Below are 56,986 nucleotides of genomic sequence, written 5' to 3' on the forward strand. Positions count from 1 at the left end.
CCCGCCAGTGGCAAAAGATACTGAACTGGAAACGACATCGATGCCAGCAACATTGCCCTCGATTACCTTGTCGCCGACATTATCGACATAGTATCTGTCGCTGCCCGCACCGCCGGACATGATATCGGCACCAGCCACACCGTTTAGAAGATTGTTTCCGGCGTTACCTGTCAGATTATTGGCCAGTGAGTTTCCGGTTGCATTGGTGTTGCCCGATCCGGTCAAGATAATGTTCTCAACGAACTGCGTTACAACAGAGTATGAAACAGAGCTGAAAACTCGGTCTGTACCGGCACCGTTCAGTTCGAAAACCTTGTCCCCGGCATTATCTACATAAAAAGTATCATTGCCGCCGCCGCCATCCATTGTGTCAGCACCGGCGCCACCATTCAGGACATCATTCCCTGCCTGTCCAATCAGCGTGTTGGCAGCACTGTTGCCTATTAAATTGTTGTTCAAGCCATTGCCGGTTGCATTGATCGCAGCAGTACCGGTCAAAGTGAGATGTTCGACGTCCCCGAAAACTTCCGTCAGATCAAATGATACAGAGGAATAAACTTGATCGATGCCCGTCGTGGGAGTGGGGTCTGCGCCAAGGGTAGACTCCCCAATGTAATCATCGACATCATCGACGTAATAGGTGTCGTCCCCATCACCGCCGTACATGTGATCCTCACCCGTCTCGCCGAACAAAAAATCATTTCCAGCGTCACCAAACAGATAATCCTCGCCGGCTCCGCCCCTAATTATATCTGCTCCGCCCCCGCCGTAGGCATAATCATTATCGTCCTCGCCATAAATGATATCGACTCCATTTCCCCCGTAGAGATAGTCATTTCCATTTCCACCATACAGACTGTTTTCACCGTCTCCCCCATAGATATCATCCTCGCCATCACCGCCATATAAAGTGTCGTTACCGCTGGCTGTGTCGTTGTTTAAAACCCCTCCATAAATATGATCGTTACCCGCGCCGCCATTTATCGTATCGTTACCACCGCGGCCATTAATGTCGTCGTTTTCAATGCTACCGAAGTAGTTATCATCACCTTCAGTGAGATAAATTGGATTTGCCATCGTAATCCTCCTGTTTTAATTCCCCTGGTAACTTACGAACTCAACAAATTTCATCTGAAATCATATTGAATTTAATCAAGTGAACCCTTCTGGCAATAATAATTCTCCAAGTTCGCAAACACCCACCCTAAAGACTTGGCTTACAAACGATTATTTTGTCCATTTGATCGTGGTTTGCCTTTAAATTATCGAGTGCAGTGCGAAACTTCTTGAGAACATTAGCGAGATTCTACATGAGACTTAAATGGCTCAACGCTGGTCAAAATGCTTTTATGTGCAGTTTGTTCCAATTCTGCAATTTTGCCTATTGCTATAGAAAGCCCAGTATTCTACGGGTTTGCGCAATGGCGGAGTGTAGCGCAGCCCGGTAGCGCACTTGACTGGGGGTCAAGGGGTCGTCGGTTCGAATCCGGCCACTCCGACCATTTTCTGTAAGTATTACAATTATTTACCGCATTTTGATGTTGTATGAAGGTCGGGCATTCCGTTGCGCGGCCTTTTTTGCCGTTTGCACTGGTATTCTGCGGTGAGCAACGCTAGCTAAATAGTATTGCTTGGCTGGATAGGTCATGGGGAGTGAATGAAATGCGTAGTTTTGCTACCGATCTGTTGCCTGTGCGCCGTATTGCAGCGCCAATTGTGCTGGTGACGCTTCTGGCGGTAACGGGTGGCAGCGCCTCTGCGGCGCAGTGCGGCAGCATGGCGGCACCTGGTCTTGACTGGAGCGAGTGCAACAAGCGAAGCATCATTATTCCGGGAAGCAATCTCGAAGGGGCCAATCTTTCGGGAACTGATTTTACCGGAACGGATCTGAGTGCGGCCAACGTAACATCTGCGAATTTCGAAAAAGCGACCATGACACGTTCATCGCTCGCCGAAGCGACTGCTACAAAAGCAAATTTCAACCGTATTGAAGCCTATCGTTCCAATTTCTCCAAGCTGTCCGCAGCCAATTCGACATTTGCGAGTTCGGAACTGCAGCGAGCCAATTTCAAGGGCGCTGATCTGTCATCGGCAAATCTGGCCAAGGCGGAACTGGGGCGCGCAAACTTTCAGCAGGCTAACCTGTCTGGAGTCAATTTCAGTCTGGCCAATCTGTCCCGCGCCGATCTTGCAGGTGCAACGACAGAAGGGGTGCTCAATTTTGACAAGGCCTTCATGTTTCGCACCCGCATAGAGGGGCTTGATCTCTCATCATCCAAGGGTCTGCAGCAGGCGCAACTTGATCTTGCATGCGGTGATAAATCGACGAAGCTGCCTGCCGGGCTTGCCACACCTGGCAATTGGCCTTGCCCACCCGATCAGCCCGACTAGGGGCGGTTCGGCTTTTGATTTTCCAATAATACTGCCTTGGTGAACCAATCGGCACTCACAGCCGTATTCCAATGAAGAAATCGAGATTCGATTGCTGATTGGAGTCCAGCTTTGAGGAATGGTTTAGCGGGAATTCTTGCGTTAGGAATGGCGGCTTATGCCATTTGTCCAGCTGTTGCGGACGATCTTTCAGGTGCTGAAATCAAGAAATTGATAAGCGGCGAAAAAGTATTCTTGTCCACGCCCTTTGGCGGGGAGTTGCCCTTGAGTTACCGAACCAATGGCCAAGTGTCCGGCGATGTTTCGGGAATATCGGCGGCAAGCATGTTTGCACCAAAAGAGATCGGTAAGTGGTGGATCGAGGGTAACCGACTCTGCCAGCAGTGGCCCACATGGTATAAGGGTCGCCAGTTCTGCTTCACCATAGTCAAGACAGGAGACAGCACCATTACATGGTTGCGCGATGACGGCACATCAGGAACCGCCCGCATCGGAAATTGAAAAGGCTCTAGTGATGCGAGTTTTTCCGCCGGATGAGAATTGCATTCACGGTGAAACTTGCAATGGCGTTTACATCGCGATTGCCGATGATAAAGGCCGCACGAACGAAGCGCATTAGCGAATTACGCTCGTCGCTGTTCTCCTCGGCTATACCAAGTTGTTCTGCGGCAAGGTCCAGCGCCCGCTGCATCAGTTCCCCATCGGACTTTGTGTAGTTCGGATTACCTTCATTCAAAAAAGTCAATTATGGCTTCCATCCTGTTTTTCGTGTTCTGGATGTTGCACGTCGTAAATGCGAACTGTCTGGCGAAAAATGATTTAGTTATTCAAGAATACAATGTTGATATTCGTCGTTGTTCGGCTCCTGCAAATATATCTGCAGGTGAAATATTATCATTTAGAGTTGATCCATTCAATTCCGGAAAGCGACACGAGCATTATAAAAAGCGCAAATGATCCGCTGTTTTCCCATTGAAGTAACGTCAGTGCTATTGTCGCATTACTTGGTATTTTTTGCCTATTTCGAGTGCTGAGCAGCCCCAAATTATCCCGATGAGCAAATAGAAGTGGCGCCAGTGGTCGGTGTCGATCACGTTGCCTACAACAACATGCGTCACATAGGCGAGATAGGCGCAAAGGAGATAAGGTTGCCAGGGTCTGTCGCGAAACAGGAAACGCAGGCCCAGACCAAGCGTCAGCATCGTCAGCGTCAAATAACTGGCAAATCCGATCCAGCCATAATCAAGCGAAGCCTTCAGCCAGATATTATGGGTGTCTTCGCCATAGATGGGGCCAAACTCCAATGGCCCGATGCCGAGCGGGTGATCGATGGATAGCAGCAAGCCGTACCAATGGCGTGCGAAACGTCCAAATTGCGCATCGTCATAATCCTGTACGAGCTGAGCCCGCGCATTGAACAACTCTGCCACGCTTGGAATCTGCAATGCGATGACGATTGCAATCAACGCCAGCGCAACCGCCACAATCGCCATGATGATAATTCTCAGGCGAAAAAGCGGGCTCGGATTACGAATGAACAACAGCATCGCCAGCCCGATAATAGTAAGCAGCGCCATGCCCCAGGCAGCGCGTGAGAAGGAGAGAAAGATCGCGAGCGTCAAAATGAGGATCGGTATCAGGCGCACCGGCAGGGCACGCAGATTACCTGCCAAAACTCCATGGATCAGCCATGCGAAGGGCAGCATGAGAAATGGGCCGAAGACGTTGGGATCCTGAAACGCACCCATCGCCCGCCCATACCGGGTAAAAAGTTCTGCGCCGGGAAATGCACTGAAATAACCCAGAATGCCAAGCATTGAGGTGCAGACAGCGGCAAGCAGATAGCCGCCGAATATCACTTTGAGAATACGGTAATCATTATTGATGATTGCCGCGAAAAATACCGCTGTCAGCGAGAGGAACAATGATACGGCGAGATACATGGGAGCAGTTTTCAGATCGGACATCTGCCCCATCGAAATTACGCCGCCAATGTTGAAAATCACCAGAATGGCAAGCAGCGAACTGCTGACCTGTGAGAGCCTCAGCCCGAAGAGGGCCCAGATCGCAATCAGGCCCGCCATGTAAAGCTCGTATGGTGCAGGTTCGTCGATAACGAAGCCGCTGAGGAACACACCGAAACCCACCGCGAAATTTGAAACCAGCCTTATCAGCGCGCGGTTCTTTGCAGCGTGGTCAATACCGCTTGGCAAAGCCTGGTGGGTAACAGTGCTCAATAGGCGTTGTCCGTGTTCAAAAGCCGCACTGGCGTAAGAAACAGGATTTTCAGATCGAGCCAGAGCGACCAGTTCTCAATGTAGTAAAGATCAAATTCCGTTCGCATCTTGATCTTGTCGTCAGTGTCGATTTCACCGCGCCAGCCATTGATCTGCGCCCATCCCGTTACGCCCGGTTTGACCCGGTGCCGGGCGAAATAACCGTCTACAACATCATTGTAGAGCAGGTTATGGGAGTGCGCTGCGATGGCGTGGGGACGGGGCCCGACAAGTGACAATGTACCCATCAGCGAGTTGAAGAACTGAGGCAGTTCGTCAATGGAAGTTTTGCGAATGATGCGGCCAACGCGCGTTACACGCGGGTCATTCTTCACAACTGCGTTGCGCGCTGTAGGATCGCACATTTCCGTATACATGGATCGGAATTTCCAAACCTCGATGATCTCGTTGTTGAAACCATGACGCTGCTGCTTGAAAATCACGGACCCCTTGCTTTCCAGCCGGATGGCGATAGCGGTTGCCAGCATGAACGGGCTGAAAACAAGAATACCGAAGAGGCTGAAGAAGATGTCGAATGCCCGCTTGGCAACCGAATCCCAATCATTGATCGGTTTGTCGAACAGGTCGATCATGGCGACGGAGCCGATATAGGAATAGGCGCGCGGGCGGAACTGCAGATGGTTGTTGTGAGCTGACAGCCGTATGTCGACAGGCAGCACCCAGAGCTTCTTCAGAAGCGAAAGCACGCGTTCTTCAGCCGTTATAGGCAGGCACACAATGAGCATGTCGATATGGGCGATACGGGCAAACTCTATCAGTTCGGAAATATTGCCGAGCTTGGGATAGCCGGCAACGATGGGCGGCGAGCGTTTGGCATCGCGATCGTCAAAGACACCGCAAATGCGGATATCATTATAGGGCTGTTGTTCGATCGAACGGATCAGATCTTCAGCAGGCTTGCCGCCACCAACGATAACTGCACGCCGTTCCATCTTGCCGTTGCGTGCCCACCGCCGGATAAGGCGTGACATGACCAGCCTGAATGCAACAAACAATACAAGTCCGGAAAGAAACCATACGCCAAACCAGACGCGTGAATAGTCCTCGGATATTTTGAGGAAAAACGCGGCAAGCGACATGATCGCAAAGACACCAGACCAGGTGAGGATCAAGCGCCCGAACTTGCTGAAAGGATCGCGCATTGTAGCAAGCTGATAGCTGTCAGTCAGTTCCAGCATGAAAACAGTCACCACTGCCGTTGCCAGAACCGCCAGTAGATAATGCAGGAAAAGGCTGGGCGATGCGCCAACATAATAGATGTAAACTGCAATGCCCGAAACAGCGACAATCATGAACTCGATGATGCGCATGATGCCGCTGATCATCACCGGTGAATTGGTGGCCTGTGCATATTGCGAGGCAATAGTGTAGGCGACCGGGCTGAGCGTATTCGTGGCCGCGGAGGATTGATCCGCGTCTGGCGGCAATTTACGAACGGACTCGCGGGTGAGTTTTTGGTTGTTATCTTTCATGATGCTACTGTACGTAGCATGTATGCGCTAAGAAAGACTTGATATTTAACGACGAAGTGAGACGAAATATTCCGCCTCGAGCTTGGCAGACATACTGTCAACGCTAAAGCTTTTTCTCAAATCATCTCTATCAGGCATGCATGCCTCAAACGCCTGAATATCGCCAATCGCAATTGCCATTTTCTGTGCAAGTTCAGTCGCATCGGGCCGGACAAGCGCGAGTGACTGATCACCAAGAATTTCAGGAATGCCACCGACGCGGCTGGCGATAAGAGGTTTGCCCGCAGCCAGCGCTTCAAGAACGATATAGGGCAGGGCTTCTGCGCGGGATGGTACGACGACAACCCTGGCCAGACGAAACGCCTCACGCGCCTTCATGGGTGGCAGAAATTCCATGGCGACCTGCGCCGCGACCGCTTTGGCCTGCTCAGCAAATATTGCGCGGTCCTTGCCTTCGCCAACAATCACAGCAGTCAGTCTCCTGCTCATGGACGAGCTGGCCTTTGCCAAGGCATCAATAAAGATATCTGTGCCTTTGAGGACCCGCAGTTCGCCAATGAAAAGAAAGTCAGCCGCTGTGTCGCTTGTAGTTACTGGTTCGAATTCTTCCGCAGAAAGGCCATTGTGGATCAGCGTATTGGCACAACGCGGTTCGCCAATCTTTCGCACATAGGCGTCGCGCTCGAACTTCGAAACGAATATGAGGCGATCTGTCATTCGCTCCATCAACCGCTCAATCCGGAAAATCACTTTGCCGGAGAGCTTTGTGGGGTCGTAGTGAAGGCTGCCGCCATGCGGCGAATAAAAACGGGCAACGCTAACACCAGATACCCGTAACAGTGAGCCAAAAACCCTTGCATAGGTGCCACCCTTGGCACCATGCCCATGCAGGATATCAGGCTTCAATTTCTTGATCGTCTTGTAAGTCCGCAATGCCGCTACAGCATCGCTTGGTCCAATTTGTCTTTGCATGGGAATGCGCACTAGTCCGAGCGCCAAACCGCTGCCAAGCTCAGCAAGCAATGTCTCTTCCAGCTTACTGCCAACAGTCGCATCACAAATGACGCCAACCTGATGCCCCGCCGCATTCTGCGCGGAGACGAGATCGCGTACATGCCGGAATACTCCACCTACAGGAGCCCGGAAGCAGTGCACAATCCGAAGTGACCGGTTGGTCGTCATTTCCGGAAATCAGAAAAAGCGTTCGCGCACGTAGATCGTATCGCCGGGCAATACCTGATCGGAGATAGTCACGCGCCCGGTGAGGCTTTCGCCGTTGAACTGCCGCGTTATATCCACATCGCTTTGATTTGCGCGGGCGCTAAATCCACCGGCAGCGGCGATGGCCTTTTGCGCGGTCATGCCGGGAACATAAGAATATTGTCCCGCGGCACCCACTTCACCCATGATAAAGACCGGCCGGTAACGGTCAATTTCTACCGCAACATCCGGGTCGCGCAGATAACCCTGCTTCAGCTTGGCCGCTACGGCCGCCTCGATTTGCTGGATGGTCTTGCCACGCGCAGGAACACTGCCGATCAATGGAATGGAAATATATCCAGCCTGATCGACACTGTACGTATTGGTTATACCTTCTTGCTCGAAGACGGTCAGGCGTATGCGATCACCTGCATCCAGCATATAGGGCTTGTTGATAGCCTCATTGAAAGCTGCTGGGGCGGGGCGGTAACTGGCGCAGCCGCCAAGCGTCATGCAAACAACGCCGATGGATACCAGAAATATCTGCTTGCTGAACACGGTTCGGACCCTAACTTGGCAACGAGCTTGTCGATTCTCTGGGGCATTATCAATTCATTAGGGTTAATGGCTGGTAAAGCGGTCTGGTAGGCATGCACGTATTGGCTATTTTTTGCCGTCTTGTCGGGCCCTTTAGTGTTTTAACTTGGTGGTTACCATGTGTCTTTACTATTAAGGCGTATGGAGTGGGGTGATCGCATGGCTCAGGCCAAATCTGCTGGCAATGATGTGGACATTGATATGGGTGCGCTGTTTGTCAGTCTTTGGCAAAACAGGCGGCGTATTATCATTGGTACATTGCTTATCACTGCTCTGGCATTCATTGCCCTGTCGATGGTCTCGCCCAAATACCGTGCAGAGACCCGCATTCTTATAGAAGCCCGTGAATCCGTATTTACCCGCCCGTCAAACCAGCAGACCGATGATCGCCCGGTGGTGGATCAGGAGGCGATCAAGAGTCAGGTCGAATTGATCGGCTCATCAGACGTATTGCGTAATGTCATCACGAAACTGGATCTGGCAAAAAATGCGGAATTGGCCGCCAGTGCCGAGCCTTCATCACTCTCCAAACTTCTGGGGGCGGTGGGGCTTGGCCGCAATATCAGCGAAGAAACCCGCACAGACTATATTCTGCAGGCACTGCGTGACAGGCTGCTGATTTACAGCGTCCAGGAATCCCGTGTTATTGTCGTGCAGTTCTCATCCAAGGATGCAGCCCTGTCTGCTTCCGTCGCCAATGCCATCGCCGATGAATATATGGCCATGCAGCAGGCGGCGAAGTCGGAGATCAATACAGATGCCACGGGCTGGTTGCAGCCGGAGATCGCCGACCTTAGCAAGAGGGTCAAGGATGCCGAAGCCAAGGTTGCGGCCTATCGCAGCTCTTCCGATCTCCTGATCGGTCAGAACAATGCCGTGCTGGCGACCCAGCAGCTTTCCGAGCTTTCCAGTGAGTTGTCGCGGGTTCGTGCCAACAGGGCAGCAAGCGAGGCGCGGGCTTCCAGCGTACGCGCTGCCCTGCAAAGTGGAGCGCAGGCGGAAACCCTGCCTGATGTCATTGCCTCGCCATTGATTCAGCGGCTACGCGAACGTCAGGTCCAGCTCAACAATGATATTGCCGATCTTTCCGCCTCATTGCTTAGCGGACATCCGAGGATCAAGGCATTGCGTTCGCAATTGGCTGATCTGAACGGCCAGATAAGACTTGAAGCGCGTAAGGTGCTCGCCAGCCTTGAAAACGAGGCGGAAACTGCACGTCTGCGTGAAACGGAACTGAACCGCTCGCTTAACCAGCTCAAGGCGCAATCTTCGCGCGCCGGTGAGGAAGAAGTGGAGTTGCGGGCGCTGGAGCGCGAGGCCACGGCGCAGCGCCAGCTGCTGGAATCCTATCTGACCCGCTATCGCGAAGCTTCGTCCCGTACAGACAGGGGTTATATGCCTGCCGATGCCCGCATCTTTTCCCGGGCGGACCGTCCCATAGAGCCTTACTTCCCAAAAAAGGTTCCCATGACGCTGGCGGCCTTTGTTGCGTCATTGCTCATCCTGAGCATCGGTACGCTTCTGCATGCCCTGTTCAGCGGCCGGGCACTGCGTCCTGTTGCTGAAACTTACGAATCCCCGGCACCTGCTGTTGTTCAGCCAGCGCCCATGCCGACGATTATCGAAGAGCCCGCGCCACTTGCTGCTGCTCCTCCAATCGAAAAAGAGCCTGACCCTCATCCCGAACCCGAGCCTGAGTCTGAGCCTGTAGATGTGGTCCCCGCTGTTATGCTGCCCGAACCTCCACAGGCCGTTGCAGCTCATCACACAGCTATCGACAATGTTGCAGATCGCCTCATGGCCAGTGGAGCGGCGAGGGCAGTCGTCGTTGCTCCGGAGGGCGATGAAGCATCTGCATTGACGGTCCTGCTGGTCCGCGAACTTGCCGACAGGGGTGTGCGTGTCATTCTCGTTGACATGACTGGCTCATCTGAAATCGGGCGAGCAATGCTTGATGATGGAAACTTGCCGGGAATTACCAATCTGCTCGTTTCCGAAAAGCATTTCAGCGAAGTTATCCATCTCGATCACTATTCGCAGGCTGAAATCATTCCACTGGGCAATCATGATCCGGTTAAAGCGATGCAATCCGCAGGCCGCCTTCCAATGATCCTGACAGCGCTGCAATCTGCCTATGATCTGGTCGTGGTCGATAGCGGCCCGGCGACTGTTACGGAATTGAAACACCTGATGGTGGACGGCACGGAACTCATTCTTGGTGTCATCAATCCTGACGACCCGGATGTGGTTGGCACAGCCAAAGCGGTTTACGACGCACGCATTCTTGAACCTAATCTGCTTTCGCCCTTCCAGCCGGATGAGTTGCGGCTGGACGAAGGTAGGCTTGTGCGCCGCGCCTGAAACTCTAACGCGCGCCGCGCAGCATTGATCGAAGCTTTTTCACCTTCGACCAGACAAGCTCGTTCTTTTTGATCATGCGCACAAGCTTGCGGCGGACGCGCAACCAAGCCTGAAAAACCCTGCCTTTCGCCGTGAGGCTTATATCGGTATCGTAGGTTGGCAGCTCGATATCAGACCAGCTACGCTTGTAAGGCTCGTCTCCGATGCCGAAACTGTAAACTTCCAGATCAGTCTCGCTGCTTGCGGCGATATCCTCGAAGAACAGAAACTCGCCCGGACTTGCGCTGACCAGATCGTCTTCAGTGATGCCGACGAAATCAATGAAGGTCTGACTTGCCGCATAGGATTTTCCAAGGACAGCGCGATATTGTCCGGCAACCTTTAGCGCTTTCAATTGGAAGCGGGGTGAAGCATTCAGCACTTCCTCCGCAAAAAGCTTTTTGAAAAAGTCCTTTACCCCGTCGGGATCATAGGTGTTCTTGATACCCGCCTTTGCCAGCCGCGTGGCTTTGCACTCGAAATAATTATCGAGCATGGCGGTCGTCTCTTCGGGGCTGGTGGCCGTAACCACCTCAAAACCGCCGGCATCTTCGAACTTACGCATATTGTGCCGGTGCTTTTTCTTTTTGCGCTTCGAGTTGCTTCTGGCCAGAACTGTCTCGAAATTGCCTTCAAGCGTAATACCGAGGCTCACATTGGCATTCACTCTGCTGGGAAACTGCATGAGAGGATTGGCAACGCCGTCCATTTCGCTCATCTGGCGGGTCAATGATACCAGATCAACGTCGGGGCGCTTGGCATGCAGAGTATCAAACAGCAAGCGAAGCTCTTCTGGCGATATGCTCTGACCTGTTGCAACCGCAGGAAAATTGCAGTTCGCGTGCGGTCCGCCAGCAAAGATTGCAATGCGAAGTGGTCCCGTTTGTTCGACTTCCAACGGTAGAATGAAGACTGGACGCTCGCCGGAATATAGCGCCGCAACAATACAATCGCGATTGACCATTGATTGCCAAAACGCAAACCAGCGAGCCGTTTGCGAGGCGCCTGACGTGAAATCCGTGCCAAATTTTTCCCAGGCGGATTGAATATCGCGGCAATCGACGGATATTTTTGCTTCAAGCTGCCGATTGTTCATTCTTGCGTTCCATGAAAAGACAATTTACGACGAAGGTGATCAATCTGTTATTAGCATTCAGTCGTGTTTATTTGAGCAATAACTACCCGGTTGCTTCTACATAAGTAAAATTGGTGAAGGAATGGTCCACGCGGCCGATTTAATACGCAAGGCCGTGATGAGGCTCGCTTGGCATAGCGGCTTTGCATCGCGCGCCCGTGCACGCCTTGGCGGCCTCGGGTCAATCATCATGCTGCATAGGGTCCGGCCAGATTGCACAAGTCCGCTCGGCGTAAATCGATCGCTTTCCATTTCGCCGGCTTTCCTCGACAAGATACTGGTTTCGCTCAAATCAGAAGATATCGAGCTTGTATCCATGGATGATGCCGTTGCCCGCATCAAGTCCGGATCGCAGGGCGGAAAACGCTTCGCCGCAGTCACGCTTGATGATGGATATAGCGATAATCTTCATCACGCCTATCCGGTGTTTCAGAAACACCGTGCACCTTTCACGATTTATACGACTCCCGGACTTGTGGATGGCGCAGCGGTTCTATGGTGGGAAGTGCTGGAATTGCTGGTTGCAAAGGCAGACTTCATCAAGGCGCCCAACGGGCAGGAGTGGCGCTGCGTCACCATGTTTCAGAAACGCGCTACATTCTACGCGCTCATGCGTTACTTCACCGAGACATTGACCGAACTTCAGCAAATACCTGTCTTGCAGCAATTATGCGAAACTCATGGCTTGATCTGTGGAGTGCCCGCTGATCGCGATGTGATGAGCTGGAAAGAGCTGCGCCAGATCGCCAGTGATCCGCTGTGCACAATTGGTGCCCATACCATTCATCATTACAATCTCAAGCGGTTGACCGCCGAAATGGTGTCATTCGAGATGCGGCAGTCTGCCGATATGCTGGAGGAGAAACTCGGCAAGCGTCCTGTGCATTTTGCCTATCCCTATGGCTCCGCCAAGGCTGCTGGCGAACGCGAAGCAATTTTGGCTGCACAGGAAGGGTTCGCCTCGGCAGTGACGACCCGCCACGGTACTATTCATGCGGAACACAGAGCGCATATGCACATATTGCCGCGTATTTCGATCAATGGCCGTTTTCAGGAATTGGTCTACGCAAAAACCATGATGAGCGGCGCAACAACCCCTATCGCAAATGCGGGCAGGCGGGTTGTGCAGGCCTGATATTTCATTGAATAACAATCGCATAAGCCAGACAGCTGAATCAGAAGCTTGAAAGTTCAAGCCTTGTTTTTGGGCGCCTTTTCCATCCAGCTGATAATGAACATTGCGGGTACTACCCATAGGATACCTGTCCCAAAGAAATAAAGCAGATGTATCCATGGGCTGGCATCGCCAAGCAGCGCCACGGCGAAGATCGTAGCGACGATTGCGTAGACGCAGACCAGCACGACGAGCAAGAATGTTCCGATGAGTTTCTTCAGCCTTACGGGCATAATGCTTTCCAATTTAGCGTTGTGCCTGATCTATCTGTAAAATCTCCCCGCGAAAAGTAAAAAAGCCCCGCATGTCTGGTAAACGCGACTGCGTGTCGCGCGAACAGTGCTTGTCATCGCTGCCCAGATGCTTCACCTATCCGACGCGCTACAGGAGTGTTTTGCATGGCCGCCCATATCACATCCGAAGACGTGCTCGTCTCGGTGCAGGATCGCGAAGCGAGAAACCGCCACTATATCCGTATCTGGCTATATCTCGTGCTGATCGTACTGGCGACCATTGTCTTTGTGGGTGGTGCCACGCGCATGACAGGTTCGGGGCTGTCGATCACTGAATGGAAGCCGATCCACGGCATTATTCCACCTATCGGATATGATCAGTGGATGGAAGAATTCGACAAGTACAGGCAGATTCCGCAATACCAGCAATTGAACAAGGGCATGAGCCTTTTTGAGTTCAAGCAAATATTCTGGTGGGAATGGTCGCATCGCTTCCTTGCGCGCGGCGTCGGTTTTCTTGTCGCGCTGCCGCTTGCCTTCTTCTGGCTCACCGGCCGCCTTGAGCGCCGTCTGCGTTGGTCAATGATTGGGATTCTCGCGCTTGGCGGTCTGCAGGGTGCGGTAGGCTGGTGGATGGTCGCATCTGGATTGTCTGTCCGCGTCGATGTCAGTCAATACCGCCTTGCTACGCATCTGACGCTGGCCTGCATCATTTTTGCCGCTGTCATGTATGTCGGAAGAGGACTGGCAACCTATACGGACAAGCCGGCGGATCGCCCGACACAGCGTTTTGCCGGATGGCTGGTGGTTCTGGTGTTTATCCAGATTTATCTCGGCGCACTGGTCGCAGGTCTCGACGCTGGCCTGTCCTATAACACCTGGCCACTGATGGACGGCTCCGTTATTCCGGGCGATATGTTCCCGATCCAGCCAATCTGGCACAATTTCTTCGAGAACCCGAAGACAGTGCAATTCGTCCATCGCTTCTTTGCTTATTTTGTTTTTGCCATGGCTATCTGGCACGCAATATCCACCGCGCGTGCCGCGCCGGACACAACTCATGCGCGCCGTGCAATCTTCCTTGCCTTGCTCGTGGCTGCTCAAGCAGCCATCGGTATCACGACATTGCTTATGCAGGTGCCGATTGGCCTTGGATTGCTGCATCAGTTTTTTGCGATAGTGCTGCTCGGCTTTGCTGTCGCACATTGGCGTGCAGCAAAAGGCGCTTATCCGCTGCAAACGGAGATTGTATCGGGACGCTGACTGTTCTTGGAAACAGACTCAGTTTAGTCGTGTCGAACACACAATAAATACCGGGACCTGAAACCATGATCATCAGCGCCAGGCGGTCGCTGGCTACGGTAGTTGGCCTCGGTATTACGCAGATCATCGGTTATGGCACGCTGTTTTACAGCTTCAGTATCATGGCTCCAGTCATAGGGCAGGAGTTCGGCCAGACGCGCGAGTGGCTCTTTGCCGCTTTCTCCGGAACATTGTTGATTGGCGGCATCATCTCGCCATGGTCAGGTCGCTGGGCAGACAGGTTTGGGGCAGGGCGTGTCATGACGTTTGGCTCGCTTGCCGCTGCTCTGTCACTCGTGTTCTGCGCATTGTCGACCAGCTGGTGGATGTTCGCGACTGCTTTGATCACAACGGGCCTCGCGACCCCTTTCATACTATACAACACCGCCTTTGCCGTGCTGGTACAGGTCGATCCACAGCTTGCCCCGCGCCGCATAACCTATTTGACACTTATGGGCGGGTTTTCTTCCACTCTTTTCTGGCCATTGGTAACCACGCTTTTAACCGCTTTCACATGGCGGGAAATCTTCCTGTCTTACGCATTGCTGCAAATCATCCTGTGCCTCCCGATCCATTTCTGGTTGTCACAGATGACGCGTCGCTCACCGGTGATTACGGTCGATACTGCGCCACAGGAGCTTAAGCCGGAAAGCAGCGGATCGTTACGTCAGGACAGCAGGAAAACTGCGATGATCCTTCTTGCAACGGGCTTTTCTCTGGCGAGTTTCGCGCTCTCATCAATGCTGGTGCATTTCGTGCCCGTGCTTGGTGCCGTCGGCCTTGGCGCTTCCGCCGTATTTGTGGGAACAATGTTCGGACCTGCACAATTTGCCAGCCGCCTCATCAATATGCTTCTCGGCGGGCGATTTTCGGCTTTGAACATCGCGATCATCTCCACGGCGATGCTACCGTTAGCCTTTATGATGCTGTTATTGCCTTCGTCGATCCCGTTGATCGTCGGAGCGATATTGTTCGCCATTCTGTTTGGCATGGGCTCCGGGTTGAACAGCATTGTGCTCGGAACACTCCCATTGGCGCTGTTCGGTCATCAGAGTTATGGCGAAATCCTCGGCAAGATCACATCATCCCGGCTGATAGTGTCCTCAGTCGCGCCTTTTGTTCTCGCGTTTCTGCTTGAACATTTCGGGCCGACGACAGCCCTTGTCACCGTTGCTGCCGTGGGCGTGCTCGGTGTCATGACATTCATCACGGTAGCAAGATTGGTCAAACGTTCAAGCTAATGATGCCAGCACTCCGCGTATGGCAATTGCCACGGCAAGACTGCGATCGCGCTCTTCCTCATCTTCATCCTCTTCGTGCCACGAAGCGGAAAGGCAGGCGTGCGAAATGCCGAATTCCAGATAGTCCTTGCGATCGCGATTGAAAACACGCTCGAAAATTTCTGCCATGGCGGCAACACGTTTTGGATCGGTACGAAGATCAGTTCGCTCCACCGGATTATAAAACATATTGGCGGCATCGTAAGCCGGATCACCCAGCAGCGCCTGCGGGTCGATAACCAGCCAGCCGCGTTTGCCAAACAGAATGTTCTCGTGATGTATATCGCCATGCAGCGGTCGAATATCGCGTTGATTGTTCAGCAGCCTGTCGGCGATGCCCGCGACTTCAACAAATATGCTCTGCGCTCCGGCCTTGCGGTCTTTCTCTGCCTTCTTGAACAGGCTGGAAAATTGCTTGCGCAATGGCACGAAATCCGGGGTAATCGGCTTTTTGCTGTTAAAAGTTTGCTGCAACTGCAGGAACACATCGGTGAAGATCAGGGTTGCTGATTCATCGCCATGTTCGTTCAGATGATCGAGCAGAGTGCGTGACCCGCCATATTCCAGCAGCAGGTTGTTGTCCTGTTGCTTGAGGACGCGCACGCAACCATGGCCATCATGCCAATCGAGATAGTGTGTGCCGCGCAGCTCGTTCTCCATGCCGTTGGCATTGAGTTGTTTGACCACGGCCAGTTGCCCATCCTCCAACCGCACCATGATGATGCGGCTGGTATGGGTTTCAGTGAACAGTTCCGGCTCAGATAGGTGCCATTCCGGTGGGAGGCTTTGAAGAAGTGTATCAACCATGACCCAACATGAGATTGAGATTTTGAACTGCTGCGCCGGAGGCGCCTTTGCCAAGATTATCGAGCAGGGCGACCAGATTGATCTGTCCTGCGCCTTCTGTGCCGAATACATAAAGCTTCATGATATCGGAATCGCGTAATTCTTCGGGATCGAGGCGGGGCAGTGCAGCGCTTTCCTCAAGCGGTACCACCTGCACAATCTCCTGACCGTTATAATGCGCTGCCAAAGCCGCATGAATATCTGCCAGTGAAGGATTGCCATTCAGATCACCCGTATAGATGGGCACCTGCACGATCATACCTTGGGCAAAGCGGCCAACGCTCGGGCTGAAGATCGGCTTGCGGTCGAGATGGCCATGGACCTGAAGTTCAGCAACATGCTTGTGCTTGAGCGGCATGGCATAAAGGAAATGATTGGCTGCGATGTGGTCCGGCGCTTCCGGGTTTTCCATCTGAGCGATCATCTGCTTGCCGCCGCCCGTATAACCGGAGACCGCGTTGACCGAGATGGGATAATCGCCCGGTAATATGCCTGCGTCACGCAACGGGCGGATCAGCGAGATCGCCCCTGTTGGATAACAGCCAGGATTGGCGACAAGTCGTGCTTCCGCAATCTTCTTACGCTGCGCAGCATCAAGCTCGGCAAAGCCGTAAGCCCAGTCCGGATGAACGCGGTGAGCCGTTGCCGTGTCGATGATCTTCGTGGAATTCGTTCCTTCGAGGATCGTCACAGCCTCTTTCGAGGCTTCATCGGGCAGGCACAGTATTGCGACATCAGCAGCTTTGAGGAACTCCTCGCGCAGATCCTTATTTCGCCGTTCGGCCTCCGGAATGGATATAACCTCCAAATCGTCGCGACCTGCCAGTCGCGTGCGGATTTGCAGTCCTGTCGTGCCGTGTTCGCCGTCGATAAAGATTTTCGGTTTCATGGAAATGCCTTTGGAAGCTTTGAATTCAAATAGTTGGCGGAGGAAGCGGATTCAATATGAAAGGTTGGCAGGATTGTTGTGCGTGGTTCGACGGGGCTCACTATGAGGAATGTGGATTGATCGCAATTAGTGAACATTGACGAAAGTGACTCCCTGCAGTCAATTTGTTTTCCTCATGGTGAGCCCCGTCGAACCACGCACTATGGTCATGCCAACCTTTATCGTCGCGTAGCCTTCTGCTCGGCCAATATACCCAAATAATACATCGCTATTGTGGCACCTGCGATTGCCGTCACATCTGCATGGTCGTAAGCGGGTGCGACTTCCACCACATCGGCGCCGATAATGTTGAGTTCTGTCAGGTGCCGCAGAACCGAGAGGATTTTTGCCGAGGATGGGCCACCTGCGACAGGCGTTCCTGTGCCTGGCGCATATGCCGGGTCGAGGCAGTCAATGTCGAAGGTCAGGTAGACTGGCTTACCCGCTGTGCGTGCAATAATCTGTTTTGCAATTTCCGCTGCGGAAAGCTCTTCGACCTCATAGCCATAGACAATCTTCAGGCCGCAATCATCAGGCGCATGGGTACGAATACCAACCTGAATGGAATGAGCAGGATCAATGACGCCATCGCGGGCTGCCCGGCCAACAAAAGAGCCGTGGTCAATGCGTTTGCCATCATCATACCATGTATCCTGATGCGCATCGAACTGCACCAGTGCAACCGGACCATGCTTGGCGGCGTGGGCCTTCAGGATAGGCCAGGTGACAAAGTGATCGCCACCAAGCGACAGCAGGAATGCGCCTGATTTGACGATCTTTGCTGCTTCCCGCTCAATTGCTGCAGGTGTCTTCTGGTGGTTGCCATAATCAAGCAGGCAATCGCCATAGTCGATCACGGCCAAATCTTCAAAGAGATCGCGCTGGAATGGATATTGCGGGTCATTGTCGAAGATTGCTGAAGCACGGCGAATTGCTTGCGGGCCGAACCGCGCACCGGGCCGGTTCGAGACAGCCGAATCGAAAGGGATTCCCCAGACCACAACCTCTGCGCCGTTGAGGTTCTTGGTATAGCGTCTGCGCATGAAGGACAGCGCGCCTGCATGGGTGGGGTCGGTTGCCGCGCTGGTCAAAGTGCGTGCTGTAAAGGCATGATCGATGGATTTCGATGGCATTGGCTTAATAACTCCGGGAGTTCTGGCATCTCGGTTGCGCGTGGTTCGACAAGCTCACCATGAGGAAGGTGGTGCTTTGCAGGGACGCAATAACTGGCGATCTTGCAATTTCTCAGGAAGTTGTCCTCCAATGAAGAACACCACCTTCCTCGTGGTGAGCTTGTCGAACCACGCACAGCGGCGAAGCTATCTCAAGCAAATCTTAGCGCAACAAAAAAGCGGACCCGAAGGCCCGCTTTTTTGTTCTGTCCGTATAAAGCGATATTAGCGCTTCGAGAACTGGAACGAGCGACGGGCTTTCGCCTTGCCGTACTTCTTACGTTCAACAACGCGGCTATCGCGTGTAAGGAAGCCGCCCTTTTTCAGAACGCCGCGCAGTGCAGGTTCGAAATAGGTGAGGGCCTTGGAGATGCCGTGACGAACTGCACCGGCCTGACCGGACAAACCACCACCGGCAACGGTAGCGATGATGTCGTACTGGCCAGCGCGGTTAGCAGCAACGATTGGCTGCTGCAGGATCATCTGCAGAACCGGACGGGCGAAATAAGCGCCATATTCCTTGTCGTTGACAACGATCTTGCCGGAACCTGGCTTGATCCAGACGCGGGCAACCGCATCTTTACGCTTGCCGGTTGCGTATGCACGGCCCTTGGCATCGAGCTTCTGGACATGAACTGGTGCAGCAGCCTGCGTTGATGCAGCAGCGGAACCGAGTTCTGCGAGCGAGTTGAGCTCAGCCATTATTATGCGCTCCTTTTGTTCTTGGAATTCAGCGCGCCAACGTCGAGGACTTCAGGTGCCTGCGCTTCATGTGGATGGTTTGAACCGGCATAAACGCGCAGGTTCTTCATCTGGCGACGGCCGAGCGGTCCGCGTGGAACCATGCGCTCAACTGCCTTTTCAACGACGCGCTCAGGAAAACGGCCGGAAAGCAACTGACCAGCAGTACGTTCCTTGATGCCGCCTGGATGGCCGGTGTGCCAGTAATAAATCTTGTCGGAAAGCTTCTTGCCTGTAAGGGCAACCTTTTCGGCATTGATGATGATGACATTGTCGCCATCGTCAACATGCGGGGTGAAGGTAGCTTTGTGCTTGCCGCGCAGGATGTTTGCGACGATGGTGGCGAGACGGCCGACGACGAGACCTTCGGCGTCAATCAGGATCCACTTTTTCGTCACATCTGCCGGCTTCTGTGTGAAGGTAGCCATTTGTGTTGTCCTTGAGATCATCCTTCATAAAAGAAGGCTTTTCTTGTTGCTTGGGTTGCGCGGATCATTGAAATTCGCACAACAATGAAAAACGGCGGGAAACCCCACCGCAGTCATGGGTCTCAATAAAGACTGCAGTGCAGGGCGTCAAGTTGTAAATTTCTGACTTATTGATAAATAGATAAGCGAATTCAATGGTTTGTGGTAAAGGTATTATATTACCACACTCACCTGCACGTTTAATCGATGCTTGCAGCCCAGCGTTGGTTGCTTTATGTGATCTATTGCATCACGCTGAGGCATGATCAGAAGTTTTCGTCATAAGGGTCTGAGGGAGTTTTTTGTAACGGGCTCCCTTCGAGGCATAAACGCTGCACACTCAAAGCGGCTGGCGTGCATTCTGGCCTTTCTCGACCGTGCTTCAATGCCTGATGACCTTAATATTCCGGGTTGGCGACTACATCACTGCATGGTTCGTTTGATGGTTTCTGGTCCATCTCGGTTACCGGAAATTGGCGGGTGATATTTCGCTTCGCCGGGAATGATATCGAGCTGGTTGATTATCTGGATTATCACTGAGGAATTACTGCATGGGACAGTTCAATCCACCACATCCCGGTCAGACGCTTCTGGAAGATGTTTTACCGGCTCTTGCTATAACGGCAACCGAATTGGCTCGGCGTCTTGGTTTCGCAAGGGAAACATTATCGCGTATCATGCACGGTCACGCGCCTGTCAGTCCTGATCTCGCGGTAAGGTTGGAACGTGCGGGCATAGGCAGGGCAAAGGTCTGGCTTGGTGTACAGGCGGACTATGATCTGTGGCAGGCGGAACACCGCCATCAGCCACCAATCGAGCGTTTTGCTAATCTTCCATAGTATGAGCAAGTAACGCCCCCGGAGGGGCATTACTTTCCTGACAGATCAGCCATCCAGTCCTTCGAACAGCACCGTTGACAGGTAGCGTTCGGCGAAGGAGGGGATGATGATGACAATGTTCTTGCCCTTGTTCTCAGGGCGTTTGCCAACTTCAATTGCTGCGGTCAGCGCCGCGCCGGAGGAGATGCCGACAGGCACGCCTTCAACACGGGCGACCAGACGGGCATTGGCGAAGGAATCCTCGTTGGAGACCTGTATGACCTCATCATAAATATGTGTATCGAGCACGCTCGGCGCAAAACCGGCACCGATGCCTTGAATCTTGTGCGGCCCGGGATTGCCACCAGACAGAACAGGCGAATCCTTTGGCTCAACGGCGATGATCTGCACGCCGGGCTTGCGCTGCTTCAGCACCTGGCCAACGCCGGTAATCGTGCCGCCGGTGCCAATACCGGAAATCAGGATGTCGACGGTACCATCCGTATCGTTCCAGATTTCCTCAGCTGTTGTCTTGCGATGGATTTCAGGGTTGGCCGGATTGTCAAACTGGCCCGGAATGATTGCGCCCGGCGTGGTTTCAACCAGCTCGTTTGCCTTGGCAATCGCGCCTTTCATGCCCTTGGCACCTTCCGTCAAAACCAGTTCTGCTCCGAGCAGCTTAAGCATTTTGCGTCGCTCGACAGACATGGTTTCTGGCATGGTAAGTATCAGGCGATAGCCCTTCGCAGCAGCGGCAAAGGCAAGCGCAATACCTGTATTGCCGGAAGTGGGCTCCACAAACACTGTCTTGCCGGGAACGGCCTTGCCCTGATCTTCCAGTGACTGGATAAGCGCTACGCCGATACGATCCTTGACGCTTGCGATCGGGTTGAAAAATTCGAGCTTGCCGAGAAGGTTGGCAACGACACCGTTTTCCTTGGCAAACTTGTCGAGACGTACCAGAGGCGTGTCACCGATCGTATCGACAATGGAGTTGTAGATACGGCCACGGCCCGGTTTGTGTGTCGCGTCGTTGCTCATGAATAGTCTCCCGATTTAAATATGGTTCGGGCGATCTTATGGTCCCGGGCTGAAAATTCATAGTCGGGCATATACACAAACGAGCATGCTGTTGGAAAATTAAACTAATAATCCATAGTCAGAAGAATAAAAATCCTTGTCAGCCTGCGCGGCCAGCAATCGCCAGCGCCGCGCCCGCCATGAAGGCCGCGGCAGTGCGGTTCAGACGCTTTAGTGCACGTGGCGAAGCCAGAAGTCCGCGCGCCTTGGCAGCCAGCGCCAGATAAGGCACCAGCACAATCATGAGCACGATAACCGTAATAATGGCCAGAATGGAATAATCAGCCAATGTGATCGAATGAAGATCGACGAGGGTAGGCGTCAGGGCGATATAAAAGAGCATGGTTTTCGGATTGCCCAAGGTCAGCGTCAATCCTGCCAGAACTGCCGAAAAATTGCCGCCGCGGCTCTTCTTTGCCTGAATCTTCTCGGTCGAAATACCTGTGGTCCAAAGCTTCCAGGCCAGATAGCTCAGATAAGCAACGCCAGCCCATTTGATGATCAGGAACAGCGTGCCGAAAGTCTGTGCCACGACTGCAAGACCCAGCACCACAGCGGTCAGATAGGTCAGATCGCCGAGCACCAGCCCGATGGACATGAACAGCGACGAGCGAAAACCAGAGCCAAGTGCACGGGCGACAAGGGCGGTAACACCCGGGCCGGGGATGGCTGCGGCGATAGCAAGTGCGCCCGAGTAGGCAATAAAACCGGCGAGTGTCATGATACTGACTCTGATGATGTTGATGAACGCGGCGGAAGATACTCTCACGCATGCACCCTGTCTATCGGCTGATTTCAACAGTGATTATCAATTTTATTGATCGTTTGAGATTTAATAAGTTCAGAATGAAAGGTCGTCGGTAATAGCAGGGCAAACCACGCACTATTTCAATGCAGCTATCCAACTTTCTCACCTTGAAAAATCCTATCAAACTCTCTAGTTTAGAATTATTCTAATTTAGGATATCATCATGCTCAGCCGTTTCTTCGGTCACCGCCGTCACGACCTTTCCTCTCTTTCGGAACAGCAAATTCTCGCCCTTGCCATCTCCTCGGAAGAGGATGATGCGCGCATCTATCTCGCTTATGCGGATGGTCTGCGGGATGATTTTCCGCAAAGCGCCAAGGTTTTTGAAGATATGGCGGAGGAGGAAAACAGCCATCGCCAGGCATTGATCGATTTGCATGTCGAGCGCTTCGGCAGCCGCATTCCTCTGATCCGGCGTGAGCATGTGCGCGGTTATATCGAGCGTAAGCCCGATTGGCTGGTTCGCCCGCTTGGCATCGACAGGGTGCGGGAGATGGCTGAAAAAATGGAGGAGCAGGCCTATCGGTTCTACACTGAGGCGGTAAAACTCGTAAGCGATGCATCAACCCGCAAGCTGTTGGGTGATCTGGCTATTGCTGAAAAAGTGCATGAATCGCTGGCACATCGTCTGGGCGAGCATCATACACCTGACAGCGTGCAGCAGGATGAAAAGCAGACAGAGCGGCGCCAGTTTCTGTTGACCTATATTCAGCCCGGTCTGGCTGGCCTCATGGACGGGTCCGTCTCGACGCTTGCGCCTATTTTCGCCGCGGCTTTTGCGACACAGGACACATGGCAGACATTTCTCGTTGGCCTGTCCGCATCGCTTGGTGCAGGTATTTCCATGGGCTTTACCGAAGCTGCCCATGATGACGGAAAGCTGTCCGGTCGTGGTTCGCCACTCAAGCGTGGTCTGGCCAATGGTTTGATGACGACAATTGGCGGTCTTGGTCATGCGCTGCCTTACCTGATCACGAACTTCTGGACAGCAACGACAATTGCGGCGCTGGTGGTTTTCGTCGAGCTTTGGGCGATCGCGTTTATCCAGCACAAATATATGGAAACGCCGTTCTTCCGTGCTGCCATACAGGTTGTGCTTGGGGGCGGACTGGTACTTGCCACGGGCATATTGATCGGCAATGCCTGATCAACATGCACTAATGTGCAACTGACGGCTGCGGCGGGGCAATGTTGCGCCGCCACACGATGAATAGCCCCAATGCCAACAGGGCTACGCCTCCATGGAAGATATAAGCCAGGGAATAGCCGCCCTTTGTGGTCAGCCAGCCCGCTACAATATTGCTGGTGGAAGCGCCTATGCCTTGCATCGTCATGACGGCGGCCAAACCTACATTGAACCTGCCTGAGCCCGACAATATGCGTTCTGCCGCAATCGGCGTCGCAATGCCGATCAGCCCGGCACCAACTCCATCAAGTATCTGAACTGGAAAAATCACCCAGAAATCAGTGAAACTCCCGGCGATCAGCCCGCGAACCGGCAGCGCAGCAAGAGCAATAATGAAAACCGTAGCAAGCCCGAAGCGTTTGATCAGCCACGGTGCAGCCACGGCCATCACAATCATCGCCACCTGTGAGACGCCAGTGGTGATAGCGGTTGTGCGGAAAGGTGTTCCGAGTTGAATGGAGAAATCCTGAGCGATAAGGCGACTGATCGGGGCATTGCCAAAGTGAAATACCATCAGGATAACAGCCAGCAGAATAAGGCCCGGAGTGCTGATGAGCACCGAATAGCCGGATGGTCCAGGCGCACCGTCATCATGCGCCAATCCACGTGCAACACGATGGTCTATTTTCGCTGGATCAATCGCGTATACGGCTACCAATGTTGCCAGCGCTGTTATGATCATCAGTCCGATCACACCGGACAGGCCGAAAAACGTAGTTGCGGCATAAACAGCGGCCAAGGAAACGACATTACCGGCGTGGTTCCAGAATTCATTGCGGGCAACCTGCTGCGGAAACAGCGTTTCGCCGACAAGTCCAAGCGTCAGGCCCATCAACGCCGGACCGATGACTGCGCCAACGATGGCAGTAACTGCCTGGCCGCCGAACACGCTGGCATTTCCCGGGCTGTTGAGTGTCCAAAGCGCCGCAGCGGTAACCAGTACGACAGGCACTGCGATCAATGTTCGCTTGTAGGACGAGCCATCGACAAGCGCTCCGAATAATGGCGTTGCAACCATTCCGAGAATTCCGCCAAGCGTTGCAATCAAGCCAAGGGTCAGCGGTGACCAACCATGCGTAGCCAAAAATCCATCAAGAAATGGTCCGAGCCCATCGCGGGCATCGGCAAGAAAGAAATTAAGCGCTGCAAGCGCAACAATGGACCGACCGGCGAGTGTGGTAGCAGGCTGCACGATCGTGTTCCTTTCAGAACATAAGGGAAGTGGCTTTGGCTCGACTTAACAGGGCTATAAAATCTTCAGGCAATAACTGTGAAATAGGCGTGCCCCATAACGGTTCACGCAGTTTCCGGTTCCCCGCATCGAGAAGAAAATTTGGAACAGCGATCAGCAGGTCGTCTGCCTTGATCTTCCTGCCGATAAGTCGGAGGCAATTTGGATTGTTAGCGCCGCAATGTTAGATGTGCTGAATGCTCATTGATCGGGGAGGGATGCGTGAGAAAGCTTAAATTGCAGATGGGAGTTTCTGTCGATGGTTTCGTTTCGAGACCAGAGAGTGAAAGCTGGATTTCCGAGTGGGATGAGCAGCTTTGGCGGTTCACGGCGGACTTGATCGAAACCAGCGATACGATTCTGCTTGGCAGGGGCATGACCCCCGAATTCATGACCTATTGGGAAGAAGCGGCGAACAAACCGGAAGATCAGGAATTTCGCATCGCCAAATTGCTTGTCGATATGCCAAAGATCGTCTTTAGCCAAACCATCAATGAGGTCGCAGGTCTCAATTCGCGGGTGGAAAATGGCCCGCTGGTAGAGGCCGTCACGCAGTTGAAGCAACAGCCGGGAAAAGACCTTATCGTCTATGGAGGGATAGGCTTCGTTTCGTCACTTATAGAGAACGGATTGATCGACGAGTTTCACTTCTTTGTTCACCCCTTTGCCTTTGGTGGCGGCGGACGGATTTTCAAATCTCTTGTTCCGCTGAAGCACGAGGCGTCGACCGCCTATGAGTGCGGTATCGTCGTGAATAGCTACATTCTCGACAATAACCAAACCTAATTGGGGGGTATGGAATAGGTGGCTGTAGCTTGAGCGACAAGCTCGCCGCTGGCTCCGCTGGTCAGTGCAATATCGACCACCGCGAGGCGCTTTCCAAGTTTCAGCAGCGTAGCTTTTGCATCCACCGGGCCAATTTCCGGTTTGCGCAGGAAGTTGATATTGAGGTTTGTTGTGACGGCCAGCGCAACGGGGCCGATCTGAGCGAGAATGGCAACATAGGCTGTAATGTCGGCAAGCGCGAAAAGGGTCGGACCTGAAACTGTGCCGCCCGGGCGCAAATGCCTGACCGTAGGTTCAAGCCGCATGGTGGCGTAACCATCGCCGGCACCCGTTACGGTGTAAGCCACGCCATCGGCATTGACCTGGGGAAACTCCTGCTCGAGAAAGGCAGTAAGGGCGCCAACATCCATCATCGCAGCCATTATCGCTTCCCTTGCTGTTTTGTTTACAATTTCGCTGTTACTATTGGTGTCGCATCGTCTTTGCAAGGATGGGCCGTTTATGAAACCGCCGGGTATTATTGTCACTTCGCTTGTTGTCACTATTGGTTATGCCGGTCTGTTTGCTGCGCGGCCTCTTCCGCCTATGGCGCCTGTCGTTGAGCGTTATTCGCTGCCAGATCAGGTCGCGGCTCTTAACGAAGAAACGATCCGGCGCTACCTTTATGGCTACGCGCCCGTAGCCGCGACCGCACGCGAACTCGAACGGGACTCCGAACTACCAGGTGGCGCAGCGCTTCTTGATACAAAAGCCAGAGAATACGGTTTTGCCAGCTATGCCGACTGGCTCAACGTCAATAACACCATCATGGTCACCTATCATTGGGCAACCCATCCGCAGCCGAAACTGGAAGTTGAAAAGGCGATTGCTGAAGTCCCGACGCGGGTCAATCTTTCAGACGCTGAAAAATCGGAACTCATCAATGGTTTGAAGGCTGGGTTGGTTCGCGTGGAAAATGCGAGACCTACAGCGGAAAACCTTGCTGTTGTCGAGCGTCATTTGCGCTCACTGAAGCCCTTCTATAATCAATGGGCCAAGCCGCAATAATATAATGAGGAATCACATGGGAGAAGTTCATGCCATCCGCAAGGAAGGGCCGGTTGGCTCTATTGTCGGTTATGAGCTGCTGGACGGTGTCCTGCGCCTGACCATGCAGAATGCTCCTGCGAACGCACTGTCGATTGCCATGATGCAATTGCTGCTGGAACATCTTCAATCGGCGAGAGAAGACAAGGCTGTTCGCGTTATCATCCTCGATTCAGCATTGAAGCTGTTTTCTGCGGGGCATGACCTCAAGGAATTGTCGAGCCATCGCGCCGATGATGATCGCGGCCGTGCCTTCTTCGAACAGACCATGCGCCTTTGCGGGGAACTGATGCAGGCAATCGTCAATCATCCAAAACCCGTAATTGCTGGAGTGGACGGTCTTGCAACCGCTGCGGGATGTCAGCTCGTCGCTTCATGCGATCTGGCCGTCTGTTCGGATAAATCGACCTTCTGTACGCCCGGCGTTCACATTGGGCTGTTCTGCTCGACACCGATGGTCGCCCTTTCGCGCAATGTATCGCGCAAACAGGCTATGGAGATGCTGCTGACGGGCGAAACCATCGATGCTTCCACCGCTCGCGAGTTCGGGCTAGTCAATCGCGTGGTGCCGCAGGAATATCTGAATCAGATTGTCAGAAAATATGCGCAAGCCATTGCTGCCAAATCTCCTTTGGTTCTGAAAGTCGGCAAGGAAGCATTTTACAAGCAGGCTGATATGAATCTTTCTGATGCTTATGACTATACGGCTCAGGTCATGGTGGAAAACATGCTGGCTCGCGATGCGGAAGAGGGTATCAGCGCATTTATTGAAAAGCGCAAACCCGAATGGACGGGCGAGTAACAGGCATGGATCACGATCATTATCCGGACGAATACATTCGCGATATCCTCTCATCGGTCAAAACGATCGCTATGGTCGGTGCCTCCGCTAATGAGGTGCGGCCAAGCTTCTTCGTGATGAAATATCTTCTGGCCAAGGGCTACCATGTTATCCCCGTTAATCCGGGACAAGCCGGTAAAGATATCCTCGGACAGCTGACTTATGCACGCTTGGCGGATATTCCGGGCACCATCGACATGGTTGACGTGTTCCGCGCATCCGATGCCGTCCCGGCAATTGTCGATGAAGTGTTGGCTCTGAGCACTTTGCCGAAAGTCATCTGGACACAACTTACGGTACGCAATGATGCAGCTGCGGCGAAAGCCGAGGCAGCTGGAATTCAGGTCGTAATGAACCGTTGTCCGAAAATCGAGTATGCGCGACTTTGCGGCGAGATCGGATGGAGCGGGGTGAACTCGCGGGTGCTTTCTTCCAAGAAACCAATCCTTGGAAAAGGCTTTCAGAGTTTTGGATTAAACCGGTCGAAGTGAGAGCAGAATTTGGAAAAGACTTTTTGGTGTTTCATCGCAGCTTTTTTGAAATAAAAGCAGGTTTCCAGAGAATGAAGGGATTCTGTGAGCAAAATCATCGAATCTGCTAGTAAAATTAAAATCTACAGATGCAATTTAGTTGTGCTTGGTTGAATACGTTTATCTTGCTGGATTGAAAAAACTTTCCTTGGCGTACGCTCTCCTATCCCATAGCTTGCCTTCATCAAATGCTTTGGAGGACACCCAGTATGGCCAATCGTGCACCCGGAATTGAAACCTTGGCGATACACGCCGGAGCCCAGCCAGACCCGGCAACCGGGGCGAGGGCGACCCCGATTTATCAGACCACTGCTTTCGTTTTCGACGATGCCGATCATGCCGCTTCTCTCTTCGGCCTCAAGGCTTTCGGCAACATCTACACCCGAATTACCAATCCAACCAATGCTGTACTGGAAGAACGTGTTGCAGCACTTGAAGGCGGCACCGCCGCACTGGCAGTTGCATCGGGCCATGCAGCACAACTTCTGGTATTTCATACGCTAATGCAGCCCGGCGATAATTTCGTCGCTTCCAACAAGCTTTATGGTGGCTCGATCAATCAGTTCGGCCAATCATTCAAGTCTTTCGACTGGCGTGTCCGCTGGGCTGACGGTACCGATCCCTTGGCCTTTGAAGCCCAGATTGACGAGAAGACCCGCGCCATTTTTATCGAGAGCATCGCCAATCCCGGCGGCATCATTTCCGATATCGCTGCCATCGCCGAAATTGCGCACAAGCATGGCATTCCGCTGATTGTAGACAACACTTTGGCATCACCGTATCTGATCCGACCGATCGAGCATGGTGCTGATATTGTTATACATTCTGCCACGAAGTTCCTTGGTGGCCACGGCAATTCGATGGGTGGAATCATCGTTGACGGCGGCACGTTCGACTGGTCGAAATCCGGTAATTACCCGCTGCTTTCCGAGCCCCGTTCGGAATATAATGGCATTGTCCTGCACGAGACTTTTGGTAATTTTGCCTTCGCCATTGCCGCGCGGGTTCTCGGCCTGCGGGACCTTGGTCCGGCGCTTTCTCCCTTCAATGCATTTCTCATCGCCACCGGCATCGAAACCTTGCCGCTACGCATGCAGCGCCACGTCGACAACACATTGGCTGTCGCCAAGTGGTTGAGAGAGCATGATAAAGTTGGTTGGGTCAGCTATGCCGGGCTGCCGGATGACCCGTATAACTCACTTCAGAAAAAATATTCACCGCATGGTGGAGGCGCTGTTTTCACCTTTGGTTTGAAGGGTGGGTATGATGCCGGTGTCAAGCTGGTTGAGAGCCTTGAGCTGTTCTCTCATCTGGCGAATATCGGCGACACGAAATCGCTGGTAATTCATCCCGCTTCGACTACCCATCGCCAATTGGCTGACGCTCAGAAAACTGCTGCAGGCGCTGGTCCCGATGTCGTGCGCCTGTCTATCGGTATAGAGAACGTAGCCGACATTATTGCTGATCTCGAACAGGCATTGGCGAAAGTCTAAGTCTATGACAAACCTTGTAAAAATAGATTTTGGCGATATCGATCCTGAACATGGGGCGCCAAAACCGGATAGGGTAATTTCCGGCGATCCGCAGTTCCGCACCTGGAATTGCGATGAGGCCGATGGTGGAATTTATGCGGGGATTTGGGAAGCAACGCCCGGCAAATGGCGTATCGCCTATGATGAATGGGAGTTTTGCCACATTCTTTCCGGGCGTTCGATCATTACGGAAGATGGCGGCGACGAGCGCCATATAGAGGCAGGCGACAGCTTTGTCATAAAGTCCGGATTTCGCGGAACATGGGAAGTGCTTGAGACGACACGCAAGGAATATGTGATAAGACTTTGACGAATTGCTGCATGTTCGCTAGCTTTGTTGAAAAGCAGTAAAAACAGAGTCTTATAATGAAAATTACTATTGTCGGCGCCGGTATTGGTGGCCTTTCCTCGGCTTGGTCCCTGACCAAAGCCGGTCACTCCGTCACGCTGATAGAGCAGGGCACCATCCCTAATCCGCTCGCTGCTTCGGGCGATCATCACCGCATCATTCGCCGTGCTTACGGTGCTGCGGGTGGCTATGCCAATGCGATTTCCGAGGCGTATGAGGCTTGGGAGGAGCTTTGGCGTGATATAGGCGCTGTACATCTCGATTCACGCGGGTTTATGGCCGTATCACGCGAAGCCGGAGACGAAGCGGAAGAATACCGGGAAGGTCTTGAAAGCGGCGGCTATCCCATTGAAATCTATGATCCTGCCGAAGCTTTGAAGCGTTATGCCTATCTTGAAGAGGATACGTTCAAGTATGCTTTTTTCTCACCGGAAGGCGGCGCATTGCACTGCAAGAAAATCGCAACGGATATGGTCCGCTGGCTTCGTGAAAACGGTGCGGAAATCCTTAAGGATACCCAAGTTACGGCTGTCGATACCGATAATGGTTCTGTGGTCATCGCCGATGGTACAAGAATAACTGCCGATAAAGTCATCGTGACGGCTGGCGCCTGGGTGACAAAGCTGTTTCCGGATATCACTGCAGAATTAACGACTTACCGTACTGCCGTAGTCTATCTGGAGCCTCCGACAGACTTGAAAGCCGCCTGGGATGCCTCGCCCGTGGTGCTGGATGTCGGCGGTCGTACAGACGGTTATATACTACCGCCAAGCGGCGGTGGCGGTTTGAAGTTTGGCTCTGGTCTGCACAAGCGCAAAACCCCGAGTGCTGATCTGGATCGCGTTCCCGTTGACGGAGAGGGCGAGATCATCCGAAATCTTTTCGCACCTCCTTTGAAACGCCTTTCCGAATATCGGGTAACAAATGTTGTGACCTGCGCCTATACTTTCACCTCAGACGAGCGTTTTTTTGCGACTGAGGTGGGCAAGTGCATCGTCGTTTCGGCCTGTTCCGGCCACGGCTACAAATTTGGTGCAGCCGTTGGGAGGCGTGTGGCGCAAACCATCGAACACGGCGATGTTCCGTTGCTGAAACGGTGGTTGAGAGCTGAAGCCTCGTGATTATCGGCCATTTGCCCTCATATTGAACCTGCATCATGCCGCGAACATCTTGCAGAAGCGGGTCCCGACACCCTATGTATCGAATCCTTGTTCCACGAATCTGAGGCGTTTTCCGCCCCGTATTCTCTTAAAAGCTGAGGCCCACCGATGAGAGATCCAATCGAAACAGCTATGAACCTCGTACCTATGGTCGTTGAACAGACCAATCGGGGCGAGCGGGCCTATGATATATTCTCGCGCCTGCTGAAAGAACGCATTATTTTTATTACCGGACCAATCGAAGATGGCATGGCGACGCTGATCTGCGCGCAGTTGCTATTCCTTGAGTCCGAGAATCCAAAAAAAGAAATCAATCTCTACATCAACTCGCCGGGTGGCGTGGTGACTTCAGGCATGGCGATTTACGATACGATGCAGTTCATTCGTCCTGCCGTATCCACCCTTTGCTTCGGTCAGGCCGCATCAATGGGATCGCTCTTGTTGACTGCCGGTGAAAAGGACATGCGTTTCGTGCTTCCCAATGCGCGCATCATGCTTCACCAGCCTTCCGGTGGTTTCCAGGGGCAGGCTTCCGATATCGAGCGCCACGCGCAGGATATCATCAAGATGAAGCGCCGCCTGAATGAGATTTACGTCAAGCACACTGGTCAAGATTACGAAACAATCGAGCGCACCCTCGATCGCGATCACTTCATGACCGCACAGGAATCACTTGATTTCGGATTGGTCGACAAGATGTTCGAATCGCGCGCTGCGGTCGAAGGCGACGTAAAGTAACCGGCTAAATTGCTCTCATGGGTCGAAAATGAACTTTTTTTGACCCATGTGGGGACTTTCTGCCACATAAGCGGCTTGCATAGAGGCGAGCAGACGCTACGTTAAGTTATTGGTGAGTTTGAAGAGCTTATTCTACCAATGACTGATCGAATCACTTCCATCTAACGGAGGTGGCGACCCCCGGAAGTGGAGGGGTCGATACTGAAAGGAAACTGCAATGAGCAAAGTCAGCAACGGCGGCGGCGATTCCAAGAATACGCTTTATTGCTCGTTTTGCGGGAAGAGCCAGCACGAAGTTCGCAAGTTGATTGCGGGCCCGACTGTTTTCATTTGCGATGAATGCGTCGAATTGTGCATGGACATCATCCGCGAGGAAAACAAATCCTCGATGGTGAAATCTCGTGAAGGCGTCCCGACGCCGCAGGAAATCATGGCTGTTCTGGATGATTATGTCATCGGTCAGAACCATGCCAAGCGTGTTCTCTCTGTCGCGGTCCACAACCATTACAAGCGGTTGGCCCACGCATCAAAAAATAATGAAGTCGAACTGGCGAAATCCAACATCCTTCTTGTTGGCCCGACCGGTTGCGGCAAGACCTATCTGGCGCAATCGCTCGCCCGCATCATTGACGTGCCGTTTACAATGGCAGACGCGACGACGTTGACGGAAGCCGGTTATGTTGGTGAAGATGTCGAAAACATTATTCTCAAGCTGCTTCAGTCGGCCGACTACAATGTCGAGCGGGCGCAGCGAGGCATCGTTTATATCGACGAAGTCGACAAGATCAGCCGCAAGTCGGACAATCCTTCGATCACCCGGGACGTTTCAGGCGAGGGTGTTCAACAGGCCTTGTTGAAAATCATGGAAGGCACTGTCGCTTCTGTACCGCCTCAGGGCGGCCGCAAGCATCCACAGCAGGAATTCCTGCAGGTGGACACCACGAACATTCTGTTCATTTGTGGCGGTGCCTTTGCCGGTCTTGACAAGATCATATCTGCTCGGGGCGAAAAAACGTCGATCGGCTTTAGTGCAGCGGTTAAGGCTCCGGATGATCGCCGGGTCGGCGCGATCTTCCGCGAACTTGAGCCGGAGGATTTGCTGAAGTTCGGTCTCATACCAGAGTTTGTCGGTCGCTTGCCTGTTATCGCGACGCTGGAGGACCTCGATGAGGTTGCTCTGGTTCAGATATTGTCCGAACCGAAAAATGCCTTGGTGAAGCAGTATCAGCGCTTGTTTGATATGGAAAATGTCGAGCTGACATTCCATGAGGACGCTTTAAAGGCGATTGCGAAGCGTGCGATTGCCCGTAAGACGGGTGCTCGCGGTTTGCGGTCGATCATGGAGAAGATCCTGCTTGATACGATGTACGAGCTTCCGACGCTTGATGGCGTTCAAGAAGTGGTCATCTCAGGCGATGTTGTAGAGGGCAATTCACGTCCGCTCTACATCTATGCTGAACGCAAGGAAGAAAAAGGCAATGTTTCCGCATAATCTTTCGGAAATAGCGCAAAATAACGAGGAGCTCCGCGTTGTGCGGAGCTTTTCTGTTTTCAAAGCTGTGTACTGCCAAGCAAGAGATTGCGCTCCAATCATCCGGGGCGCAGGATGATTACGATTCTGTGAAGATGCTTGGGGCCCGGTGACTTGAAACGTAAGGGTTGCCACTCCAAGTAATAGTTAAGCCGCATAACTGGTGGTACGCCGCTCAAAACATGGTTTCCGGACTGGAGTATTTTCTCCCATTCATCCTCCGGAAATCATGAAACCAAAGGGTACCCGGACGCGGTGATCTGGCCTGATGGCCTGAGAAAGGACACTGAAATGACGGTTGCAAGCAAGAAGACACCGGCGGGTGGTGAGAGCGGGCTTTATGCCGTTTTGCCATTGCGCGATATCGTTGTCTTCCCACACATGATTGTTCCACTCTTCGTCGGACGCGAGAAATCAATTCGTGCACTTGAGGAAGTGATGGGCGTCGACAAGCAAATCCTGCTTGCCACACAGAAAAACGCTGCGGACGACGATCCCCAGGCTGATGCCATCTACACAGTTGGTACAATTGCCAACGTCCTGCAATTGCTGAAATTGCCGGACGGTACAGTCAAAGTACTTGTTGAGGGTATTGCTCGCGCTGAGATCACAAGTTTCAGCGACCGCACGGATTATCACGAAGCCAATGCAACGACGCTGGCCGAACCAGAAGAAGATCCGGTCGAGGTTGAAGCTCTTGCGCGCTCCGTTGTGTCGGATTTTGAGAATTACGTAAAGCTGAACAAGAAGATTTCGCCTGAAGTTGTTGGCGCTGCCGGTCAGATTGAGGACTACTCGAAGCTTGCTGATACGGTTGCATCACATCTGGCAATCAAGATTCCAGAAAAGCAGGACATGCTTTCAATTCTTTCCGTGCGCGCACGGTTGGAAAAGGCAATGTCGTTCATGGAGTCTGAAATCTCTGTTCTCCAGGTGGAAAAGCGTATCCGTTCGCGCGTAAAGCGCCAGATGGAGAAGACCCAGCGCGAGTACTATCTGAACGAACAGATGAAGGCGATCCAAAAGGAACTTGGTGACGGCGAAGACGGTCGTGACGAAGCTGCCGAGCTGGAAGACCGCATCAAGAAGACCAAGCTTTCCAAGGAAGCCCGTGAGAAGGCCAATGCCGAGCTCAAGAAGCTGCGTCAGATGAGCCCAATGTCTGCCGAGGCGACAGTTGTTCGCAACTACCTTGATTGGCTGCTGTCGATTCCTTGGGGCAAGAAATCGAAGGTCAAGAACGACCTGAATCTTGCTGACGAGGTGCTGGACGCTGAACATTACGGTTTGGACAAAGTCAAGGATCGCATCGTTGAATATCTGGCGGTACAGGCGCGTTCCACCAAGATCAAGGGCCCAATCCTTTGCTTGGTCGGTCCTCCCGGCGTGGGCAAGACTTCGCTGGCCCGCTCGATTGCCAAGGCTACAGGCCGTGAATATGTACGCATGTCGCTTGGCGGCGTGCGTGATGAGGCTGAAATTCGCGGTCACCGCCGTACCTATATCGGTTCAATGCCCGGCAAGGTCATTCAGTCGATGAAGAAGGCGAAGAAATCCAATCCACTCTTCTTGCTCGATGAGATCGACAAGATGGGTCAGGATTTCCGCGGCGATCCATCTTCCGCATTGCTGGAGGTACTTGATCCGGAACAGAACTCAACCTTCATGGATCATTATCTTGAGGTCGAATATGATCTTTCGAATGTGATGTTCGTGACGACTGCCAATACGCTGAACATTCCCGGTCCTTTGATGGATCGTATGGAGATCATCCGTATTGCCGGTTACACCGAGGATGAGAAGCTGGAAATCGCCAAGCGGCACTTGTTGCCCAAGGCAATCCGGGATCACGCTTTGCAGCCGAAGGAGTTCTCGGTATCTGAAGGTGCTATCCGTGCGATCATCCGCAGCTATACACGGGAAGCCGGTGTCCGTAGTCTTGAGCGCGAGTTGATGAAGCTTGCCCGTAAGGCAGTAACGGAAATCCTGAAGACCAAGAAGAAATCAGTGAAGGTCACAGAGGCCAACATTGATGAATATCTCGGTGTCGAGAAGTTCCGTTTTGGCCAGATCGATGGCGAGGATCAGGTTGGCGTTGTTACAGGTCTTGCCTGGACCGAGGTGGGCGGCGAGTTGCTGACCATTGAAGGTGTCATGATGCCCGGTAAGGGCCGCATGACTGTTACCGGCAATCTGCGCGACGTTATGAAGGAATCAATTTCTGCTGCGGCGTCCTATGTCCGCTCGCGTGCAATTGATTTCGGTGTCGAGCCACCTTTGTTCGACCGTCGTGACATTCACGTGCACGTGCCGGAAGGCGCTACACCCAAGGATGGCCCTTCAGCTGGTATAGCCATGGTTACGGCCATTGTATCGATCCTGACTGGCATTCCGGTTCGCAAGGATATTGCCATGACTGGCGAGATCACGTTGCGGGGCAGGGTGTTGCCTATCGGCGGATTGAAAGAGAAGCTGCTGGCTGCCTTGCGCGGCGGTATCAAGACGGTTCTAATTCCGGAAGAAAACGCCAAGGATTTGGCGGAAATTCCTGACAATGTGAAGAACGGTCTTGAGATTATTCCGGTTTCGCATGCCAATGAAGTTATCAAGCATGCGCTTGTGCGCCAGCCGGAGCCAATCGAATGGACTGAACCAGCTCATGTTCCTACAACCGCTGTGGAAGATGATACTGCAGCCCAGATAGCTCATTAACAGCCAAGAAAATCAAAAAGCCGGACACGAAATTGTCCGGCTTTTTTGATTCTACAGCCTGCCGCTAAAAGCTAACGTTTGCTGCCAGTCTCGCCGTCGCATCCTTTACCAGAGCCTCTAGCGTCGGTCTTGCAGGGGCAAAGAAAGTGGTACCAGTGAGCGGAGTAGAATAATCCAGCAATCTGTCATAGTTGCCGGGCGGATCGCCCAGGTACATGCGCCTGAGCATTTCCTCTATAACCCACAAATAACGCGAATAACCGATGAAGTAGGTTCCATATTCCTGCTGACCCGGTCGACCGAATGGCATGTTGTCGCGCAGAATATCATGCTCGTTCCCCTCAGCGTCGAGAATAGTAGCCAGAGATTTGTGTGATTTGCGTGGGGCATCATCATCGTCAATCTCAACATTGTCGATTTTCTTGCGGCCGATGATTTCTTCCTGCTCATTGGTTGGAAGTGCCGTCCATTTTCTAAGGTCGTGCAGATATTTTTGCACCACGATGTAACTGCCGCCTGCAAAACCCGGGTCTTCGTCACCTATCAGCGTGCTAGCAGGCAGATCGGTGCCGGTCGGGTTCGCTGTGCCGTCGACGAACCCGAGCAAATCGCGCGAATCGAAATACCGGAAACCAGAAACTTCATCCACAACGGTGGATGAGCTGTCGAGCCTATCGAGAATCATGCGTTCAAGTTCAAAGCAGAGGTCTACGCGCTCTGATCGGATATGAAAGATCAGGTCGCCGGGCGTGGCGGGCGCGGTGTGCACAGGGCCTTCGATTCCGGTGAATGAGCGTAGCTCAAGGGGCTTTTTACCGGGCGAAAGCCGGTTCCATAGCTCAGCGCCAATACCCACGATGCAAGACAAACGTGCCGACAAATCGCGGAATCCGACAGTTTTTATCAGATCGTTCAGTCCATCCAACGTGGAACAAAGCTCTGCAAGCGATAAATCGTCATCATTGATGGTAAGAACAAGAAAAACGGCTGACAGCGATAAGGGCGCATCCACACTTTGCGCGTCAATAGTCACCCGGTCCCATTTTTGTTTTGGCACGATTCGACTGTCCTTCCACTGGTTCGCATATAGGCAAGTTCCATGCTAACAGAACTGACAAATGCGCTGCAAAATGAATGTCAACAGTAGTAATTTATTGCGATGCCAGTTGGCTTTGAGGGGGAGTTTTGAAATTTCAATTGCCGTATAAACAGTAAGCCCATCCGGGGCACTGTTTCAACATTCTGATCTTGTGTAGAAAGAATGGTGGGCGATGAGAGACTCGAACTCCCGACATCTTCGGTGTAAACGAAGCGCTCTACCAACTGAGCTAATCGCCCTTCGCAAAGGGTGCGTTCCGGAGCGTTTAGGCGTTTCGAACGATATTGGCAAGGGGGGATGTAGCACTTTTATGAATTGTTTGAAGAGTTTTTCACAATCGCATTTTTCATGGCTACTTGCGCTTGACACTCTCCCGCGAACCCCTTAAACGACCGCTCACGCCGGACAAATTGTTCGGTACGAAAGTGCGCGGGTGTAGCTCAGTTGGTTAGAGTGCCGGCCTGTCACGCCGGAGGTCGCGGGTTCGAGCCCCGTCACTCGCGCCACTTTTCCCCTAGGCAGATCAATATCTTATTTGGCTATCGGAAAAGTGGCGGACCCCGCAAGCTTCACCTCATGATTTCATGATCTTTCAAAGCATCACTTACAAAATGATCCGTCTTATTGTCGATGGTAGCCTTATCGCTCGGCGTAGCTCACGTTTACGCTGCGGCTGCGAGCAGTTTTTGCTTTAAAAGTGTCTCAAGCCAATCGGCGAATACCTGCAATCGCCGTGATAGGTGCTGGCGATGGGGATAAAGCAAGGTCATGGGCATTGGCACTGCTCGATATCCCGGCAAAACCTCGACCAATTCACCAGTATCGATATGAGCCTGGACATCATAGGCGGGGATTTGAATGAGCCCCAGCCCCGCCAGACAGCAGGCTATGTAAGCTTCAGCGCTGTTCACGGTGACACGGCTGGGCACATGCAAGGTAAATTCTTCTCCATTCTCCGTCCATTCCCATTCCATCGAGCGCCCAGAAGAGGGAGATGCATAGTTTACTGCATAGTGAGAATTGAGATCTGCAGGGGAGTACGGAACGCCAAACCGTTTCAGATAATCGGGTGTAGCAACGTTGATCAGGGGAAGCGCCCCGATAGTTCGGCCAATCAGACTTGAATCTGAAAGCGGTCCGACGCGCAGCACGCAATCGATATTGTCTTCCACAAGGTTGACTGCCCGGTCTGTGACGCCGAGATCAATGTGAATTTGCGGATAGCGCTCAAGAAAGTCCGGGAGTGCGGGTGCAATAACCAATCGTCCTATTCGGCCGGGAACGTCCACCCTGAGCTTGCCTGATGGTTGGGCGGCTGTTTGCTTGAATAGGCTTTCGGCATCCTCGAAATCGGAAATAAGCTGCTGACAGCGATCATAGAATACGGTGCCATCCTGTGTTGGGGACACTTTACGGGTGGTTCTATGCAGAAGGCGTGCACCGACTCGCCCCTCCAGTTCCAGAACTGCCGCTGACACGGACGAACGTGGAATTCCAAGAGTGTTGGCGGCACGCGTAAAGCTAGAGCATTCGACAACGCGCGAAAAAATGCGAAAGAGGTCAATTCGGTCCAAAGCGCAGCCATCTCCATTGTGCGGAAAATCTGACAGGTGATGTCGAAATCTCCAGCTTTATTCAGAAAATCTAACCGATATCTTTGATGCATGAAAGCGGGCGCCCGATGCGAACCGTATTAGAAGGAGACCAAAGATATGGCGGATCACGGTATCAAGGGAAAAACAGTCGTCATTGCGGGAGGCGCAAAGAATCTCGGTGGTTTGATCGCCCGCGATCTGGCTGCCCATGGCGCCAAGTCAATAGCTGTGCATTACAACAGCTCGGTAACGAAGGTTGATGCCGATGCAACTGTATCAGCAATCGAGGCTACGGGCTCTAAAGGAATAGCGCTACAGGCCGATTTGACCACCGCTGGCGCTATGGAAAAGCTTTTCCGCGATGTGGTCGCTACCATTGGCCGCCCGGACATCGCTATCAACACGGTAGGAAAGGTATTGAAGAAGCCTATCGCGGAGATTTCAGAAGCTGAATATGACGATATGAGTGCGGTTAATTCCAAAACAGCCTTCTTCTTCCTCAAGGAAGCCGGCAAAAATCTCAACGATAACGGAAAGATTTGTACTCTCGTCACATCGTTGCTGGGAGCGTTTACGCCCTTTTATGCGGCCTACGCAGGGACCAAAGCGCCGGTTGAGCATTTTACACGGGCGGCTTCAAAGGAATTTGGCGAGCGAGGCATCTCGGTAACGGCCATTGGCCCGGGACCCATGGATACGCCATTCTTCTACCCTGCAGAGGGTGAAGATGCTGTGGCCTATCACAAGAGTGCAGCAGCGTTGTCGAACTTCTCCAAAACCGGACTTACCGACATAGAAGATATTGTGCCCTATATCCGCTTCATGGTCTCGGAGGGTTGGTGGATGACGGGGCAGACAATCCTCGTCAACGGCGGCTATACGACGAAGTAAGCTGTCAAAAGAACCAAGAATGCATTTGAATAAACTTCGGCGTCCTGACGGATGCCGGAGTTTTTGTTTTCCCCATGCCTCGTAACAAGCAGTTTGTTCGATTTTTAATTAGATTTAATCATGCTCGGTAAAGCTCAATTAAGCAACAAAATCAGATAGTTTTCGGTAACCATCTCCCTTAAGGACCGCTCAATTCCTGTCGATCTATGTTCACGACGGTTCAACGAAACCACACAAACTTAAAACCAGACAAACAGGACAGGCAAATGACAACTCTCTTCGCACGCTTCATCAAAGACGAATCCGGCGCAACAGCAATCGAATACGGTCTGATCGCAGCTCTTATCTCTGTAGCCATCATTGGCGCAGCAACAACTCTGGGCGGCAGCATCAGCACAACATTCTCCACAATCAGCGGTGATCTGGATACTGCTAACGCCAAGTAACATTACTGATGCTTGGGAGTGCGGGTTTCATGCCAGAACATTTGAACTAGAATAATCGGCATCAAACCTCGCTACCTGATCGCGTCTTATGGAACCAGACCGTTTCCCAACGGTCTGGTTCTTCGTTTGTCAGAGCAAACGATCATCTCATCACAATGATCTCTCGACGATAGTCCCGTTTCGGTGTATAGCGCACGCGCATTGCAGCCCTTTTTACCGGACCCAAAAATATGGAAGAATTTCATAAAGTTCGCCGCCTCCCGCCTTATGTTTTCGAGCAGGTTAATCGCCTGAAGGCCAGCGCGCGAGCCGCGGGTGCGGACATTATCGATCTTGGCATGGGCAATCCGGATCTTCCTACCCCCCAAAGCGTCGTTGACAAGCTGTGCGAGGCGGTTCAGGACCCGCGTACACATCGCTATTCTTCGTCCAAAGGCATTCCTGGGCTACGCCGGGCGCAAGCGGCCTATTATGAGCGCCGTTTCGGCGTGAAGCTCAATCCGGACACGCAAATTGTTGCAACCCTTGGCTCAAAAGAAGGGTTCGCCAATATGGCGCAGGCTATTACTGCGCCGGGCGATGTCGTTCTTTGCCCGGATCCTACTTATCCGATTCATGCATTCGGCTTCATCATGTCTGGTGGCGTTATCCGCTCGATCCCGGCAAAACCGGATGATCATTTCATCCCGGCGTTGGAGCGCGGCATTCGTCATTCCATTCCAAAGCCGCTTGCTCTGATTCTCAATTATCCATCAAATCCCACTGCGCATGTCGCATCGCTCGATTTCTACAAGGATGTTGTGGCGTTTGCCCGAAAGAACGAAATCATCGTGCTTTCGGATCTGGCATATTCGGAAATCTACTTTGATGACGCGCCGCCACCATCCGTGCTTCAGGTGCCGGGGGCAATTGATGTGGCTGTGGAGTTCACGTCGATGTCAAAGACATTCTCCATGCCGGGCTGGCGTATGGGATTCGCCGTAGGCAATGAGCGCCTAATTTCCGCTCTGACCCGTGTTAAATCCTATCTGGATTATGGCGCATTTACACCTATTCAGGTTGCTGCATCGGCGGCGCTGAATGGTGATGGATCGGATATTGCTGAAGTTCGCTCGATATATAAGCATCGCCGTGACGTGCTCGTTGAAAGCTTTGGACGTGCGGGTTGGGACATTCCTGCTCCTGCAGCAACCATGTTTGCGTGGGCACCGATACCGGAGAAGTTCCGCAGTCTCGGTTCATTGGAATTTTCCAAACTGTTGATTGAGCATGCGGATGTCGCGGTTGCGCCGGGCATTGGTTTTGGGGAGCATGGCGATGACTATATTCGTATCGCTCTGGTCGAGAACGAACATCGTATTCGTCAGGCGGCCCGCAGCCTCAAGCGTTTCCTCAGTACTGCTGATGAAAAGCTGCATAATGTTATTCCTCTGAATGCACGCCGTTAAACTAGGGTAGCCCGAAGCGGAATCTGCGGCGCTTACTGCGCGCCGCATCAATGGAAATCCAAGGAAGTGAATGATGAGTGAAGCACTGCGCGTAGGAATCGCCGGGTTGGGTACTGTTGGTGCCTCGGTCCTGAAAATTTTGCGGGACAAGGGCGAAATGCTCACCCGTCAGTGCGGAAAACAGATTGTTGTAACGGCGGTATCAGCGCGCGATGCCAAACGCGATCGCGGTGTGGACTTTTCATCAGCCGCCTGGTTCGATGATCCGGTTGAATTGGCCAAGTCAAACGAGATCGATGTTTTTATCGAGTTGATTGGTGGCGATGAAGGGCCCGCACGCGCTGCTGTCGAGGCTGCACTTAAATCCGGACGTCATGTGGTCACCGCGAATAAAGCCCTTTTGGCCAAGCATGGCGTTTACCTTGCAAAGATTGCCGAAGAAAAAGGTGTGCTGTTGAATTTCGAAGCTGCTGTGGCCGGCGGCATTCCTGTCATCAAGGCGCTTCGCGAGTCTTTGACTGGCAATACGGTATCGCGCGTTTATGGCATCATGAACGGCACATGCAATTACATCCTGACAAGGATGTGGGATGAGGGGATTTCGTTCGAGGATTGCCTCGCGGACGCACAACGCCTTGGTTATGCCGAAGCTGATCCAACCTTCGATATTGAAGGCAATGATACCGCGCACAAGCTGGCCATCCTCACGAGTCTCGCATTCGGCACGCAAATTGCTGCGGATGACATTTATCTTGAAGGTATAAGCAATATTTCACTGGCCGATATCAAGGCCGCTGATGAACTGGGCTATCGTATCAAGTTGCTCGGCGTGGCGCTGAAGACTGAAAGCGGCATTGAACAGCGCGTGCATCCAACAATGGTGCCGGTGGAATCGGTTATTGCCCAAGTGCATGGCGTGACCAATGCCGTTGCAATTGAAACCGATCTTTTGGGCGAGCTTTTGCTTTCTGGTCCCGGTGCTGGCGGCGCAGCGACCGCTTCGGCCGTCATCGGTGATCTTGCAGATATTGCCAAGAGCCGACCTGGCTTTCAGCATGGCCCGGTTTTCGGAACGCCTGCAAAGGCGCTGGCAACATATAAAAGAGCAAAGATGCGGGCTCATGAGGGCGGTTATTTCATCCGTCTGACCGTTCATGACAGGGCTGGTGTGTTTGCCGCGATAGCAAAGCGTATGGCGGATAACGACATTTCGCTCGAGTCCATCGTGCAGCGGCAAAGCGCCGATGTTCAGTCTGAAATTACGAAAACAGTGATTTTGGTAACGCACGAAACGACTGAAGCGGCGGTTAAAAAAGCGCTTGATGGTATCGTCAAGGACGGCCATGCAACCGACAAACCGCAGATGATCCGCATTGAAAGAGCAGGATAAAAACCGGCATAGGACGTTTAATCGATTAGCTTTTTCGGTAAGTGGCTTTTCTTCGGTGCAAGCTCTTGCCGGGTGGTTGCGACTTTGACAAAAGATTTGCATAGCGATGCTACTAAAGCCGCATTGCTGATCTTGAAATGCGGCCATCTCCACAAAAGCAGGAAAAACTATGCCGAAAACTTCTGACCAGACTGACGTAGGCCTTGACCGTATTTTGACCCTTGAGTTGGTTCGTGTGACCGAACGCGCTGCCGTAGCGGCTGCAAGGTTACGTGGACGCGGGGATGAAATGGCTGCCGATCAGGCTGCAGTCGACGCGATGCGTCAGGAACTCAATCGTCTACCCATATCCGGAACCGTTGTGATTGGTGAAGGAGAGCGTGACGAAGCGCCGATGCTCTATATTGGCGAAGAGGTTGGAACCCGCACCGGTCCTGAAGTTGATATCGCACTTGATCCACTGGAAGGCACGACCATTTGTGCCAAAAACCTGCCTAATTCCCTGGCCGTCATTGCAATCGCCGAAAAAGGCAATTTGCTGTATGCGCCAGATGTCTACATGGAAAAGATTGCAGTAGGACCGGGTTACCCTGCCGGCATTATTAATCTTGATGCTCCTGCCATCGAAAATATCATGGCGGTGGCAAAGGCAAAGGGTGTGCCAGTCAGCGAAATCACTGCCTGTATTATGGATCGGCCGCGTCATGCGCGTCTCATCGAAGAAGTTCGCGCGACAGGCGCTTCCATTCGTTTGATCGGTGATGGTGACGTAGCTGGTGTTATCCACACGACTGATCCGGATGAAACAGGAATCGATATTTATATTGGTATCGGTGGTGCTCCCGAGGGTGTGCTGGCCGCCGCAGCACTTCGCTGTATTGGCGGACAGATGCAGGGCCGTCTCCAGCTCAACAGCGACGACAAGATCGCTCGTGCTGCCAAGATGGGCATCAGTGACCCCAAGAAAATCTACACAATGGAAGAAATGGCAAAGGGCGATGTGCTTTTTGCTGCGACCGGAGTGACCGATGGCAACATGCTTTCCGGTGTAAAGTTTGCTCGCGATTATATTCAGACGCACACGGTGGTCATGCGTTCTCATTCGCAGACGGTCCGCGAAATCAAGGCCAAGCATCAGGATATGAGCAAGTTCCAATAATTGGCACTGGATTGGACTTTCGGGGCATTGCATTCCACCGCGGCGGGTGATTGAACGCTCAGATGACATCTGAACGGCTTTTCCTCGGCGTTGGGCAATCGGCTACCGGCCTCAAATGGGTAGACCGGCTCGGTCAGCGCGAAGCCAATATCGCGCTGGCCATGGCACAAAACCATGGTTTTCCAGATATTGTAACGCGCGTGCTCGCGGGCAGGGGCGTCGGATTGGATGAAGCGGCGGCTTTTATGGAGCCGACGCTAAAAAGCCTCATGCCTGATCCTGCATCCCTTACGGATATGGTATCCGCCGCCACGCGTATCGCCAAAGCGATTATCACGCGCGAGAACGTGGCGATTTTCGGCGACTATGATGTGGATGGTGCCTGTTCGTCCGCTATTCTTTCGCGCTTTCTGACGCACTACGGCATCACCAATCGGATATATATCCCGGATCGAATTTTCGAAGGCTATGGGCCAAATCCCACAGCAATGCAGGAACTGGCAGTAGAAGCCTCGTTAATTGTCACCGTAGACTGCGGAACAAACAGTGCTGCAGCAATCGACGCTGCCAAAGCTGCAGGTGCAGATGTGGTCGTTCTGGACCATCATCAAGTGGGGGGCGATCTGCCCGGTGCAGCGCATGCTATCGTGAACCCCAACCGCGAGGATGACTTGTCTGGTCAAGGTCACCTCTGCGCTGCGGGCGTGGTGTTTTTGACCTTGGTGCAAATATCGCGGGTGCTGCGAGAGGGGCAAGCAAAGCTTGATTTTCCCCCGCCAGACCTTCTTTCGCTGCTCGATTTGGTGGCGTTGGCAACGATTTGCGACGTCGTCCCGCTGAAGGACCTGAACCGGGCCTTTGTCGTAAAGGGCGTACTGGTAGCGCGCACCCAGCAGAACGCTGGCCTTGCCGCGCTGGCGAGAGTGTCACGGATTGGTGAACCGCTTAACGCGTTTCATTTCGCCTATATGATTGGACCACGTATCAATGCTGGCGGGCGTATCGGGGATGCAGGGCTTGGTGCGCGCCTTTTGACTCTGGATGATACTGACGAAGCTGCGCGTATCGCTCAAGAGCTGGATAGGCTCAATCAGGAGCGTCAGGCGATGGAGACAATCATGTTGGAACAGGCCGAGGCAGAGGCGATGATTGAGCTTTCTTCTGCATCCGGCCCGGCGGTTCTTGTCACTGCCAGTGAGGATTGGCATCCTGGCATTGTCGGTTTGATTGCAGCACGGCTAAAAGAACGGTCACGCCGCCCGGCATTTGCCATTGCATTTAATTTAAATGGTACCGGTAGCGGTTCTGGCCGTTCGATCAACGGCTTTGATCTTGGCAAGCTTGTCAGAGGTGCTGTCGAGCGCGGTCTGTTACTCAAGGGCGGCGGACATGCGATGGCAGCCGGTATCACAGTCGAACGTGGGAAAATGGGGGCTTTACGAGCTTTTTTTGAAGAACAGTCTGCTGAGATGGTTGGGCAGCTGCGTGAGAACGCCTCACTTGCCATTGATGGCGCCTTGAGCGCCGCCGGCGCGACCGTACCGCTCTATGACACTATGGAAAAAGCAGGTCCATTCGGATCGGGGCATCCACAACCGGTACTGGTCCTTCCTCATCATCGGCTGATCGACGCACGATCCGTGGGCACCAGTCACGTCAAGGCGACTTTGGCGGGAGCGGATGGAAAGCGTATTAATGCCATTGCTTTTCGCGCTGTCGGCAGTGCACTTGGGGATTTCCTCTTCAATCAGGTAGGTCAATCCATTCACGTGGCAGGCAATCTCGCTCTTAACCATTGGAATGGCTCCACGACAACACAGTTTCGCATTCTGGACGCCGCCAAAGCTGTCTGAGTAACCGCGCCACTTGCATTTTTCTTCAAGATATGTTCTCTTTTTGTTCTGAATTGAGAGCAAATAATAATGCGCAAACCTGTCTATGCCGAAAAGCTTTATCTGGATTTTGACAGCTTTTTCGCCAGCGCGGAACAGCAATTGATTCCGGCCTTGCAGGGCAGGCCGGTAGCGGTGGTGCCATTGGATTCGCCACATACAAGCGTAATTGCCGCTAGTCGACAGGCGAAGCCTTTTGGTATCAAAACAGGCACATCCGTCCGAGATGCTCGGGAAAAGTGCCCCGATATTGTGTTTATCGCGGCAAGGCCCGATGTCTACGTAAAGCTTCACAATCGTATTCTGGAAACGATTGAACGGTGCGTGCCTATTGCGGCTGTCCGTTCAATCGATGAAGTGGCCTGTCATTTGCTGGAATCTGAAGCAAGGCAAGCGCAGGCATTGGCGATACGTATCAAGCGCGTATTACGCGATGAGATTGGTCCCATTCTGACATGTTCCATCGGAATCTCGTTCAACGAGCTCCTGGCCAAGATTGCTGCTGAAATGGACAAGCCGGATGGTTTTGTCCTGCTTGATCACTCCGATCTGCCGGGAAAGCTGACAGGTTTGGAATTACGCGATCTTCCCGGCATTTCCAAAGGTATGGAGAGCCGGTTGGAGCAGTCGGGAATCACAGACATTAAAGGCTTGTGGAGTCTTGCACCCAAACATGCTCGTGCCATTTGGAACAGCGTTGAGGGCGAACGATTTGTTTCAGCCTTGCATGGTTATGCTGTCGAAAAACCCGACACCGTGAAGCGTATGTTTGGGCATGGCCGTAACCTGCCACCAGATTGGCGGGCGCCGGAAAAAGTACTTCAATGTGCGAGATTATTAACCCTGAGCGCTGCACGGCGCTTACGCCGGTCGCACTATCGAGCTGCCGCCATGAGTTATACGGTCGGCGTTCGGAGGGACAGCCGGGTAACGCTGGAAGGGGAATTCCGACCTGCACGCGACGATCGTAGTTTTCTCGACTGCCTGAGTGCTTTACATCGCAAAATGGTCGAGGCGGGCGAAATGCGCAATATAAGCTCGGTGACCGTGGTTTTGCATAATCTTTCGGCGGAAGAAGAAGATGGGAAAGACTTGTTCGATACAGGTGAGAGTGTCAAACAACGCGTCCAGTGGGAAAGCGTCTCCGATGTCATAGACAAGATCCGAGTCCGCCACGGATCGAAGGCGCTTAATCTGGGCCCCGCACAGGGCCCAGGTGATTATATCGGCTCGAAAATTGCATTTGGACGCATTCCCGAGCCTGAAGATTTTTAGAAAAGGGCCCCGAGGAAATCAGTAGGCTGCAGTAAAGCGTTGCTGCTTGTGCTTTGGATTGTGGGCTTCGTCGATAATCGCGACGGCAAGATCACTGGCGCTGATTGCGCTCTTGCCTTCAGCATCAAACACAGGGTTTTCCTTGCCAAGACGGTACTTTCCGGTACGTGGACCCGGCGCAAGGTTAAACGGCGGTGAAACAAAGCTCCAATCGATAGCCGTTTCAGCGCGCAGATCAGTCAGCGCCTGTCTGGCACCCAAAGCGCCTTCCTTATATTCTGCGGGAAAATGTGCGCCATCAACGAACTGAGTTCCATCTTCTGCATATAGGCTTCCCGCACCGCCGATAACAATCAAACGCTTCACCCCAGCTGTTTTGGTTGCCTCAGTGATCGATTTGCTGGCTTTGATATGAACAGCCTGAATATCTGGCTCTGCCCATCCGGGGTTATAGGCGGAAATTACAACATCGTGGCCCTTAAGCTGTTCTGACAAGGCCGCAGTATCCAAAGCATCTGCTTCCACCGCTGTTACTCCACCCAGTTTTTCAACTTTTGCCGGATTGCGCACCAAGGCAGTAACGCTATCCCCGCGGGCAGCGGCTTCTTTCAGTATTTCCTTGCCGACGAAACCGGTGGCACCGATCAATGCAATTTTCATCATATGCTCCTTGATGCAGGTACGCATCGTTTTCTGGTTACTAACGATAACTATCTATGATAGATGCGTTGAACTGAAAAGAACGCACTTTTTCCGTTTCAGGGCACACCAGAGTAACCGCCCTAACCATGGTGATGACAATGAGCATACACGCAAATGCCAGTAGCAATGTGCCATTGCTGGAATCCATGCCCGCAATGAGGGCAGAAGGCGGTGACCTATGTCCTATGCGGGAAGTTCTCGACCTTGTGGGCGATTCATGGAGCATGCTCACAATCATCAATCTGCAGTCTGGACCACGACGCTTCAACGTACTACGGCGAATGATTCAGGGCATTTCGCAGCGCATGTTAACGGTAACTCTTCGTTCGCTTGAACGCGATGGACTGGTTCTGCGCACTGTCAAGCCGACTTCACCTCCCGAGGTCACATATGCGCTCACCGAGATTGGTCATTCTATTGCGGTTCCAGTGGGGGCTTTGGGGGAATGGGCAGTGACAAATCGTGATCATCTGCGCAGTGCCCGCGCAGCATTTGATTCTACAAAGATAGAATAAGGGAACTGTCCCAACTGCCTCGCGTTCCTTCAGTTCAAGCAATGTTTGAAGGGAGAAATGCGATGCCAGCCAAATCTCAAGCGCAGCAAAAAGCTGCGGGAGCTGCTCTTTCCGCAAAACGCGGCGACACGAAGAAGAGTGAACTGAAGGGCGCGTCGAAGAGTATGTACGAGTCGATGAATGAGAAGCAGCTCGAAGAGTTTGCAGAAACTGATCGCAAAAACTTACCGAAGAAAAAGACAAAGAGCTGATTTTTCGGCGCGCGCTGTCACTGACAGATGCGCGCCTCACAGCTTTTGCCATGGCATCCGAGGTCAAGATGCAGATTGCCCTGATGTGCCGCATCTCCATCCGGCCCGATAACTGTCATAAATCGCTCACAGCTCGCTTTGTGCAGTGACGACCAGAATGCCTGCTCTTCAGGTTTTCCTTTCCAACCAGAGCCAAGCTCTGTCGTTTTTCCATTCTTGAATTTGAACGAAACGATATCAAGCGCATTGGCAAAAGCGTGTTCGGATACACGGCCTTTATGGCCGTTATTGACTTTTCGGCACTGATAGTCGGAGCCAGTTGTTATGCTTTCAATCTCGGCACCGAAGTTCTTTTTCGCTTCCTTTTGGATCTCTATCACCCAGTTTGCCAGCGATCCCGCCATCGCGCAGTTGGTTGTGATAGGTGCGGCCAACTTTACCGGATTATCCTTGCCTATCGCGGTAATTTTTAATGGCGAACGTTCTCCGCATGTTCCTTCCGATAGTGGCGGCACCAATTCACCCTGTACTTCGCCATTCATAATAGCGGGGCAGGCGTTCTGATACACCCGGTCCGGCGACGTGGCAGGGTCTGACTTTTCAGCCGGTTCGTCACGCTCCGGTTTTTCTTCACTCTGCTGATCTGGTTTGGGTCCCAGTTGCTCTGTCTTTGGCTGTTCGACGGGCTTTTCCGCAGGCTTGATGTCAGGAACGGGTTCCGCCGGTTTCTGATCAGGTACAGGTGTTTCCTGTGGATCCGCTTTCTGCATCTCTTCCGCTGGTTTCTCTTCAGGCTTTGGAGCCTCCGTAGCAGCTGCAGCACGTGGATTCTCCGATGGGACCGGCGGAATGACGGGTAAAGGGGGGGTGGCTGTTCTGCTTTGGTGACCACGCCTGTGACGGGCATCTGCACCGTCCACCGAATTAACGAGCGCCAGACTTGAAATAGATGCGGTAAGGGATAGGAGGACGAATAGATTGAAACGCGACGGACGCGAGAATAGGGTCATTATCGGCTCTACTCCTGTTTGAGCGTATACCCTAACGTGCGAAGCCTGACATCGGTTTCAATTTATGTGAGCCGTTGAAACATCAGCTGCACAGTTCAATCAGCTTCCCACATCAAAATTTCATATGGAGAACGCGACTCGTGCCCGTAAGTAGTTACTACCGCTGGTGTTAGACGTCCCTTCTTGGACAGGGGCCCAATTACCTCTTTTAGATCTTTCCACGACATCGTGTTCTCGGCTCTAAAGTATGCGCAAGTAGCGCCCGTTGATTGAATCTGTTGAATAACGCTTGATATGTTTGCAGCAGACTGTTGATTGAAAAAAAGATGCCCATCTGTCTTTGCGGTAATGTATATAGGCGGTTTGGTTTTATCGCAGGCCGCCCATGAAAGAGATGGCGATAGAAAAAACAATAAAGATAAAACAAAGAATTCTGATGACATTGAAAATCCCGTATAAAATTGGTTAGCAAAAATTCATTGATAGCTGCGAATACATAACTGCACAATTTGAGTTAGGGTCTGCTGAAAAGTCAACCGCGCTTGACATCGCGCAACCTTCACACTAGAAGCCACAACAACGCAGGGCCTAACAGCTCTGCGTTTCATTTGACGTGTCCCGTGAGTGATCTCGCAAAGCGTGCGTGGGTCGTTCTGTCAGTCTTCGAAAACGGAAGGCAGAGGAGGGCGCGTTTCCTTGAGCCAGGGTGTTAAGCCTTGGTTTGGTTTTGTTGAAAGGAAATGCGATGAGCAAGCGCGAATCGTCCAAGTATAAAATTGATCGCCGTCTTGGCGAGAACATCTGGGGTCGTCCTAAGTCCCCTGTAAACCGCCGTGAATATGGCCCAGGCCAACACGGTCAGCGCCGCAAGAGCAAGCTGTCTGACTTCGGTGTTCAGCTACGTGCAAAGCAGAAGCTCAAGGGCTTCTATGGCGACATTTCGGAGAAGCAGTTCCGCAAGACCTATGAAGAAGCATCACGTCGCAAGGGCGATACTGGTGAACAGCTCATTGGTCTTCTGGAGTCGCGTCTGGATGCGATCGTGTACCGCGCAAAGTTCGTTCCAACGATCTTCGCAGCGCGTCAGTTCGTCAACCATGGCCACGTGAATGTAAACGGTCGTCGCACCAACATTCAGTCTTACATCTGCAAGGCTGGCGACGTGATCGAAGTTCGCGAAAAGTCAAAGCAGCTCGTGATTGTTCTGGAAGCCGTTCAGCTTGCTGAGCGCGATGTTCCTGAATACATCGAAGTTGACCACACCAAGATGGTTGCCAAGTACAACCGCGTTCCGGCCTTCTCGGATGTGCCATACGCTGTACAGATGGAACCAAATCTGGTCGTCGAATTCTACTCGCGTTAATCGGGTATTGAAGTTCTTGAAAAAGCCGCCTGGAGCAATCCTGGCGGCTTTTTTGTTGCAGGATCAAAGAGGAAGCGGGAATGACTGAACTACAATCCATTGTTGACAGTGTTTATCGCGATCTTTCAGACAGGATCGGCGAGGGCAAGCTTGCTGACTATATTCCCGAACTGGCAACAGTTGATGCCAAACAGTTCGGCATAGCTCTGGTGACCGTGGATGGACAAGTTCACTCTGCAGGCGATGCGGAAACCTCTTTTTCGATACAGAGTATTTCCAAGGTTTTTACGCTGACTTTGGCGCTCGGCAAAATTGGTGACGGGCTGTGGAAGAGGGTTGGGCGCGAACCATCCGGAAATGCATTCAACTCCATTGTGCAGCTCGAACAGGAGAAGGGCAAACCGCGTAACCCCTTTATCAATGCCGGTGCGATCGCCGTGGCCGACGTTGTTTTGGCTGGCCATGCTCCAAAAGAAGCAATTGCAGAGATTGTCCAGTTCATCCGTCAATTGGCGGATGATGATACGATTGCCATCGATCATAATGTGGCGCGTTCGGAAACCAACACCGGATATCGCAATGTAGCACTCGCCAACTTCATGAGATCATTCAATAATCTCAATCATCCGGCCGAACATGTCCTAGGCGTGTATTTCCATCACTGCGCGGTAGCCATGTCTTGCCACCAGCTTGCGCATGCGGGACTATATCTTGCTTCGGCAGGGCGCAATCCGCTCAGCGGTGGCAGTGTGGTTTCACCGAGCCGTGCACGCCGGATCAATGCCCTGATGCTTATGTGCGGTCACTATGACGGGTCGGGAGATTTTGCTTACCGGGTTGGCCTGCCGGGCAAAAGCGGTGTCGGCGGTGGCATTCTTGCAATAGCGCCGGGCAAGGCTTCTATTGCTGTATGGTCACCGGGGTTGAACGAGAACGGCAATTCGCAGCTGGGCTCTGCAGCGCTGGAGCTTCTGGCGCAGCGCACAGGCTGGTCAGTCTTCGGACAGTGACAAAGCCTTGCATTGCTGGCGCTTGCGAGGCAATGAAGGGCCTTAAGAGGTGTTCCCATGACTATTCATGATCTGGAAATTGCTGAAGCTTCCGGCTGCCATCCGATGTTTCTCGGCGTTCAATCCAATGTCGAGTTCAACAAGCTCCGAAAACGATTACTGCGCAACACACGGCAGGCTCTTGAAGATTTCGCGATGGTCAAGCCGGGGGAGCGCTGGCTGATCGGACTTTCGGGCGGCAAGGATTCCTATGGCTTGCTCGCTCTCTTGCTCGATCTGAAATGGCGTGGATTGCTTCCGGTCGAATTGATTGCCTGCAATCTCGATCAAGGGCAGCCTAATTTTCCCAAGCATATTCTGCCCGATTTCCTGACTCGTCACGGGATCCAACACCGCATTGAGTACAAGGATACCTATTCAATCGTTACCGATAAGGTAGCCGAAAATCAGACCTATTGCTCACTTTGCTCGCGGCTGCGGCGTGGGCACCTTTATCGCGTGGCGCGTGAAGAAGGTTGCTCGGCCTTGGTTCTTGGCCACCACCGCGAAGACATTCTCGAAACATTCTTGATGAATCTGTTTCATGGCGGCAGGCTTGCGGCGATGCCGCCGAAACTGCTCAACGATGATGGCGACCTGATGCTATTGCGTCCTTTGAGCTACTGCGCCGAGGATGATCTGGAAAAATTTGCCCAGGCAATGCAGTTTCCCATTATACCTTGCGACCTTTGCGGTAGTCAGGACGGACTTCAGCGTAACATGATGAAAGCCATGCTCTCCGACATCGAGAAACGCATGCCGGGCCGCAAGGAAATCATGATCCGCGCCCTTGCCAATACACGGCCAAGCCATTTGTTGGATCGCAAAATCTTTGATTTTGCAGGGCTTTCATTGAGGCTGGAAGAGCCTTCCGACAGTGAGATAGTGCTCGCCGATTATAGGAAATAGTTCTCAGCTGAGAACAAATTCCCATGTTGAAATCAAACGAGCAAGCTTATCGTAATGTAGGGAAAGAACCCGGAATACTTCCGGTATTCCTGGCTCTTTCCCTATAATTTTCACTGCATTTTGCGGAATTTTGCTCGCATTTTTTGCGTTGAAATGTGGCGAAAACTGGCTTTTTCAAGGCAGTCCCGCCATAATTCATGTTTGGCGAAATACTTAAACCGGCTTGTTATGCGGTTTAAACAATCTTCCACGTTCAGCGATAAGCACGAACACCAGACCAATCAATGACAGGACGAAGAAGCCCGCCACCAGTGGCGTGGTCGTGCCGTCAAAAGCCTGCCCGATCAATGCACCGATCGCACCGCCGCCAGCGGTTCCCATGAAGCCGAGCACCGATGATGCGGTGCCAGCGACATGGCCCAATGGCTCCATGGCAAGCGAATTGAAGTTGGAGCCGATCCAGCCAAACTGGAACATGGCCACTGCAAAAAACAGCAGATAGATCAGGAACGGCGTGGGATGCGGACCAAACAGCGTCACCAGCAGCCAGAGGGCATTAATCGTCAGGAAGGCGAGCAGCGCACCGTGGGAGAGGCGGCGCATGCCGAAGCGCCCAACGAAGCGGGAATTTACGAACGATGAGAACGCCATGGTTACGGCTACCGCTGCAAACGCAACGGGGAACCACACGCCGAGCTGATAGATGCCAACATAGATTTGTTGTGCGGAATTGATGAACCCGAACAGCGCGCCGAAGATGAACGCGCTTGCCAATGTGTAGCAAAGGGCAACACGGTTGGTCAGAACGATGATAAAACCGCGTGTCACTGACTTCAGCGTAAAGGGACGTACATCTGCCGGATCAAGTGTTTCCGGAAGACGAATGTAAACCCACAACGTTACCGCAGCGGCGATCACTGCCATGAAAATGAAGATCAGGTGCCAGTTGCCAAACAGCATGACCGCTTGGCCTGTGCCAGGCGCAATAACCGGAACCACCATGAAAACCATCATGATCAGCGACATGACTTCTGCCATCATCCGCCCGCCATAGACGTCACGCACAATCGATATGGTGATCACACGTGTTGCAGCAGATCCAATACCCTGAAGCAGGCGGAAGGCAAGCAACGACGCGAAACTTGGTACGAATACGCAAGCCATTGCCGATAGAATATAGATGGTCAATCCGACAAACATTGGCTTGCGGCGACCGAAGCGATCAGAGATAGGGCCATAGAACAATTGAGAGATGGCAAAGCCCATCAAATAGGCGGAGATGACGTACTGGCGATGATTTTCGCTTGCTACGCCAAGGCTTGCTCCGATTTCCTGCAGACCGGGCAGCATAATATCGATAGCAAGCGCGTTCAGCGCCATAAGGGCTGCCATCATTGCAATAAACTCAACCTTGGACATGCCGCCAAGATTAGGAGTTGAGCTCGTGGTGGACGTATTCATTTTCAAACCTGCAAACATTGTCTGCTCAGACTCGAGACATCGCAGCCAGACGGAGAATCTTTAGTCGCCGATCGACGGGTTTGAACCTCGTTTTCCCGGTTGCTAAAGCAGCTCTGGTTGACTGCCATGGCTGGAATCCCTGCGGACCCTCAAACAACGACAAAGGCGTCGGAGTGTCCGACGCCTTTAGAATATAATTCCGCTAAAGCGCGGAATAGACTGATTTTATTGCGTAATCAGGCGGCCTTGGTGGCGACGCCCTTTTCGCTGAAGAGAGATTGAAGTTCGCCAGCCTGAAACATTTCGCGGATAATGTCGCAACCGCCAACAAATTCGCCTTTGACATAGAGCTGCGGGATCGTCGGCCAGTTCGAATATTCCTTGATGCCCTGGCGCAGTTCGTCAGAGGTAAGGATATTCACGCCCTTATAATCGACACCGATATAATCGAGTATCTGCACGACCTGACCGGAAAAGCCGCACTGAGGAAAACCCGGTGTGCCTTTCATGAACAGAACAACGTCATTGCTCTTCACTTCATTGTCAATAAATTCGCTGATACCGCTCATTTCGGGAAACCTTCCTACCAAACACGGCGAATCGCCATTATTGGTCCAAATTGACCTTTTCTAACAAATAGCGTTTCAATTCTTGCAAAACAAGGCTGGTCATTGTGTCATCTCGTATCATCATTACGATCAGCTTCATTTTATTCGTCGCTTTGGGTGGGATTATCTGGTTTTTGTGGCCATCGCCCCGGCCAAAATCGCCCCCCATACCGCAGATAGACGTTTCGGATGCAGACCTTCCAGGTGAATGCCGGAAGATGACATTTGAGAATGCGGATTCGATTATCTGTGAAATCGACCTGCGATCACATCATATTGAACTGTCGAGGGCTGACGCTGATGGCAAGCCTTATGGTTCGTTGAAAGCATTCCTTGCTGCACAATCTCAGGATTCTCGGCCTATCCTGGCAATGAATGCAGGCATGTATGAACACGACCTGTCTCCAGTCGGTCTTTATGTAGAAGACGGGAAGCAGACAGGAAATTTGAGGGCAGACGACGGTGAGGGGAACTTCTTCCTCAAGCCCAATGGTGTCTTTTTCATTGGAAAAGACGGACTGCCCGGTATTCTTGAAACTGGTGCGTTCGCTGCCGTCACGCCTCAAGTTCGCATAGCAACGCAATCGGGACCAATGCTGGTTATTAATAATCAGGTTCATCCCCGTTTCGAGCCCAACGGAACGTCACGCTTTATCCGCAACGGCATTGGCTTGCGCGACGCCAATACAGTTGTACTGGCAATATCGATGGTGCCTGTGAGCTTTGGGAGTTTTGCCCGCCTGTTCAAAGATGGGCTGGGTTGTGCCAATGCACTTTATTTCGATGGGACGATTTCAGCGCTTTCCAATAACAGGAAAACACTGATTGGCGGGATCGACCCTGTTGGGCCGATCATCGCAGTTTTTGAGCAGAAATAACTTATTCCGGAGCACTGGTCTGCAGGGCAAGGGCATGCAGCACACCACCCATATTGCCCTTCAGCGCGTCATAGACCATCTGGTGTTGTTGAACCCGCGACTTCCCGCGGAAGCTCTCTGCTACAACTTCAGCCGCATAGTGGTCGCCATCACCCGCCAGATCGCGGATGGTAATCTTCGCATCGGGAATGGCGTCCTGGATCATTTTTTCGATATCACGTGCGTCCATAGCCATGTGTTGTTCTCCTCAAGCGGCCTTATCTTTTTGGTTTGCCGGACCGTTCATATAGTCAGGGAACCACGATTCGTGGGCTTTTGTCAGGTCTGTTACTGATATGGAGAGCAACTGTCCGATCTTCAATGCGTTGCCTTCGACGGTCCCGAGCTTGCGGAATGGAATGCCTGAGCCTTCGGCATTCAGCGTCACGAAGTTCGCCATATCGGATGATACAGCGATAATGTACCGCGCCTGATCCTCACCAAAGAGCAAAGCGTGTGGCGCATCTTCACCAATCGACACGGAAGCGCCTTTGCCAGATGCCATGCACATTTCTGCCAAGGCAATGCCAAGTCCTCCATCCGACAAATCATGGCAGGCAGTGACTTGGCCATTGCGGATTGCCGAACGGACAAAATCGCCATTCCGCTTTTCAGCAGCAAGGTCAACAGCAGGGGCTGGGCCATCCGAACGACCATGGAGATCTCGCAAATAGATCGACTGTCCAAGATGTGTGCCATCGCCGCCTATGAGGATCAGGGCATCCCCATTGGACATACCACCAATCTTGGCTGTTTTTGACCAGTCTGGAATAAGGCCGACGCCGGCAATGGTCGGTGTTGGCAGGATCGCCTGCCCATTGGTCTCATTGTAAAGCGAAACATTGCCGGACACGATCGGGAAGGCGAGAGCGCGGCAAGCATCACCTATGCCGCCAATGGCCTTTACCAATTGGCCCATAATCTCGGGCCGCTCCGGATTACCGAAGTTGAGATTATCGGTCGCCGCGAGAGGCTCAGCCCCA

The 56,986-nt window shown here is 52.6% G+C and carries 56 protein-coding genes, 3 tRNA genes and 1 pseudogene (1 of these 60 cut by a window edge); 34 read left to right on the forward strand and 26 right to left on the reverse strand.

Annotation, left to right across the window (positions count from 1 at the left end; all coding sequences use genetic code 11):
* On the reverse strand, nt 1-1,077 hold a 1,077-nt coding region (locus PMI41_RS00705), incomplete at its 3' end, for a calcium-binding protein (protein WP_008120726.1).
* A 348-nt stretch (nt 1,078-1,425) separates the two neighbouring features.
* Here PMI41_RS00705 and PMI41_RS00710 point away from each other — a divergent pair.
* From PMI41_RS00710 to PMI41_RS00720, 3 genes are all read left to right on the forward strand, one after another.
* Nucleotides 1,426-1,502 (forward strand) — tRNA-Pro (locus PMI41_RS00710).
* A 160-nt stretch (nt 1,503-1,662) separates the two neighbouring features.
* Entirely contained in the window at nt 1,663-2,391 is a 729-nt protein-coding gene (locus PMI41_RS00715; protein WP_008120728.1) for a pentapeptide repeat-containing protein, read from the forward strand.
* Nucleotides 2,392-2,502: 111 nt separating this feature from the next.
* A complete protein-coding gene (locus PMI41_RS00720; protein ID WP_008120730.1) occupies nt 2,503-2,892 on the forward strand; it encodes a hypothetical protein in 390 nt (129 codons plus the stop codon).
* Between the two features lie 7 nt (nt 2,893-2,899).
* Here the strand turns inward: PMI41_RS00720 and PMI41_RS00725 are convergent, their stop codons facing one another.
* The 5 genes from PMI41_RS00725 to PMI41_RS00745 form a co-directional block, all read right to left on the reverse strand.
* Nucleotides 2,900-3,136, reverse strand: coding sequence for a hypothetical protein (locus PMI41_RS00725; RefSeq protein WP_008120733.1), 237 nt, complete (start codon nt 3,134-3,136; stop codon nt 2,900-2,902).
* 244 nt (nt 3,137-3,380) lie between these two features.
* Complete coding sequence (locus PMI41_RS00730; RefSeq protein WP_008120734.1) at nt 3,381-4,628, reverse strand: O-antigen ligase family protein; 1,248 nt, start codon at nt 4,626-4,628, stop codon at nt 3,381-3,383.
* Nucleotides 4,625-6,160 carry an undecaprenyl-phosphate glucose phosphotransferase gene (locus PMI41_RS00735; protein ID WP_008120737.1) on the reverse strand — a complete coding sequence of 512 codons (1,536 nt, stop codon included), beginning with the start codon at nt 6,158-6,160 and terminating at the stop codon, nt 4,625-4,627. Before PMI41_RS00735 ends, PMI41_RS00730 begins: the two co-directional genes overlap by 4 nt.
* A gap of 45 nt (nt 6,161-6,205) precedes the next feature.
* On the reverse strand, nt 6,206-7,342 hold the full coding sequence (locus tag PMI41_RS00740; RefSeq protein WP_008120739.1) for a glycosyltransferase: 1,137 nt from the start codon (nt 7,340-7,342) through the stop codon (nt 6,206-6,208).
* A 9-nt stretch (nt 7,343-7,351) separates the two neighbouring features.
* Nucleotides 7,352-7,873: a polysaccharide biosynthesis/export family protein gene (locus tag PMI41_RS00745; RefSeq protein WP_052025808.1), complete on the reverse strand. Its 522-nt coding sequence runs from the start codon at nt 7,871-7,873 to the stop codon at nt 7,352-7,354.
* 243 nt (nt 7,874-8,116) lie between these two features.
* Between PMI41_RS00745 and PMI41_RS00750 the strand changes: the two genes are divergently transcribed.
* Nucleotides 8,117-10,318 (forward strand): Wzz/FepE/Etk N-terminal domain-containing protein, encoded by a 2,202-nt coding sequence (locus PMI41_RS00750; protein WP_008120743.1) that lies wholly within the window; start codon nt 8,117-8,119, stop codon nt 10,316-10,318.
* A 4-nt stretch (nt 10,319-10,322) separates the two neighbouring features.
* Here PMI41_RS00750 and PMI41_RS00755 read toward each other — a convergent pair whose 3' ends face one another.
* Entirely contained in the window at nt 10,323-11,453 is a 1,131-nt protein-coding gene (locus tag PMI41_RS00755; protein WP_008120745.1) for a GNAT family N-acetyltransferase, read from the reverse strand.
* A 121-nt stretch (nt 11,454-11,574) separates the two neighbouring features.
* On the opposite strand from PMI41_RS00755, the gene PMI41_RS00760 reads away from it, so the two are divergent.
* The gene (locus PMI41_RS00760; RefSeq protein WP_040853407.1) at nt 11,575-12,627 is read left to right on the forward strand and encodes a polysaccharide deacetylase family protein; all 1,053 of its coding nucleotides are present in this window, start codon (nt 11,575-11,577) and stop codon (nt 12,625-12,627) included.
* A gap of 56 nt (nt 12,628-12,683) precedes the next feature.
* Here PMI41_RS00760 and PMI41_RS00765 read toward each other — a convergent pair whose 3' ends face one another.
* A complete protein-coding gene (locus PMI41_RS00765) occupies nt 12,684-12,899 on the reverse strand; it encodes a DUF2842 domain-containing protein (protein ID WP_008120749.1) in 216 nt (71 codons plus the stop codon).
* 165 nt (nt 12,900-13,064) lie between these two features.
* Here PMI41_RS00765 and PMI41_RS00770 point away from each other — a divergent pair, with 165 nt between their 5' ends.
* Both PMI41_RS00770 and arsK read left to right on the forward strand, forming a co-directional pair.
* A complete protein-coding gene (locus PMI41_RS00770) occupies nt 13,065-14,162 on the forward strand; it encodes a COX15/CtaA family protein (protein ID WP_008120751.1) in 1,098 nt (365 codons plus the stop codon).
* Nucleotides 14,163-14,227: 65 nt separating this feature from the next.
* Nucleotides 14,228-15,442: an arsenite efflux MFS transporter ArsK gene (gene arsK / locus PMI41_RS00775; protein ID WP_008120754.1), complete on the forward strand. Its 1,215-nt coding sequence runs from the start codon at nt 14,228-14,230 to the stop codon at nt 15,440-15,442.
* Here the strand turns inward: arsK and PMI41_RS00780 are convergent.
* From PMI41_RS00780 to rplM, 5 genes are all read right to left on the reverse strand, one after another.
* Nucleotides 15,434-16,288 (reverse strand): aminoglycoside phosphotransferase family protein, encoded by an 855-nt coding sequence (locus PMI41_RS00780; RefSeq protein ID WP_008120756.1) that lies wholly within the window; start codon nt 16,286-16,288, stop codon nt 15,434-15,436. The two genes, arsK and PMI41_RS00780, sit on opposite strands and share 9 nt — an antisense overlap.
* Nucleotides 16,281-17,216: an N-acetyl-gamma-glutamyl-phosphate reductase gene (argC, locus tag PMI41_RS00785; protein WP_008120758.1), complete on the reverse strand. Its 936-nt coding sequence runs from the start codon at nt 17,214-17,216 to the stop codon at nt 16,281-16,283. Before argC ends, PMI41_RS00780 begins: the two co-directional genes overlap by 8 nt.
* A gap of 218 nt (nt 17,217-17,434) precedes the next feature.
* A complete protein-coding gene (gene speB / locus PMI41_RS00790) occupies nt 17,435-18,388 on the reverse strand; it encodes an agmatinase (RefSeq protein WP_008120760.1) in 954 nt (317 codons plus the stop codon).
* A 264-nt stretch (nt 18,389-18,652) separates the two neighbouring features.
* Nucleotides 18,653-19,129 (reverse strand): 30S ribosomal protein S9, encoded by a 477-nt coding sequence (rpsI, locus tag PMI41_RS00795; protein WP_008120762.1) that lies wholly within the window; start codon nt 19,127-19,129, stop codon nt 18,653-18,655.
* A gap of 2 nt (nt 19,130-19,131) precedes the next feature.
* Complete coding sequence (gene rplM, locus PMI41_RS00800) at nt 19,132-19,596, reverse strand: 50S ribosomal protein L13 (protein ID WP_008120765.1); 465 nt, start codon at nt 19,594-19,596, stop codon at nt 19,132-19,134.
* Nucleotides 19,597-19,897: 301 nt separating this feature from the next.
* On the opposite strand from rplM, the pseudogene PMI41_RS24510 reads away from it, so the two are divergent.
* Together PMI41_RS24510 and PMI41_RS00805 are read left to right on the forward strand one after the other, a co-directional pair.
* A pseudogene (locus PMI41_RS24510) lies at nt 19,898-20,175 on the forward strand (type II toxin-antitoxin system RelE/ParE family toxin).
* 11 nt (nt 20,176-20,186) lie between these two features.
* Nucleotides 20,187-20,474: a HigA family addiction module antitoxin gene (locus PMI41_RS00805; RefSeq protein ID WP_008120767.1), complete on the forward strand. Its 288-nt coding sequence runs from the start codon at nt 20,187-20,189 to the stop codon at nt 20,472-20,474.
* 45 nt (nt 20,475-20,519) lie between these two features.
* On the opposite strand, the gene cysK is transcribed toward PMI41_RS00805, so the two are convergent.
* Entirely contained in the window at nt 20,520-21,494 is a 975-nt protein-coding gene (cysK, locus tag PMI41_RS00810; protein WP_008120769.1) for a cysteine synthase A, read from the reverse strand.
* A 139-nt stretch (nt 21,495-21,633) separates the two neighbouring features.
* On the reverse strand, nt 21,634-22,254 hold the full coding sequence (locus PMI41_RS00815) for a LysE family translocator (RefSeq protein WP_008120771.1): 621 nt from the start codon (nt 22,252-22,254) through the stop codon (nt 21,634-21,636).
* 250 nt (nt 22,255-22,504) lie between these two features.
* On the opposite strand from PMI41_RS00815, the gene mbfA reads away from it, so the two are divergent.
* Complete coding sequence (gene mbfA / locus PMI41_RS00820; protein ID WP_008120772.1) at nt 22,505-23,488, forward strand: iron exporter MbfA; 984 nt, start codon at nt 22,505-22,507, stop codon at nt 23,486-23,488.
* Nucleotides 23,489-23,498: 10 nt separating this feature from the next.
* On the opposite strand, the gene PMI41_RS00825 is transcribed toward mbfA, so the two are convergent.
* Nucleotides 23,499-24,719 (reverse strand): MFS transporter, encoded by a 1,221-nt coding sequence (locus PMI41_RS00825; protein WP_008120775.1) that lies wholly within the window; start codon nt 24,717-24,719, stop codon nt 23,499-23,501.
* Nucleotides 24,720-24,980: 261 nt separating this feature from the next.
* Here PMI41_RS00825 and PMI41_RS00830 point away from each other — a divergent pair, with 261 nt between their 5' ends.
* A complete protein-coding gene (locus PMI41_RS00830; RefSeq protein ID WP_008120776.1) occupies nt 24,981-25,544 on the forward strand; it encodes a dihydrofolate reductase family protein in 564 nt (187 codons plus the stop codon).
* On the opposite strand, the gene PMI41_RS00835 is transcribed toward PMI41_RS00830, so the two are convergent.
* Complete coding sequence (locus tag PMI41_RS00835) at nt 25,541-25,966, reverse strand: PaaI family thioesterase (protein WP_008120778.1); 426 nt, start codon at nt 25,964-25,966, stop codon at nt 25,541-25,543. The two genes, PMI41_RS00830 and PMI41_RS00835, sit on opposite strands and share 4 nt — an antisense overlap.
* Before the next feature lie 79 nt (nt 25,967-26,045).
* Between PMI41_RS00835 and PMI41_RS00840 the strand changes: the two genes are divergently transcribed.
* The 9 genes from PMI41_RS00840 (at nt 26,046) to lon (ending at nt 36,023) form a co-directional block, all read left to right on the forward strand.
* Nucleotides 26,046-26,591, forward strand: coding sequence for a hypothetical protein (locus PMI41_RS00840; RefSeq protein WP_008120779.1), 546 nt, complete (start codon nt 26,046-26,048; stop codon nt 26,589-26,591).
* Between the two features lie 16 nt (nt 26,592-26,607).
* Nucleotides 26,608-27,432, forward strand: coding sequence for an enoyl-CoA hydratase (locus PMI41_RS00845; protein WP_008120780.1), 825 nt, complete (start codon nt 26,608-26,610; stop codon nt 27,430-27,432).
* A gap of 5 nt (nt 27,433-27,437) precedes the next feature.
* Entirely contained in the window at nt 27,438-27,962 is a 525-nt protein-coding gene (locus tag PMI41_RS00850) for a CoA-binding protein (RefSeq protein ID WP_008120781.1), read from the forward strand.
* Between the two features lie 248 nt (nt 27,963-28,210).
* Nucleotides 28,211-29,494: an O-acetylhomoserine aminocarboxypropyltransferase gene (locus PMI41_RS00855; protein WP_008120782.1), complete on the forward strand. Its 1,284-nt coding sequence runs from the start codon at nt 28,211-28,213 to the stop codon at nt 29,492-29,494.
* Between the two features lie 4 nt (nt 29,495-29,498).
* Nucleotides 29,499-29,843, forward strand: coding sequence for a cupin domain-containing protein (locus PMI41_RS00860; protein WP_008120784.1), 345 nt, complete (start codon nt 29,499-29,501; stop codon nt 29,841-29,843).
* Nucleotides 29,844-29,899: 56 nt separating this feature from the next.
* Nucleotides 29,900-31,003 carry an FAD-binding oxidoreductase gene (locus PMI41_RS00865; RefSeq protein WP_008120785.1) on the forward strand — a complete coding sequence of 368 codons (1,104 nt, stop codon included), beginning with the start codon at nt 29,900-29,902 and terminating at the stop codon, nt 31,001-31,003.
* Between the two features lie 147 nt (nt 31,004-31,150).
* Nucleotides 31,151-31,780, forward strand: a complete 630-nt coding sequence (locus PMI41_RS00870) for an ATP-dependent Clp protease proteolytic subunit (RefSeq protein WP_008120787.1) — start codon at nt 31,151-31,153, stop codon at nt 31,778-31,780.
* A 217-nt stretch (nt 31,781-31,997) separates the two neighbouring features.
* Nucleotides 31,998-33,272 carry an ATP-dependent Clp protease ATP-binding subunit ClpX gene (clpX, locus tag PMI41_RS00875; protein ID WP_008120789.1) on the forward strand — a complete coding sequence of 425 codons (1,275 nt, stop codon included), beginning with the start codon at nt 31,998-32,000 and terminating at the stop codon, nt 33,270-33,272.
* A gap of 330 nt (nt 33,273-33,602) precedes the next feature.
* Nucleotides 33,603-36,023, forward strand: a complete 2,421-nt coding sequence (lon, locus tag PMI41_RS00880; protein WP_008120790.1) for an endopeptidase La — start codon at nt 33,603-33,605, stop codon at nt 36,021-36,023.
* Between the two features lie 64 nt (nt 36,024-36,087).
* Here lon and PMI41_RS00885 read toward each other — a convergent pair whose 3' ends face one another.
* Together PMI41_RS00885 and PMI41_RS00890 are read right to left on the reverse strand one after the other, a co-directional pair.
* Complete coding sequence (locus tag PMI41_RS00885) at nt 36,088-37,080, reverse strand: Dyp-type peroxidase (protein WP_008120791.1); 993 nt, start codon at nt 37,078-37,080, stop codon at nt 36,088-36,090.
* A 205-nt stretch (nt 37,081-37,285) separates the two neighbouring features.
* A tRNA-Val gene (locus PMI41_RS00890) sits at nt 37,286-37,361 on the reverse strand.
* Between the two features lie 190 nt (nt 37,362-37,551).
* On the opposite strand from PMI41_RS00890, the gene PMI41_RS00895 reads away from it, so the two are divergent.
* Nucleotides 37,552-37,628: transfer RNA gene (locus PMI41_RS00895), tRNA-Asp, on the forward strand.
* Nucleotides 37,629-37,784: 156 nt separating this feature from the next.
* Here the strand turns inward: PMI41_RS00895 and PMI41_RS00900 are convergent.
* Nucleotides 37,785-38,696 carry a LysR family transcriptional regulator gene (locus tag PMI41_RS00900; protein ID WP_008120793.1) on the reverse strand — a complete coding sequence of 304 codons (912 nt, stop codon included), beginning with the start codon at nt 38,694-38,696 and terminating at the stop codon, nt 37,785-37,787.
* 138 nt (nt 38,697-38,834) lie between these two features.
* Between PMI41_RS00900 and PMI41_RS00905 the strand changes: the two genes are divergently transcribed.
* The 7 genes from PMI41_RS00905 to PMI41_RS00935 all read left to right on the forward strand — a co-directional run bounded on the left by PMI41_RS00905 (nt 38,835) and on the right by PMI41_RS00935 (nt 47,218).
* Nucleotides 38,835-39,608 (forward strand): SDR family oxidoreductase, encoded by a 774-nt coding sequence (locus PMI41_RS00905; RefSeq protein ID WP_008120795.1) that lies wholly within the window; start codon nt 38,835-38,837, stop codon nt 39,606-39,608.
* Between the two features lie 266 nt (nt 39,609-39,874).
* The gene (locus tag PMI41_RS00910; protein ID WP_008120797.1) at nt 39,875-40,054 is read left to right on the forward strand and encodes a Flp family type IVb pilin; all 180 of its coding nucleotides are present in this window, start codon (nt 39,875-39,877) and stop codon (nt 40,052-40,054) included.
* A gap of 230 nt (nt 40,055-40,284) precedes the next feature.
* Entirely contained in the window at nt 40,285-41,502 is a 1,218-nt protein-coding gene (locus PMI41_RS00915; protein WP_008120798.1) for an LL-diaminopimelate aminotransferase, read from the forward strand.
* A 73-nt stretch (nt 41,503-41,575) separates the two neighbouring features.
* Nucleotides 41,576-42,892: a homoserine dehydrogenase gene (locus PMI41_RS00920; RefSeq protein ID WP_040853409.1), complete on the forward strand. Its 1,317-nt coding sequence runs from the start codon at nt 41,576-41,578 to the stop codon at nt 42,890-42,892.
* A gap of 169 nt (nt 42,893-43,061) precedes the next feature.
* Complete coding sequence (gene glpX / locus PMI41_RS00925; protein WP_008120801.1) at nt 43,062-44,051, forward strand: class II fructose-bisphosphatase; 990 nt, start codon at nt 43,062-43,064, stop codon at nt 44,049-44,051.
* A gap of 62 nt (nt 44,052-44,113) precedes the next feature.
* On the forward strand, nt 44,114-45,904 hold the full coding sequence (recJ, locus tag PMI41_RS00930) for a single-stranded-DNA-specific exonuclease RecJ (protein WP_008120802.1): 1,791 nt from the start codon (nt 44,114-44,116) through the stop codon (nt 45,902-45,904).
* A gap of 69 nt (nt 45,905-45,973) precedes the next feature.
* A complete protein-coding gene (locus PMI41_RS00935) occupies nt 45,974-47,218 on the forward strand; it encodes a type VI secretion protein ImpB (RefSeq protein WP_008120803.1) in 1,245 nt (414 codons plus the stop codon).
* 18 nt (nt 47,219-47,236) lie between these two features.
* Here the strand turns inward: PMI41_RS00935 and PMI41_RS00940 are convergent, their stop codons facing one another.
* Nucleotides 47,237-47,881, reverse strand: a complete 645-nt coding sequence (locus tag PMI41_RS00940; protein WP_040853418.1) for an NAD(P)-dependent oxidoreductase — start codon at nt 47,879-47,881, stop codon at nt 47,237-47,239.
* Between the two features lie 137 nt (nt 47,882-48,018).
* On the opposite strand from PMI41_RS00940, the gene PMI41_RS00945 reads away from it, so the two are divergent.
* Together PMI41_RS00945 and PMI41_RS00950 are read left to right on the forward strand one after the other, a co-directional pair.
* Entirely contained in the window at nt 48,019-48,435 is a 417-nt protein-coding gene (locus PMI41_RS00945) for a helix-turn-helix domain-containing protein (RefSeq protein ID WP_040853419.1), read from the forward strand.
* 62 nt (nt 48,436-48,497) lie between these two features.
* Nucleotides 48,498-48,686, forward strand: coding sequence for a DUF3008 family protein (locus PMI41_RS00950; protein WP_008120809.1), 189 nt, complete (start codon nt 48,498-48,500; stop codon nt 48,684-48,686).
* A gap of 17 nt (nt 48,687-48,703) precedes the next feature.
* Here PMI41_RS00950 and PMI41_RS00955 read toward each other — a convergent pair whose 3' ends face one another.
* Nucleotides 48,704-49,696 carry an extensin family protein gene (locus PMI41_RS00955; RefSeq protein WP_008120811.1) on the reverse strand — a complete coding sequence of 331 codons (993 nt, stop codon included), beginning with the start codon at nt 49,694-49,696 and terminating at the stop codon, nt 48,704-48,706.
* Nucleotides 49,697-50,441: 745 nt separating this feature from the next.
* Here PMI41_RS00955 and rpsD point away from each other — a divergent pair.
* The 3 genes from rpsD (at nt 50,442) to ttcA (ending at nt 53,017) form a co-directional block, all read left to right on the forward strand.
* Nucleotides 50,442-51,059: a 30S ribosomal protein S4 gene (rpsD, locus tag PMI41_RS00960; protein WP_008120815.1), complete on the forward strand. Its 618-nt coding sequence runs from the start codon at nt 50,442-50,444 to the stop codon at nt 51,057-51,059.
* Nucleotides 51,060-51,139: 80 nt separating this feature from the next.
* Nucleotides 51,140-52,069, forward strand: a complete 930-nt coding sequence (locus PMI41_RS00965) for a glutaminase (RefSeq protein WP_008120817.1) — start codon at nt 51,140-51,142, stop codon at nt 52,067-52,069.
* A 57-nt stretch (nt 52,070-52,126) separates the two neighbouring features.
* Nucleotides 52,127-53,017: a tRNA 2-thiocytidine(32) synthetase TtcA gene (gene ttcA / locus PMI41_RS00970; protein ID WP_008120818.1), complete on the forward strand. Its 891-nt coding sequence runs from the start codon at nt 52,127-52,129 to the stop codon at nt 53,015-53,017.
* A gap of 213 nt (nt 53,018-53,230) precedes the next feature.
* On the opposite strand, the gene PMI41_RS00975 is transcribed toward ttcA, so the two are convergent.
* Nucleotides 53,231-54,436 (reverse strand): multidrug effflux MFS transporter, encoded by a 1,206-nt coding sequence (locus PMI41_RS00975; RefSeq protein ID WP_040853421.1) that lies wholly within the window; start codon nt 54,434-54,436, stop codon nt 53,231-53,233.
* Nucleotides 54,437-54,714: 278 nt separating this feature from the next.
* On the reverse strand, nt 54,715-55,047 hold the full coding sequence (gene grxD / locus PMI41_RS00980) for a Grx4 family monothiol glutaredoxin (protein ID WP_008120820.1): 333 nt from the start codon (nt 55,045-55,047) through the stop codon (nt 54,715-54,717).
* A gap of 257 nt (nt 55,048-55,304) precedes the next feature.
* Between grxD and PMI41_RS00985 the strand changes: the two genes are divergently transcribed.
* Nucleotides 55,305-55,964: a phosphodiester glycosidase family protein gene (locus PMI41_RS00985; RefSeq protein ID WP_244423886.1), complete on the forward strand. Its 660-nt coding sequence runs from the start codon at nt 55,305-55,307 to the stop codon at nt 55,962-55,964.
* 1 nt (nt 55,965) lies between these two features.
* Here the strand turns inward: PMI41_RS00985 and PMI41_RS00990 are convergent, their stop codons facing one another.
* Both PMI41_RS00990 and purL read right to left on the reverse strand, forming a co-directional pair.
* A complete protein-coding gene (locus PMI41_RS00990) occupies nt 55,966-56,199 on the reverse strand; it encodes a BolA family transcriptional regulator (RefSeq protein WP_008120822.1) in 234 nt (77 codons plus the stop codon).
* 12 nt (nt 56,200-56,211) lie between these two features.
* Nucleotides 56,212-56,986, reverse strand: partial view of a phosphoribosylformylglycinamidine synthase subunit PurL gene (purL, locus tag PMI41_RS00995; protein ID WP_008120823.1) — the 3' end only. Its footprint extends 1,457 nt past the window's final position; only the last 775 of its 2,232 coding nucleotides appear in the window; the start codon falls outside the window, past its right edge; it ends in the stop codon at nt 56,212-56,214.

Origin of the sequence: Phyllobacterium sp. YR531 (genome assembly GCF_000282595.1) — a bacterium.
Taxonomy (GTDB): domain Bacteria; phylum Pseudomonadota; class Alphaproteobacteria; order Rhizobiales; family Rhizobiaceae; genus Phyllobacterium.

Excerpts from the sequence above, each read along its gene's own strand:
- PMI41_RS00715 (WP_008120728.1), top strand. The coding sequence starts at position 1,663 with ATGCGTAGTTTTGCTACCGATCTGTTGCCTGTGCGCCGTATTGCAGCG.
- PMI41_RS00735 (WP_008120737.1), bottom strand. The coding sequence starts at position 6,160 with ATGAAAGATAACAACCAAAAACTCACCCGCGAGTCCGTTCGTAAATTG.
- PMI41_RS00740 (WP_008120739.1), bottom strand. The coding sequence starts at position 7,342 with ATGACGACCAACCGGTCACTTCGGATTGTGCACTGCTTCCGGGCTCCT.
- PMI41_RS00745 (WP_052025808.1), bottom strand. The coding sequence starts at position 7,873 with ATGACGCTTGGCGGCTGCGCCAGTTACCGCCCCGCCCCAGCAGCTTTC.
- PMI41_RS00750 (WP_008120743.1), top strand. The coding sequence starts at position 8,117 with ATGGCTCAGGCCAAATCTGCTGGCAATGATGTGGACATTGATATGGGT.
- PMI41_RS00755 (WP_008120745.1), bottom strand. The coding sequence starts at position 11,453 with ATGAACAATCGGCAGCTTGAAGCAAAAATATCCGTCGATTGCCGCGAT.
- PMI41_RS00760 (WP_040853407.1), top strand. The coding sequence starts at position 11,575 with ATGGTCCACGCGGCCGATTTAATACGCAAGGCCGTGATGAGGCTCGCT.
- PMI41_RS00765 (WP_008120749.1), bottom strand. The coding sequence starts at position 12,899 with ATGCCCGTAAGGCTGAAGAAACTCATCGGAACATTCTTGCTCGTCGTG.
- PMI41_RS00770 (WP_008120751.1), top strand. The coding sequence starts at position 13,065 with ATGGCCGCCCATATCACATCCGAAGACGTGCTCGTCTCGGTGCAGGAT.
- arsK (WP_008120754.1), top strand. The coding sequence starts at position 14,228 with ATGATCATCAGCGCCAGGCGGTCGCTGGCTACGGTAGTTGGCCTCGGT.
- PMI41_RS00780 (WP_008120756.1), bottom strand. The coding sequence starts at position 16,288 with ATGGTTGATACACTTCTTCAAAGCCTCCCACCGGAATGGCACCTATCT.
- argC (WP_008120758.1), bottom strand. The coding sequence starts at position 17,216 with ATGAAACCGAAAATCTTTATCGACGGCGAACACGGCACGACAGGACTG.
- speB (WP_008120760.1), bottom strand. The coding sequence starts at position 18,388 with ATGCCATCGAAATCCATCGATCATGCCTTTACAGCACGCACTTTGACC.
- rpsI (WP_008120762.1), bottom strand. The coding sequence starts at position 19,129 with ATGGCTGAGCTCAACTCGCTCGCAGAACTCGGTTCCGCTGCTGCATCA.
- rplM (WP_008120765.1), bottom strand. The coding sequence starts at position 19,596 with ATGGCTACCTTCACACAGAAGCCGGCAGATGTGACGAAAAAGTGGATC.
- PMI41_RS00805 (WP_008120767.1), top strand. The coding sequence starts at position 20,187 with ATGGGACAGTTCAATCCACCACATCCCGGTCAGACGCTTCTGGAAGAT.
- cysK (WP_008120769.1), bottom strand. The coding sequence starts at position 21,494 with ATGAGCAACGACGCGACACACAAACCGGGCCGTGGCCGTATCTACAAC.
- PMI41_RS00815 (WP_008120771.1), bottom strand. The coding sequence starts at position 22,254 with ATGACACTCGCCGGTTTTATTGCCTACTCGGGCGCACTTGCTATCGCC.
- mbfA (WP_008120772.1), top strand. The coding sequence starts at position 22,505 with ATGCTCAGCCGTTTCTTCGGTCACCGCCGTCACGACCTTTCCTCTCTT.
- PMI41_RS00835 (WP_008120778.1), bottom strand. The coding sequence starts at position 25,966 with ATGGCTGCGATGATGGATGTTGGCGCCCTTACTGCCTTTCTCGAGCAG.
- PMI41_RS00840 (WP_008120779.1), top strand. The coding sequence starts at position 26,046 with ATGAAACCGCCGGGTATTATTGTCACTTCGCTTGTTGTCACTATTGGT.
- PMI41_RS00845 (WP_008120780.1), top strand. The coding sequence starts at position 26,608 with ATGGGAGAAGTTCATGCCATCCGCAAGGAAGGGCCGGTTGGCTCTATT.
- PMI41_RS00850 (WP_008120781.1), top strand. The coding sequence starts at position 27,438 with ATGGATCACGATCATTATCCGGACGAATACATTCGCGATATCCTCTCA.
- PMI41_RS00855 (WP_008120782.1), top strand. The coding sequence starts at position 28,211 with ATGGCCAATCGTGCACCCGGAATTGAAACCTTGGCGATACACGCCGGA.
- PMI41_RS00860 (WP_008120784.1), top strand. The coding sequence starts at position 29,499 with ATGACAAACCTTGTAAAAATAGATTTTGGCGATATCGATCCTGAACAT.
- PMI41_RS00865 (WP_008120785.1), top strand. The coding sequence starts at position 29,900 with ATGAAAATTACTATTGTCGGCGCCGGTATTGGTGGCCTTTCCTCGGCT.
- PMI41_RS00870 (WP_008120787.1), top strand. The coding sequence starts at position 31,151 with ATGAGAGATCCAATCGAAACAGCTATGAACCTCGTACCTATGGTCGTT.
- clpX (WP_008120789.1), top strand. The coding sequence starts at position 31,998 with ATGAGCAAAGTCAGCAACGGCGGCGGCGATTCCAAGAATACGCTTTAT.
- lon (WP_008120790.1), top strand. The coding sequence starts at position 33,603 with ATGACGGTTGCAAGCAAGAAGACACCGGCGGGTGGTGAGAGCGGGCTT.
- PMI41_RS00905 (WP_008120795.1), top strand. The coding sequence starts at position 38,835 with ATGGCGGATCACGGTATCAAGGGAAAAACAGTCGTCATTGCGGGAGGC.
- PMI41_RS00910 (WP_008120797.1), top strand. The coding sequence starts at position 39,875 with ATGACAACTCTCTTCGCACGCTTCATCAAAGACGAATCCGGCGCAACA.
- PMI41_RS00915 (WP_008120798.1), top strand. The coding sequence starts at position 40,285 with ATGGAAGAATTTCATAAAGTTCGCCGCCTCCCGCCTTATGTTTTCGAG.
- PMI41_RS00920 (WP_040853409.1), top strand. The coding sequence starts at position 41,576 with ATGAGTGAAGCACTGCGCGTAGGAATCGCCGGGTTGGGTACTGTTGGT.
- glpX (WP_008120801.1), top strand. The coding sequence starts at position 43,062 with ATGCCGAAAACTTCTGACCAGACTGACGTAGGCCTTGACCGTATTTTG.
- recJ (WP_008120802.1), top strand. The coding sequence starts at position 44,114 with ATGACATCTGAACGGCTTTTCCTCGGCGTTGGGCAATCGGCTACCGGC.
- PMI41_RS00935 (WP_008120803.1), top strand. The coding sequence starts at position 45,974 with ATGCGCAAACCTGTCTATGCCGAAAAGCTTTATCTGGATTTTGACAGC.
- PMI41_RS00940 (WP_040853418.1), bottom strand. The coding sequence starts at position 47,881 with ATGATGAAAATTGCATTGATCGGTGCCACCGGTTTCGTCGGCAAGGAA.
- PMI41_RS00945 (WP_040853419.1), top strand. The coding sequence starts at position 48,019 with ATGAGCATACACGCAAATGCCAGTAGCAATGTGCCATTGCTGGAATCC.
- PMI41_RS00950 (WP_008120809.1), top strand. The coding sequence starts at position 48,498 with ATGCCAGCCAAATCTCAAGCGCAGCAAAAAGCTGCGGGAGCTGCTCTT.
- PMI41_RS00955 (WP_008120811.1), bottom strand. The coding sequence starts at position 49,696 with ATGACCCTATTCTCGCGTCCGTCGCGTTTCAATCTATTCGTCCTCCTA.
- rpsD (WP_008120815.1), top strand. The coding sequence starts at position 50,442 with ATGAGCAAGCGCGAATCGTCCAAGTATAAAATTGATCGCCGTCTTGGC.
- PMI41_RS00965 (WP_008120817.1), top strand. The coding sequence starts at position 51,140 with ATGACTGAACTACAATCCATTGTTGACAGTGTTTATCGCGATCTTTCA.
- ttcA (WP_008120818.1), top strand. The coding sequence starts at position 52,127 with ATGACTATTCATGATCTGGAAATTGCTGAAGCTTCCGGCTGCCATCCG.
- PMI41_RS00975 (WP_040853421.1), bottom strand. The coding sequence starts at position 54,436 with ATGTCCAAGGTTGAGTTTATTGCAATGATGGCAGCCCTTATGGCGCTG.
- grxD (WP_008120820.1), bottom strand. The coding sequence starts at position 55,047 with ATGAGCGGTATCAGCGAATTTATTGACAATGAAGTGAAGAGCAATGAC.
- PMI41_RS00985 (WP_244423886.1), top strand. The coding sequence starts at position 55,305 with ATGACATTTGAGAATGCGGATTCGATTATCTGTGAAATCGACCTGCGA.
- PMI41_RS00990 (WP_008120822.1), bottom strand. The coding sequence starts at position 56,199 with ATGGCTATGGACGCACGTGATATCGAAAAAATGATCCAGGACGCCATT.